The sequence below is a fragment of the Amorphus suaedae genome, assembly GCF_053629675.1.
Genome location: NZ_JBRJIT010000001.1, coordinates 3015593 through 3071502, shown reverse-complemented (window position 1 = coordinate 3071502; position 55910 = coordinate 3015593). Strand labels below are relative to the sequence as shown.

The window sequence follows — 55910 nt, the reverse complement described above, 5'->3', positions numbered from 1 at the left end:
GTCACCGTGCTCCTGCCGCGCGGCATCATGGGGCCGTTCTTCGACCTGATCGACCGCCGCCGGGACCGCCGGCGCGCGGCGGAGCGCGGCCGTTCGGAGGCGCTGGCCTCGGCGGAGCGGGAGGCCGGCATCGACCCCGACGAGACGGCCGTGGCGCCGGGAGGGACCGCCCGATGAGCATGACCTCCTCGCTCCTCTATCTCGACGGCGTCACCGTCTCCTTCGACGGCTTCCGGGCGCTCAACAACCTGTCGCTCGTCCTCCAGGAGGGCGAGATGCGCGCCATCATCGGCCCGAACGGCGCCGGCAAGACCACGATGATGGACTGCATCACCGGCAAGACGCGGCCCGACGAGGGCACCATCCTGTTCGACGGCACCCTCGACCTGACCCAGCTCGACGAGGCGGCGATCGCCAACCAGGGCATCGGCCGCAAGTTCCAGAAGCCGACGGTGTTCGAGAACCACACCGTGCGCACCAACATCGCGCTGGCGCTGAAGGAAAGCCGCTCGCCCTTCCACCTGCTGACGGCCCGGCTGTCGGCGGAGCAGAACATCCGCATCGACGAGGTGCTGGACACCATCCGGCTCGGCCACCTGGAGAAGGAGACGGCGGCGAACCTCTCCCACGGCCAGAAGCAGTGGCTGGAGATCGGCATGCTGCTCGCCCAGGACCCGCGGCTCCTGCTGGTCGACGAGCCGGTCGCCGGCATGACGGATTCGGAGACCGCCGAGACGGCGAAGCTGCTCGTCGACATCGCGCGGAGCCACACCGTCATCGTGGTCGAGCACGACATGGCGTTCGTGCGCGACCTCGACGTGAAGGTCACCGTGCTGCACGAGGGGTCGGTGCTCGCCGAAGGCGCGCTCGACCACGTCAGCGCCGACCAGCGCGTCATCGACGTTTATCTGGGGCGCTGATCATGCTCGACGTTCGCGACATCCACCTCCACTACGGCGCCGCCCAGGCGCTGCGGGGCGTCAGCCTCGCCGTCCGGCCTGGCCAGGTCACCTGCCTGATGGGCCGCAACGGCGTCGGCAAGACGTCGCTGCTGCGCGCCGTCATGGGCCTGCATCCGATCTCCAAGGGCGAGATCCTCTGGCGCGACAACCCGCTCGGCTCCAGCCCGCCGTTCGAGCGCGCCCGCAAGGGCATCGCCATGGTGCCGCAGGGCCGCGAGATCTTCCCGCTGCTGACGGTGGGCGAGAACCTGCAGACGGGCTTCGCCGGGCTGCCGGCCGCCGACCGCCACGTGCCGGACGACGTGTTCGAGCTGTTTCCGATCCTGTCGCAGATGATGCACCGGCGCGGCGGCGACCTCTCCGGCGGCCAGCAGCAGCAGCTCGCCATCGGCCGCGCCATGGTGCGGCGGCCGAAGCTGCTGCTCCTCGACGAGCCGACCGAGGGCATCCAGCCGTCGATCATCATCCAGATCGGCAACGCCATCGACTACCTGCGCAAGCGCGGCGACATGGCGATCCTGCTGGTGGAGCAGTATTTCGAGTTCGCCCGCGACCTCGCCGACACCTTCGCGGTGATGGAGCGCGGCGAGATCGTCATGGCCGGCGAGCGCTCGGAAATGGACGAGGACCGCATCCGCGCCAACATGAGCGTGTGAGACGGGCACGGCCGCGCCGTGCCGCCACCACCCCTTCTTTGACCGCCGCCGCGCCCGGGACGCCGTTTCGGGCGCGGCTTGCGTTCGCCTGCGCATTTCTGTCGCATCTGAACCCCGCATAGTGATGTTTCAAACATCATGATCGAGTGGTAGAAGCGTCATTCAGCATCCTGAAGCAGGCACTCCGTGATCACAGCCGCCCAGCTCCGCGCCGCCCGCGCCCTCCTCGGCATCGACCAGAAGACCCTGGCCGAGCGGGCCGGCGTGTCGGTGCCCACCATCCAGCGGATGGAAGCGAGCCAGGGCAACGTGCGCGGGGTGGTGGAGAGCCTCACCCGGGTGATCGAAGCCCTGGAGGCCTCCGGCATCGAGCTGATCGGCGATAACGCCCAGAGCCTCTCCGGGGGACGCGGCATCCGGCTCCGGGAGCCCGCGCCGCCGCGCACCTGACGACCGGCGCGCGGGGCCGAGCCGCCCGGCGCGCGCCGCACGCCTTCTCCGCGCGCCGCCGCTGCGGCGCCTCGAACCAGGGACTCCTCGGTTCCATGACCCAACTGACGGCCCATTCCGACGCCCCGAGCTTTGCCGAGCTGTTCACGCCGAAGCTGATCACCGTGCTGCGCGAAGGCTACGGCCTGGCACAGCTCAGGGCGGATGCGGTGGCGGGGCTCACCGTGGCCATCGTGGCGCTGCCGCTCTCCATGGCGATCGCCATCGCCTCCGGCGCGACGCCGGCCCAGGGTCTCTACACCGCGATCGTCGGCGGCTTCTTCGTGTCGCTCCTGGGCGGCAGCCGCTTCCAGATCGGCGGGCCGGCGGGCGCCTTCATCGTGCTGGTCGCGGCGACGGTGCAGGCGCACGGCATCGAGGGCCTGTTCCTGGCGACGATCCTATCGGGCTTCATCCTCGCCGCCATCGGCCTGTTGCGGCTGGGCACCTACATCAAGTTCATCCCCTATCCGGTCACCGTCGGCTTCACCGCCGGCATCGCCATCATCATCTTCGCCAGCCAGCTCAAGGAGCTGTTCGGGCTGACGCTCGCCGGCGCGGAACCGGGACCGCTTCTGGACAAGCTGCCCGTGCTGTGGGCGGCGGTGCCGACGGCCGATCCGGCGACGGTCGCCCTGGCGCTCGCCACCATCGTCATCATCGTCGGCCTGAAGCGGCTGCGCCCCCACTGGCCCGGCCTGCTGATCGCGGTCGGCGCAGCCACGCTCGCCAGCGCGTTGATCGGCCTGCCGGTCGCCACCATCGGCTCCAAGTTCGGCGGCATCCCGGGCTACCTGCCGGCGCCGGCGCTGCCGGACATGTCGATGGACAAGGTGCTCGCCGTGCTGCCGAGCGCGATTTCCTTCGCGCTGCTGGGCTCCATCGAATCGCTGCTGTCGGCGGTCGTCGCCGACGGCATGACGGGCCGCCGCCATCGCTCCAACTGCGAGCTGGTCGCCCAGGGCGTCGCCAACGTCGCCTCCGGCATCTTCGGCGGCATCTGCGTGACCGGCACCATCGCCCGCACCGCCACCAACGTGCGTTCGGGCGCGCACGGCCCGGTCGCCGGCATCCTGCACTCCGGCTTCCTGCTGCTGTTCATCCTGGTGGCGGCGCCGGTGGCGAGCTACATTCCGCTGGCGAGCCTCGCCGGCGTGCTCGCCGTCGTCGCCTGGAACATGATCGAGAAGCACGCCTTCGCCACGCTGCTGCGCACGTCGCGCGGCGACGCGGTGGTGCTGCTCGCCACCTTCCTGCTGACCATCTTCCGCGACCTGACCGAGGGCATCGTCGTGGGCTTCGCCATCGGGTCGGTGCTGTTCATCCACCGCATGTCGAAGACCACGGCCATCGAGACCGAGCGCCCGCTGGTGGCCGAGGACCGCGCCGACGACGCCAACGGCGACCGCGGCCCCTACGACGACAACGGCGGCGACCGGGACGTCATGGTCTACCGGATCTCCGGCGCCTTCTTCTTCGGCGCCGCCGCCTCCATCGGCTCGGTGCTCGACCGGATCGCCGATACCCACCGCGCGCTGATCATCGACTTCCACGCCGTTCCGTTCCTGGATTCCACCGCCGCCAACACCATCGGCGGCATGGTCGCCAAGGCGCAGCGGCGCGGCGTGACCGTCGTTCTCACGGGGACGACCCACGAAGAGCGGCACGTGCTGTTCACCCACGGCATCAAGCCGCCGCTCGTCTCCTACGAGAAGTCGGTGGCCGAGGCGCGCGCCAAGGCGCACGCGCTCCTGGCGGCCGAATAGGAGCTCCGGTCGGGCAGGGCGGCTTCCAACGGTCGGGCGGCAAGGCGGCGGACCCGAATGCCCCATCTGGGGGCGGCGGGCGCCGGCGCACCGGTGCAGGATCGACACCGATCCAACGTCAGCCGCAGGCCGCCCGATGCTCGCTTCCCGTCCCGCCCCGCCTTTCCCGCTCGCGCGCCTCGCGGCGCTGGCCGCTTTTGCGGTGCTCGCCACGTGGCCGCTCGCGCCCGCCGCCGCCCAGCAGGAGATCGACGCGGACCTGGCCGCCTGCGAGAACGATCCCCGCTTCCGGGTGGGCGGCGCGGCCATCGGCGAATGCCTGGAGATGCGGCGTGCCGTGCTCGACCGGCAGATCGGCGACCTGGCTGAGAGCCAGGCCCGGCGCTTCTGCGCATCTTCCGACCAGGCCGACGTGCGCGCCGCGCAGCAGGACTGGCTGTCCTACCGGGCCGCCCATTGCGGCCTGATCACCCGCTCGCCCGGAAACACCGTCTCCTATGTGAGCGGCACGGTCTGCAATCTCATCCTGGCGCGCCAGCGGATGGCGGGGCTGAAGCTGATGCAGCTCTACGCCCGGCCGCTCTGCCCGGCCTTCGAGCTGGTGAACGAGGCGAGCCGGCCGGGCGAGCAGACGGACGAGCCTGTCGAGATCCCCCGGGCCGACCTGGAATGGGTCGTTGCCGGCGGTCTCGGCGAGGAGGTCCTGGTCGTCCGGGAAACCACGGGCCGGCAGCGCGTTCTCTCCGAAACGGACCTCTCCGGCTGCTATTTCTGCTCGGGCGAGGAGGACAACTGCGCCGCCGACGGCGTCTACGTGATGGCCGATCCGGAGATCCCGACCCGGCCGCGCGTCTTCGCGGTCTGCCATTCCGGCGCCCATTCCCAGAGCCTGCGGCTCGTCGACCCGGTCGCCTCCGGCTCCGACGTCGCCTTCGCCGCCGTGGGCAGCTATTTCCTGGAATGGAAGGTCGAGAAGGGCACGCTGCGCGTCTTCCTCGACGGCGAGACCCGCCCCTCGCAGATCTACCCGCCCGAGCCGAACTGAGGCACCGGAGGAAGGGACGCGGCCCCGCCGCCTATTCCCCGGCGCCGGTCCAGGCGAGCGCCCGCGCCAGCTCCGCGCCGGCATCCTCGGTGTAGCAGCGGCCGTGGGCGAGGATCACCCGCTCCGGCCGCCAGCCGACCATGGTCTCGGCCGCCGCGCGGACCTCCGTCTTGCGAGCCAGGAACGTCAGACGCAGGTCGCGCGGGGTGCTGCCGTCCGGATCGAGCACCCCGCCCAGCCCCATGACGGTCTCCGACAGGAGACCGTGCACGTGATCGGCCTCGAAGTTCTCGATCAGGTCGGTGAGGATCACCGTGCGGCTTCGGCGGTGGAAGAAGTCGGCCTCGGTCATGAAGCTGCCGGGCACCAGCACCTGATCGATCTCGCCCGCCCAGCCCGCATCGGGGGCCGGCTGCAGCTCGGCATCGACGCGGAAGCCGCCCTCCTCCGCCTTGTCCGCCACCTTCGGCGCGGCATGGGTCGCCGCGTCCGGGAACGCGGCCTGCCAGGCGCCCAGGTGGATCCAGTGCAGCCGGTTGGGCGCCACCAGGAAGGCGACCGTCCCGAGGGCGGTGACCGCCACGCGCAGGTCGTCGGTGAGCTCGGTCGGCGAGTGCACCCACAGCCGGCCATCGGCGAGCCGGACGACGGTCATCCGGGTGGAAAACGGCAGCGACGTCACGCCGTAGCGCATGCGCACGACCGGCCCGTCGACGATCCAGATGTCGTCGCCGAACGGCTTCGGCACGTTGAGCGGCGGATAGGGATCGACCCGGAACACGGGCGCCTCCATCGGTTGTGGCGGTCGCCTTCCGGGCTCAAGCCCACGGCGGGACGGGCTGGACGCCCGGGCGGGGGATCGGCGACAGTGCCTCATCCGCCACGTACGCCCCCACCCGCCCGGAGACAAGCCACCGATGCCAGCCGACGACGCTTCGCCGCAGACGCGGCCCGGACCCGGCGGCCGCGACGCCTACCGGGCTTTCCGCACGATCCAGACGCGCTGGATGGACAACGACATCTACGGCCACATGAACAACGTCGTGCACTATTCGCTGTTCGACACCGCGGTGAACGGCTGGCTGGTCGAGGCGGGCGTCCTCGACCTGAAGGCGGGCGCGCAGGTCGGCCTCGTGGTGGAGACGGGATGCCGCTACTTCGCCGAGATGGCGTTCCCCGACGTGGTCACCGCCGGGCTGCGGGTGGCGCGGATGGGCAGCTCGTCGGTGCGCTACGAGGTGGGCCTCTTCCGCAACGACGCCGCGCAGGCGGCCGCCGAGGGCTTCTTCGTCCACGTCTACGTCGACCGCGAGACGCGCCGCCCGGCGCCGCTGTCGCCAGCGCTGCGCGAAGCGCTCGCGGCGCTCGCCGTCTAGAGGAAACCGGCGCGCATGGCCGCGCGGCCCCCGTCGCCCGGCTGGACCACGACGGGCCGGCGGTCTCAGCCGCCGACGGGTGCCGCCTTGGTGTCGAGCTTCGGCACGGGGTTCGCCGATGCCGCCTCGCCTTCGATGCCCGACCAGTTCTTCTCCGCCGTCGTGATGTTGCCCGGGATGTCCTCCTCCCAGAAGGTCACGACGTTCGGCGTGATGTTGAGGTAGAGCCGGCCGTCGACGATCCGCCAGAGGTTCGGATTGCCCGGCACCTTGCCGCCCTGGGCGACGCCGTAGGCGCAGTGGCCGTCGTAGGCGGGGGCGTACCGGGCCGGGTCCGCCAGGAAGGCGTCGCGATGGGCCTCGCTCGCGAAGGCGAACGTGGCGCCATTGTAGCTGGCGGTGATGTCCTTGCGGCCGGGCACCGCCGGCGGCTGCGGCGCGCCGGGCGGCGCCTGCGGCAGCTCGAAATAGGCGACGACGTCGTAGCCCGACGCCGCGAAGCCGGTCTTATCGACATATTGCTCGCCGGCGAGCGCGGCGCCGCCGAACGCCACCGCCAGCAGCGGTCCGAGGATCCAGGATCTGGTGCGCATGCGTGTTCCCCCCTTGTGGACCCGGCCCGTCGCGGCGCGCCGCCGGCGGGCGATGGCGCAACCCTGCCGCGCCCGGCGCGCGGCGGGAAATGACGATCGCTCAAGAGCGCGTGTCGGCCCCGCGACCGGCCGGTGAAGCCGGCGCGCGGGGCCTCCCGACGGCCATCCCCGGCTTGCGGCAAACGCCGAACGACGCTACCTGCAGATTGGAACCTGATCGAATTTCGTGGATCGAACGGCGCGCCGTTCGCGTTTCACCTCCGCTGGCGCAATTCTTGCGCTGACCTTTCCGCGGGGTGACACCTCATCCTCCGGCCAGCGTAGACGCAAGGAACGAACCTCATGCTCAAAGCCATCCGCGAGTGGCTGCAGCTCGAAGACGCAGACGACGATCGGGTCTTCGGTCCCGACGACCACCGGATCGCGGTTGCCGCGCTGCTCGTGCACCTGGTGGCCATCGACGGCGAGATCACCTCCGACGAACGACGCGTGTTGCGCGAAGTTCTGGCCGAGCACTATGATTTGAGCACGGAGGACACCGAGGCCCTGGTCAAGCTGGCCAAGGAGCGCGACGAGGAAGCCGTCGACCTCTACGGCTTCACCTCCGTCCTGAAGCGCGTTCTCGACGACGACGGCCGCAAGATGGTCGTCGAGATGATGTGGGAAATGGGATTTGCCGACGGCAGGATCTCCGAGTTCGAGGACAACACGGTCTGGCGGGTGGCCGAGCTGCTCGGCGTCTCGTCCCGCGAGCGCATCGAGATCAAGAAGCGCGTCGAGGCACGCCTGGAGCAGGGCGCCGGAGGAGAGGCCGCGTCCTGATCCGCGCGTGACGTCGCCTGCCGACCGCGAACCGGACGCGCGCCACGGACCCTCGGTTTTCTGGAGATCGATGAGCCGATGACGATACCGTTGCCGACCCTGACCGAACCGGCTGGAAAGATCCTGATCGTGCTGCATCAGGCGCAATCCACCCCCGGCCGCGTCGGCCAGATGCTGTGCCAGCGGGGCTACCGGCTCGACATGCGCCGGCCGGCGCTGGGCGACCCGCTGCCGGACACCCTCGCCGACCATGCCGGCTGCGTCATCTTCGGCGGGCCGATGAGCTCCAACGACACCGACGCCTTCGTGAAGCGCGAGATCGACTTCATCGACGTCGTCCTGCGCGAATCGGTGCCGTTCCTCGGCATCTGCCTCGGCGCGCAGATGCTGTGCCGCGCCATCGGCGGCCGGGTGGGCTTCCACCAGGAGAGCCTCGTCGAGATCGGCTACTACGACCTCAACCCGACGCCGGCGGGCGAAGCGATGATGGAGTGGCCCCGCAAGGTCTATCAGTGGCACCGGGAGGGCATGACCGTTCCGACCTCCGGCGCGACCCTGCTGGCCACCGGCGAGCACTTCGAGCACCAGGCCTTCCGCGTCGGCGACAACGCCTACGGCATCCAGTTCCATCCGGAACTGACGCTCGCCATGATGCACCGCTGGACCACCCGCGCCTCGGCCCGCATGCAGCTGCCGGGCGCCCGCGACCGCCGGGACCATTTCGCCGGCCGGCCGGTGTTCGATCCCGCCGTGCGGACGTGGCTGACGCACTTCCTCGACCAGTGGCTCGAGGGCGACCGGGCCCCCGCGCCGAAGGCCGTCACCGCCGCCACGGCCTGAGCCGACTGTCCGCTCCGGAAACGATCAGCCCCCCGGGCGCGGCGGCCGGCGGAAGTCCTCCAGCGCCCCGCGTTCCTTGTCGCGCAGGTCGCCGATCAGCGTGCGCGCCGCATCCTGCGGCAGGCCGAGGCCGCGCAGCATGACCTCGCCCAGCTGCAGCGACGCCTCCACCGTCTCCGGAATCACCTCGTCGGCCCCCAGCGCGAACAGCCGCTCGGCATGGGCGCGGTCGCGGGCGCGCGCGATGATCGACACCTTGTGCCCGTCGCGGCGCACCGCCCGCACGATGTTCTCCGCCGCCACCGGGTCGTCCATCGTCACGACGACCGCCGACGCGGTCTCGATGCCCGCCCGCTTGAGGACGTCGACCCGGCTGGTGTCGCCGAAATAGACCGGCACGCCCGCCCGGCGCAGCGACGCCACCGCCGGGCCGTTCACGTCGAGGGCGATGTAGGCCGCCTTCTGGTGGTCCAGGATTTCGCCCAGAAGCCGCCCGACGCGGCCGAACCCGGCGATGATGACGTGATCGGCCACCTCCGGGCGCGACTCCAGCCGGCCGACCTGCGCCTTGAGATCGCGCACCTCAAGGCGCTTGCCGAGCATTTCGGCGTACGGCGCCAGCACCGGTGTGAGGGCCATGGTGGCGCCGGCGACCACCACCAGCAGCGCCGACACATCGGGCGGAATGACGCCGAGCGCCGTCGCCGCGCCGAGCCCGACCAGCGCGAATTCGCCGACCTGGCCGAGCAGCAGGCCGGTTTCCACCGCGATGGCCAGCGGCTGGCGGACGGCCAGCGCGATCGCCATCAGCACCAGCGCCTTGAGGACGAACACGCCGACGATCAGCGCCGCGATGAGCAACGGCTGGCCGGCGACGAACGCGGGGTCGATCGACATCCCGACGGAGACGAAGAACAGCCCGAGGAACAGCCCCTTGAACGGCTCGATGTCGGCTTCGATCTGGTGGCGGAACTCGGTGTCGGAGAAGACGAGGCCGGCGAGGAACGCGCCCAGCGCCATCGACAGGCCGGCAAACGATGTCGCCGCCGCGGTGCCGAGGATGATCAGCAGCGCGGCCGCGGTGAACACCTCGCGGTTGCGGCGCGCGCCGACGAAGCGGAGGAACGGCCGCACCACGATCCGTCCGGCGATCAGGATGATGCCGATGGCGACCGCCGCCTCGACCAGCGCGATCAGCAGATCGACCACCAGGCCGTCCGCCTCGCCGGTGCCGAACGCCCCGATCACGAAGAGGATGGGCACAACCGCGAGGTCCTGGAACAAGAGCACCGAGAACGCCGCGCGGCCGGGTGGCGAGGCAAGGCGGCGGCGCTCCACCAGCAGCTCGGTGACGATCGCGGTGGAGGAGAGCGCCAGACAGCCGCCGATGACGATCGCCGCGGGTCCGTCGAGCCCGACATAGCGGCCGATCGCCCAGATCACCGCACCGGTGATGATCACCTGCAGCGCGCCGAATCCGAAGACCATGCGCCGCATCGCCCACAGCCGCTGCAGCGACAGCTCCAGGCCGATCATGAACAGCAGGAAGACCACGCCCAGCTCGGCCAGGTGCGACACGCCCTCGATGTCGGGGATGGTGGCGTACCGCAGCCACGGCCAGTCGCCGGCGAACCGGGCGATGCCGTAGGGGCCGATCAGGATGCCGGCGATGAGGAAGCCGAGGATGGGACTGACCCGAAGCCGCTGGAACAGGGGAACCACGACGCCGGCTGTCACCAGAAATATGACGACCTCCCGCAGGAACGGGATCTCGCTGCCGTGTTCCATTCGGTCATTCACCTCCCTGCCGGTCGAACGCGAAGCAATCGCCACGCCAAGCCTGCCGCGCGTTCTGGACCCAGACTCGCACGTCTTTGCGACAAAGGCCTAGCCGAAGGGAGCCGCTCCGCACAGGCGGTTGTCGGGCGGGTCGCGATCCGCTAATGCTGGCGCCAACGAATGCCGCACTGCCACACAGGTTGGCGCGCCGGCATCCGCCGGCCGGAAGCGGCCGCTTACCGCCCGTGTCGGACCGGATGTCCGAGTAGCAAGGTGACGGCCGAGGGCCGATGCAGGCGCTCCAGTACTTTCGTCCCAGTCTCTACATCGCGAGCTTCTTCGCCCTTCACGTCGCCGTCGCGATGCTGATTCCGGCGTTCATCGACATCGCGGACGGCAACAAGGACTGGGTCGTCTTCATGGGCTCGAGCATCGGCGTGTTCGCCGTGTCGCTCCTCGGCATCGTCTCGATGCGTCAGCCCCTGCCGAAGTTCTCGCCGCGGTTCGGCTTTCTCCTGACGACGCTGCTCTGGCTGGTCACCGCGGTGGTGGGCGCCATTCCGTTCTGGCTGTCGCCCTACGGCATCTCGCCCGCCGAAGGCTTCTTCGAATCCATGTCGGGCCTGACCACGACGGGATCCACGATCCTCACCGGCCTCGACAACCTGCCGCGCGGGATCCTGATCTGGCGGTCGATGCTGCAATGGCTCGGCGGCATCGGCATCGTCGCCATCGGCCTGTTCCTGTTCCCGTTCCTCCGGATCGGCGGCATGCAGTTCTTCCGCACCGAATCCTCGGACCGGTCGGAGAAGGCGGTGCCGCGGATGGTCAACCTGACCGCCGCGCTGATGGCGTTCTACGCCGTGCTGACGGCCGCCTGCGCCCTCGTCTACGCGGCGCTCGGCATGAACCTGTTCGATGCCATCAACCACGCGATGACCACCGTCTCGACGGGCGGCTATTCGACCCACGACGCCTCGTTCGGCTACTTCGGCGACAACATGGGGCTGATCTGGGCGGCGGTGCTGTTCATGCTCGCCGGTGCGCTGCCGTTCGTCCTCTACGTCGAGTTCGTGCTGCGGGGGCGGCTGTCGCTGTTCCGCGACGTGCAGGTCCGCGTCTACCTTGCCGCGATCGCGATCGTCTGCGTGCTGCTCGGCATCTGGGTGTATCTCAACTCCAACCTCGATTTCTTCCAGGCGCTGTCGCGGTCGACCTTCAACATCGTCTCGATCGTCACGACGACCGGCTTCGCGTCGGAGGACTACAGCCTGTGGGGCACCTTCGCCGTCGGCCTGTTCTTCCTGCTGACCTTCATCGGCGGCTGTTCGGGGTCCACGGCGGGCGGCATCAAGATCTACCGCCTGCTGATCATCTGGCTGGCCTTCCGGCGCGCGCTCGCCCGGCTCGTCTATCCGAACGCGGTCATTCCGCTGCGCTACGGCGAGCGGCACATCGACCAGGACGTCTTCGAGTCCGTCGTGACGTTCCTGGTGGCGTTCTTCGGCATCTACGGCGTGATGACGCTGGTGCTGTGCGGCCTTGGGGTCGACTTCCTCACCGCGCTCACCGGCGTGGTGACGGCCATGTCGAACGTCGGGCCGGGCCTCGGCAACGTCATCGGCCCGGCCGGCAACTTCCGGCCGCTCGGCGAGGCTGAGACATGGATCCTCGCCTTCATGATGCTCATCGGCCGGCTGGAGATCATGACGGCCGTGGTGCTGCTGTCGCCGGCCTTTTGGCGGGACTGACGCGGCCCCCGGCAAGCGGACCCGCGCCTTGCCTCAGCTAGCGTGCACGATCTTCTCGATCTCGGAGACCGGATGGTGCGTCAGGTCCTTGGCGAGTTCGCCGATCACGCAGGCGTCCACCTCCTTGTGCAGGGCCCCCCGCATCTCGCCGAGGATCTTCGGCGCGGCCACCAGGATCAGCTTGGTGTGCGGCTTGTTGTGAACGAGCTTCTGCAGCCGGTCCGCCAGGTGGTGCGCGAAGCGCTCCTTCTCCAGCTCGTGCCAGTCGGTGTCGGCGACCGCGCTGCGGCCGGGACCGGCGTCGTTGAAGCGGCCCGGCCGGTCGGTTCCCTGTTCCCGGGTCGGCGGATTGTCGATCTCCTCCTGGTCGAAGACCTTCAGGTCGATCAACCCGTCGTCTCCCGCATTGCGCAGGAAGAGCGCGCGCGAGCCATCCGCCACAACGATGTGGGTGTCGTACGGGACCTTCATGGGAACCTCCTTGGTTGATCGCGGCCGGGCCTGTCGGGAACGGCCAGCGTTGTGAATTTCACGTGATGCGCCGCCGGGCCGGACGCAAGGGTCCAACCGGTCCTGAGCGATGCAACCCCGCCCGCAACAGGCGTAGGGATCCCGGCAGACGGCGGGCGACCGCCGGGATCCCCAGACCATCGCAGGTCAATTCGCCGCATATCCCATCCTGCCGACTGGTCGATCCGCAGGGAATACTTTCGAATTATTCCAGTAAAAGACTGGGTTCAATTGTCTTTTCTTGCCGCTGTCGCATCGCTATGAAGCGGGTTGCGCCCGCGTCATGGCCCGACGTCATGGCCGGCCGCCCGCCGCGGGCCTCCCGGCAGCGGACCGCGGGTCTCGGTCGATGAGGACGGCCCGGCGTGCGCGGCAGGCTCCCCAGTATCGGAATGTTCCACGTGCCTCGTTCGACTGTCCAGATCATCACGGCCGGCCCGCACGCCGCGCGGCGCGGGGTCGCGCGATGACGGACCTCGCCCGCTCCGATGCCGCCGAGATCGCGTGGCCGCGCGAGGTCGCCGCCCCGCGCCGGCGCCTCGGCTGGCTGGCGTGGCTGGCCATGGCGGTGGCGCTCGTGCTCCTGTCGCCGCTGGTCGCCGTCGTCGCCGCCGCGTTCGGAACCGACACGGGCACCTGGGCGCATCTCGCCTCGACCGTGCTTCCCACCTACGTCGAGAACACCATCCTCCTGGTGATCGCGGTGACCGCCGGGGTCTTCGTCACCGGCACCGGAACGGCATGGCTGGTCACCATGTGCCGGTTTCCCGGCAAGCGCATCCTCGAGTGGGCGCTGATCCTGCCCTTCGCCGCACCGGCCTACGTGGTCGCCTACGCCTACACCGACTTCCTGCAGCACCCGGGACCGGTACAGACGTGGCTGCGCGCGGTGACCGGCTGGGGACCCCGCGACTACTGGTTCCCGGAGATCCGCTCCCTCGAAGGCGCCGCGCTGATGTTCACGCTGGTGCTCTACCCCTACGTCTACCTGCTCGCCCGCGCGGCGTTCCTGCAGCAATCGGCGTGCACGCTCGAGGTCGCGCGGACGCTCGGCCGGAGCCCGTGGACCGCCTTCCTCAAGGTGGCCCTGCCGATGGCCCGCCCGGCGATCGCGGTGGGCGTGTCGCTGGCGCTGATGGAGACGCTCGCCGACTTCGGCACCGTCGCCCATTTCGGCGTCCAGACCTTCACCACCGGCATCTACCGGGCGTGGTTCTCGCTGGGCGACCGGGTGGCCGCGGCGCAGCTCGCCCTCAACCTGGTGGGCGTCGTCTTCCTGCTGCTTCTGGCCGAGCGCCTGCAGCGCGGCCGGCGCGGCTTCGATTCCGGCCGCCGCTTCGACACCCTGCCGGAATATCCCCTCAGGGGCGCGCGCGCCTGGCTCGCCACCACCGCCTGCGCGCTGCCGATCGTGCTGGGCTTCCTGCTGCCGCTGGTCATTCTCGGCCGGCTCACCTTTCTGAATGCCCACGCCCTGTTCGGCGGGCGCTACGTGGGGCTGATCCTGAACTCGTTCATGCTGGCGGGTTGCGGCGCGCTGGCGACCGTCGCCGTCGGGCTGATCCTCGCCTATGCGGCGCGCAGCCGCCCCGGCGCCCTGACGACGTCGGCCAACCGTCTCGTCTCCCTCGGCTACGCGATGCCGGGCTCCATCATCGCGGTCGGGCTGCTGATCCCGCTCACCACCTTCGACAACGGCCTGGACGCGTGGATGCGCGCCACCTTCGGCATCTCCACCGGGCTGATCCTCACCGGCACCATCGCGGCGCTGGTGTTCGCCTACATGGTCCGCTTCATGGCGGTCGCGCTGAACACGCTGGAAGCCAGCCTCGGCAAGATCACGCCGTCCATCGACGAGGCGGCGCGCACGCTCGGCGCCGGGCCCGGCCGCCTCCTGTTCCGGGTGCACCTGCCGCTGATCTCCGGCGGGCTCCTGACCGCGGCGCTGATCGTCTTCGTCGACATCATGAAGGAGCTGCCGGCGACGCTGATCATGCGGCCGTTCAACTTCGACACGCTGGCGATCCAGGCCTACCGGCTGGCCTCCGACGAGCGGCTCGCCGAGGCCTCGACGCCCTCGCTGGTGATCATGGCCGTCGGGCTCGTGCCGGTGATCCTGCTGTCGCGCCAGATCGCCAGGGCCCGACCGGGCCAGCGCTGACGCGCTCTCCGGCCGGACGGCAGCGGCTTGCCGATCGGGAACGGCTCCCAATCCGATCGCTCGAGCGGTCTTCGCGCCGGCAAGGAAGAGCCCGCTTCCCCCCGAGACGAACGTCATGGACTGCGGCTAGGATGACGGCGGTCGTCGAGACCGCGCACGGATGAACGCCGTCAGGATGGACAGAACCGATCCCCCCGAATGGACCATCGTCCTGCGGCAGCTGGGACCCGCCCTGCTGCTGGTCGCGCTTGCCGGGTTCGTGGACGCGATCGGCTATCTGGCGCTCAGCGGTCTTTTCGTCTCGTTCATGAGCGGCAACACCACGCAGATGGCCGCCTTGCTGGCGAGCGGCGGGGCTGCCGGCGCGGTCAGTGCCGCGCTGCTGATCGCGCTGTTCCTGGCCGGGGTGACGGGGGGCGCGTTCCTCGTCGAGATCGCGCCGCGCGTCGCGGGCGCCGCCATCCTGGCCGGCGAGGCGATCCTGATGCTCGGCGTCGCCATCGCGTCTGCCGGGGACGACGTCTCCGTGGCCCACCTCTTGCCGCTGGCCTTCGCGATGGGCGCCCAGAACAATCTCCGGCAGGCGGTCGCCGGGACGACCCTCGGCAGCACGTTCGTGACCGGTTCGCTGGTGTCGACCGGCCTGGGCCTCGCCCGTCATCTCAGCGGGAAGGCCGGCGCCACCGCGTGGTCGCCCCACCTCGCATCGTGGACGGCGCTCGTGCTGGGCGCCGTCCTTGGTGGCTTCTGCTTTCTGAAGGTCGGGTTGAGCCTGGCTCTGGTCGGACCCGCGGCCACGGCCGCGCTTCTGTCCGTCCTCCATCTCCGGGCGGCCTTGCGGCGCCCGGAGACAGACGGTGGCTGATCGCCGGCGCGCCTACTTGTAGCCGACGCGGTCGTAGATTTCCTGGGCTTCCGCCTGGTTCTCGCCGAGCTTCGACAGGTTCATGGTGTCTTCCTTGAACGTGCCGAGGTCGGCCACCGGACCGGCTTCCGCGACGTCCTCGACGACGGGGAACTCGAAGTTGCCGGCGGCGAAGTATTCCTGGGCCTCCGGCGTCGCCAGATATTCCAGGAACTTCAGCGCGGCGTCGGGATGGGGCGCGTTCACCGCCATGCCGGCGCCGGAAATGTTCACATGGGTGCCGGTGGTCTCCTGGTTCGGGAAGACCCACGCGATCTTGTCGGTCTCGCCGGTCAGGCCGGGCACGTTGCCGGCAACGCCGCGCACGAAGTAGTAGTGGTTCGCGAGCACGATCTCGCACTCGCCGGACACGATCGCCTTCAGCTGGTCCGTGTCACCGCCCTGGGGATCGCGGGCCCGGTTGTCCCACACGCCCTGCGCCCAGGCCTCCGCCTTCTCCGAGCCCTCGTTCTCGATGATCGAGGCGAGCAGCGACAGCATGTAGACGTTGGAGCTCGAGCGCGTGCAGATCATGCCCTTGTACTTCGGGTCGGCGAGTTCGTCGTAGGTCTGCGGCGGCTCGGTCACACCCTCCTTGTCGTAGAAGATGATCCGTGCGCGCTTGGAATAGCCCGCCCACAGACCGTCCGGATGGCGGTAGTGATCGGGAATGCGCGACACGAGGTACTCGGAGTCCGTCGGCTGCAGCAGGCCGGCCTCCTCGGCGCGCCACAGGCGGCCGGCATCGGCGGCGATGAACACGTCGGCGGGGCTGTTGCGGCCCTCGCTCTTCATCCGCTCGATCAGAACGTCGGCGTTGTCCTCGATCCGGTTGACCTGGATGCCGGTCGCCTTCTCGAAGCCGGCGTACAGCTTCTCGTCGTTGTCGTAGTGGCGCGACGAATAAATGTTGACGACGTCGGCCGCGGACGCCGCGGTGGCGGCGCCGAACGCGAGGGCGAGGATGGCAGCGGCAGCACCGCTGCGCCGGTAGGACAGGGACATCGTCAACTCCGTCATCAAGCCAGAACAATCGGGGCGCGAACGCCCCCTCGAAACAGTCCGGGGGCACTCCTCGAAGACATCCCGGGCGGTGTCAAGCACACCGCGAAAGAAGCGAATTAGAAGAATTCAAGTATTCACGCTCAAACCGTTCGAATCGCGGACTATTCCCGACCGAATCTGGAATCGTTCAACCGATCACCAGTGCTTGAACTGGGAAAGAGCAGTCGGAAAGGCGATCGCGGGCGCGGTGCGTCATCCGCCTCAGGCGGCGACGACGTCCGACTGCGCCGCATCCTCGGACACGGCATGATCGCAGGACCAGCACTTGGATCCGGGGCACTTGCAGCACATGCCGCCGCCCGCGGTGTCGTAGCGCTTGGCATGTTCGGTCGCATGGGAAAGGCAGGTGCCGCACTTCGGGCGCGTGCCGAGGGCGCGGTAGAGCTCGCCCACGGTGATCGGCCCGTACGGGCGCACCTTGCGGACGAGAAGCACCGCTTCCCGGATGTCGTCGTGCGACAGAGCATTGCAAGAGCAAACGATCATGGACGCCTCGGAGACACTGACGGGCGGTCGCAACCGACCCGCTCGACCCGGCGGACAAGGAACACGGTGAGTGAGCCGTGCGTCAAGAGAAAAACGTCAGACTTGATTTAGAACAACTCGGAACTACGCTCGGCGACCTCTCGACGACTTGACTTATACTCATTCTAAAGAAGCTGCTCATATATGCCGGCAGCGACGCGGCAGACTCCCTCCCAACGAGATGGTGGCGAACGCAACGATCGCAAGATCCCAGGCTTTCCGGCGCCGGCACGGCAAGGATGCCACCGGCGGCGATGCCGGCACCTTGATTCTTCGCAAGACCCGGTAGCAGGATCGCTCGGCGGCCGGAGACCTCCGGCCTCGCGAGGGAATCGGGGGCGACGATGAACGCATGGCGACGAAACGCGCGGATGGGCGCGCACCGTGCGACACTTTGCGCCGCGGTCGCGCTCGTGGGCGCGCTCCTCACCGCCGCCGCCATCGGCCCCGGCTTCGCCCAGGAAAGCCCGCTGCAGGCGCTGGCCGACCGCGAGAACCTCGTCGTCTCCCGCGACAACGACGACATGCAGTTCCTGGCGGGGCGGACGGTCACCATCACCGCGCGCGTCCCGGACGACGTGTTCGCCGCAGGCCGGGACATCGTGTTCCAGGAAGCCACCGTCGGGACCGCGATCGTCGCCGGCGCCAGCGTCACGCTGAACGGCGGCACCACCGCCGACCTGATCTCCATCGCCGAGAGCCTGGTGATCGGCGGCCGCGTCGAGGACGACGTGATGGCGGTCGGGCGCCGGTTCGCGATCACGCCCGACGGGTTCGTGGTCGGCGACGCGCGGCTGGCCGGCGAGACGATCGCGCTGCGGGGCCGCATCGGCGGGACGCTGCGCGCCGCCGCCCGAACCATCACCATCGACGGGATCATCGACGGCAAGGTCGACGTCGTGGCGGAGCGCATCGTCGTCGGGCCCGACGCGCGGATCGGCGGCGACCTGGTCTACCGCAGCGGCAGCCCGCCCGAGATCGCCGACGGCGCCGTCATCGGCGGCGAAGTCCGGCGGCTCGAGCTGCACCTGCCGAACGTGCGGCGCATCGTCTTCGCCCTCATCGGCATCGGCATCTTCCTGGCCGTCTCCTGGCTGACGGCGGTGATCGTGCTGCTGCTGGGCGTCCAGATCGCGTTCTCCGCCTTCGGCACCGCCGCCGCGACGCGCATCGTCGCCCGGCCGCTTCCCCACCTTGGCCGCGGCTTGGCGCTTCTGCTGACGGCCATCGTTCTGGCGGGGGTGTCGACCGTTTCCGTGGTCGGCCTTCCGATCGGCCTCGCCGTGCTGACCGGGATCGCGCTCACCAACCTGTTCGCGCTCGCCGCCGGGTCATTGGCGGTGGGGCTGGTCGTGCGCCGGCTGATGCGGTCGGGCGATCCGGGCGGGGCGAGCCAGATCGGCTGGATGATCGCCGGCCTGTTCGTGCTCATCGTCGCGGTGCTGATACCCTACGTGGGCGGCCTGGCGGTGGCGCTGGTCCTGATCGCCGGCTTCGGCGCCGTCATCTCCGAGCTCTGGCAGCGCCTGCGGTGGGAGCGCGGCGAGCCGCGTGCTGCGTCGCAGCCGGCGGCGACGGGCGATCGGGACCGCGACCCCGACCCGGCCGCCTGAGCGATCGCGCCGCGCCCGGGAGCGGACGACCGCGCCCCGGAAGGCCGGCCCGGATCTGCCGGCCGCGCCACGATGCGGACGCACCCTGGACCATTTCCAGGAATCTGCCCGCCCTCCGGAACATTCCCCCGGACCCACTGTTGGAGCCCTGTTGCGACGCCGGCCGCGTGCCCGCGCGCACATCGCCGATTCCGCATTCGATTCCAACGAGGGTTCCATGGCCGAAAAGCGCAAGACTCAGCCGAAAAGCGCAACGTTCGCCGACGAGAAGGTCCTGTTCGGCACCGGCGGCGAAACCCATCAGGTGGCCTCGGGCGACGTTCCGGCGCTGACCACCCAGCAGGGCATGCCCGTCTCCGACGACCAGAACTCGCTGCGCGCCGGTCCGCGCGGGCCGACGCTGATGGAAGACCAGCACTTCCGCGAGAAGATCTTCCACTTCGACCACGAGCGCATCCCCGAGCGCGTCGTGCACGCGCGGGGCTTCGGCGCCCACGGCTTCTTCGAGACCTACGAGTCGCTCGCCGACATCACCAGCGCCGACATCTTCCAGCGCCCCGGCGAGAAGACCGAAGCCTTCGTGCGGTTCTCCACCGTCGCCGGCAACAAGGGCTCGGCCGACCTTGCCCGCGACGTGCGCGGCTTCGCGGTGAAGCTCTACACGCAGGAGGGCAACTGGGACCTCGTCGGCAACAACATCCCGGTGTTCTTCATCCAGGACGCCATCAAGTTCCCCGATCTGATCCATGCCGCCAAGCAGGAGCCGGACCGCGGCTTCCCGCAGGCGCAGACGGCGCACGACAATTTCTGGGACTTCATGTCGCTGATGCCGGAAGCGATGAACATGGTCATGTGGATCATGTCGGACCGCACGATCCCGCGCTCCTTCCGCTTCATGGAGGGCTTCGGCGTCCACACCTTCCGGCTGATCAACGCCGAGGGCAAATCCACCTTCGTGAAGTTCCACTGGAAGCCGAAGCAGGGGCTGCAGTCGGTGGTCTGGAACGAGGCGCTGAAGCTCAACGGCGCCGACCCGGACTTCCACCGCCGCGACCTGTGGGACGCCATCCAGATGGGCGACTATCCGGAATGGGAGCTCGGCCTGCAGCTGTTCGACGACGACTTCGCCGACAGCTTCGAGTTCGACGTGCTCGACCCCACCAAGATCATCCCGGAGGAGCTGGTGCCGATCCGGATCGTCGGGCGGCTGGTGCTCGACCGGTGCGTCGACAACTTCTTCGCCGAGACCGAGCAGGTCGCCTTCATGACCGGCAACATCGTTCCCGGCATCGACTTCACCAACGACCCGCTGCTGCAGGGCCGCAACTTCTCCTACCTCGACACCCAGCTGAAGCGCCTCGGCGGCCCGAACTTCACCCACCTGCCCATCAACGCGCCGCGCTGCCCGTTCCACCACTTCCAGCAGGACGGCCACATGGCGTTCACCAACCCGACCGGGCGGGCGAACTATGAGCCGAACTCCTGGGGCCCGGAAATCGGCGGGCCGCGCGAGAGCGAAAAGGGCTTCCGCTCGCATCCCGAGACCATCGACGCGGACAAGGGACGCGTGCGGTCGGAACGCTTCTCCGACCACTACAGCCAGGCGCGGCAGTTCTACATCTCCCAGACGGAGATCGAGCAGACCCATATCGCCGCGGCGCTCACCTTCGAGCTGTCGAAGGTGGAGACCCCCGCGATCCGGTCGCGGGTGGTGGCCCACCTTCTGAACATCGACAAGGAGCTCGCCGAGAAGGTCGCCAAGGGCCTGCGCCTCAGGGAGATGCCGAAGCCCGCGGATGCCGCGAAGCCGACGAACATGGACCTCGAGGCCTCGCCGAAGCTGTCGATCATCCTGAACGGCCCGGAGAGCTTCAAGGGCCGCAAGGTGGGCTGCCTGGTCACCGACGGCACCGACATCGCGCTCGTAAAGGCGCTGAAGACGGCGCTGGAGAAGGAAGGCGCGCTGATCGAGTTCGTGGCGCCGATGGTCGGCGGCGTGAAGGCGAGCGACGGCACCTGGATCGAGGCGAAGCAGAAGATCAACGGCGGCCCGTCGGTGCTGTACGACGCCGTGGCGATCCTGCCGGGCCCGGACGGGGCGGAGATGCTCGCCAACGAGTCCACCGCCAAGGACTTCGTCAACGACGCCTTCGCCCACGCCAAGTTCGTCGCCTACTCCAAGCCGGCGATGACGCTGTTCGAGAAGGCCGGCCTCAAGGCCGACATGGACGGCGGCTTCACCGAGCTGAAGGCCGCGAAGGATGCCCAGGCCTTCGTGACCGCCTGCCGCAAGCTGCGCTTCTGGGAGCGCGAGCCGAAGGTTCACGCCACCTGGGCGTGAACCCCGCGGCCTGACTGAGACTCAAGGGCCCGGTCGCTTCCCAGCGGCCGGGCCTTTCCCATGCGGGCGCCTACATGGCTTCCTTGATGCCGACGCGGATGAGCCACCAGTTGATGGGGTAGGCGGTGATGAAGCCGCAGATCATGGCGATCTGCATCATGAACCAGAAGGTCACCATGGTGGCCTCGAGGGTGACGCCCAGCAGTGCCCCGAAGATCCAGAAATGGGCGATGGCCATGAAGCCGTACATGCCGATCTGCCAGAACGTCAGCGACAGCACGTCCGCCTTGGCCGCCTCCCACAGGCCCTCCCAGACCCCGAGCCCGCGCATCGGGGCGATTGCGTAGAACTGGAAGGCGATGCCGAACGCCAGCGCGAAGATGTAGTCGACGATCCAGACGGCGAAGATCTTCTCTCCGAACAGCGACTGCCAGCCGAACCACACCGCGATGACGGGAACGGCGACGAGCAGCCATTCGGCCACGATGTCGCCCAGCGTGCAGCCCGCGCCGCAGTGGGACGTTCCCTTGGCGACGGAGACCGCGAACGACGCGCCCTCGGCTTCGTCGTCGTGGCCGCCGTGGTGACCGTGACCCATGTTGCGGCCGACCTTGAAGTAGGCCCACAGGGCGAGGCCACTCCCCGACAGCGCGATGAGCGGCCAGACGAGGTTCATGATCCACATGTGCTGGGGGTGACGGGCTTCGTCCGCCGCGATGATTGCCGCCGACACGAAACCGAGGGCCAGGGAGATCGCGGAAAGCCAGTTGAGCCAGGTGGGGATCATCGTTCGGTCCTTCTTGCCGGAGGACGGAGGCCGCAGGTCCCGCGGGCGCGGGTCAAAGCGGCGGCGAGACGGAACTGGAGAGGGCGCCCTTCGGCGTCAGCGACACAGATCGGTGCGGATCAGGGCAGCCAGCAGCCGGGGCAGATCCTTCCTCGGCACCAGCCCGGCCACCGCCTCCCTCGAGGAGGCGAGCCCGAGCTTTCGGGCGCTGTCGAGGGCCTTCTGGTCGACGAAGGGATAGAATTCCGGCCACGCCGCCTGAATTTCCCTGCAGAAGATGTCGGCGCCGACGTCGCCGATCCCCTTGAACGCCTTCAAGAGGTCTCTCAACCGCTCCGGGTTGCCTTCCGCCTTCTTGCGCAGCCGGCGGAGATCGCCGCCGTACGTGTCGAGGATCGTCTCGGCTACCTCCGCGAGCCGCCGCGACGTGCTCTCGTCGTAGCGCGCGTAGCCGGCCTCGTTCAGGACCTTCGTGCGCTGTTCCCACGTGGCGGCCGCCATCCTTTCCGGGGTCCTCCAGCCGGCTCGGGCAAGCTCCCTCGCGGCGTTCATCGCCAGATCCGCCGAGATCCGCGTGCTCAGCAACAGCGACGCGCACAGCCAGCGGAAGAGCGGCGACGGCGTGTTCTTCGCAAGATCGATGCCGAGTTCCTCGGCGTAGGTGGTGCCCGCGCTGCGTAGAAGCCCCTTTACGGTAGGCTCTTCCGTTTTCCCCGAAGCCATTAGCGAGCCTCTGTCCGGTTGCCGCGCCCCGCCCTGACGGCGAACCCGCATCGCCCCGGAAAGTTTCGTCACCCTTCGCACGTCACCCGGAGAGACACGGCCGCCCCCGCAGAGCCCCGTTACTTGCCTTCGCCTTACCTTTGAGGTGCAACCGCCCCGAGCCCGTGTCGTCGGCCCCGGCGTCATCCGGTCGAGCCAGTCGTTCTTGATCTATCCGCATTCCGACCATGAACTCGACACAGTGGAACCCGGGCTCGGCTTCAGATGTTGTCTTCGTCGAGATAAGAGAGCTGAAGAAGAGAGACGGTGATCTGTCACCGGCACCGAGATGACCATTCAAGAATGCCCCATGGAGTCGGACCGTCCGACCGAGATGCCGGGTTCCGGCTTCGAACGCGTGGCGCGCGCGGGCGCGACGCTCTTTCGCGAAGGTGCTGCCGCCGTCGGTCTTTTCATCCTGCGCGAGGGCTGGGCCTTTCGCTACAAGACGCTGCCCGACGGGCGCAGGCAGATCCTGACCTACCTGCTTCCGGGCGATCTGGCGGGATTCCAGGCGGCGACGCTGTCGTGGGTCGATCACGGGGTGGAGACCCTGACGCCGGTGCGCTACGCCAACTATTCCCTCGCGAGCCTGTTTGCCGACAGCTTCGCGCAGGCCGGCCGCGACCCCGTCGAGGCGGTGGCGCACCTCGCCAGCCTGCAGGAGCGTGCCCTCGACGAGCACCTGCTGACGCTCGGCCGCCGGTCGGCGCTGGAACGGGTGGCCTACATCATCTGGACGCTCGTCCAGCGGCTGAAGTCGCTCGGGCTGGAACGGGACGGCCGGGTCGAGTTTCCGCTGACCCAGCAGCATCTCGCCGACACGCTCGGCCTGTCGCTGGTCCACACCAACAAGACGCTCAGGCGGCTTTCGGGCATGGACTGCCTCAGCTGGAAGGGACGCACGCTGGTGGTGCGCGACGGCGACCGGCTCGCCGCGATCGCCGGGCTCGCCCCCGCCTGAGACCCCTCACGTGCCACCCGGCGCCAGACGCGCGGGCAGCAGGGGCGCCAGGTGGGCGAGCTTCTGAGGGTTGCGGACGATGTAGATCTCCGCGATCCGCCCCCCGTCGATCCCCAGCGCCACGGTCTGCACCGTGCCGTCGTGCTCGACGCTCAGCTGCCCCGGCAGACCGTTGAGTTCGAGCCGGCGCACGTGGAGCGGCGGCTCCTGCCCCCATTTCCGGTTCACGCCCACCAGGAAGCGCGCGATCCGGACGGCGCCGGACAGCACGTTGAGCGCGGCGGCCTTCTGCCCGCCGCCGTCCGAATGCAGCGTTGCGGTTTCCGCCAGAAGACGGCCGAGCGCGCCGCTGTCTCCCGACCGGACGGCGTCGAAGAAGGCATCGGCGATGCTCTGCCGCTCGGCCGGATCGGGTGCGTAGCGCGGCCGCTCCTGCCGGACGTGGCGGCGGGCGCGGCTCGCAAGCTGCCGGCACGATGCGGGCGACTGGTCCAGGATCGACGCCACCTCGTCGAAGCCGACATCGAAGACGTCGTGCAGGAGAAAGGCCGCCCGCTCCAGCGGCGACAGCCGGTCCAGCGCGAGGAGGAGGGCGAACGAGACGTCGTCCGCCACGCCGTCCGCCGGCGCGACCGTCAGTCCCGCCTCGGTGACCAGCGGCTCCGGCAGCCAGGTGCCGACATAGGTTTCCCGCCGGTGCCGGGCCTCCTTGAGCCGGTCCAGGCATAGGCGGGTGACGATGCGGGCAAGGTAGGCGCCCGGATCGGCGACCTGGCCGCGGTCGGTCCCGTGCCAGCGCAGGAACGCGTCCTGCACGACATCGGCCGCCTCGGCGGCCGAGCCGAGCATGCGATAGGCGATGGCCGACAGCCGTTTGCGGTTGGCCTCGAAGACGCTCGCCAGCTCGTCGTCCATCGCCATCTCAGGTCCTCAGCCCGCCCGCGCCAGCCGCGGCTGGTCGACCGGATGCACCGACCGGAAGCCGACGGCCAGCCGGTTCCACACGTTGATCGCCCCGATCAGGAGGGAGAGGTTCACCCGTTCCTTCTCGGAAAACTCCGCCGCGATCCGCTCGTAGTCCGCGTCGGAGGCGCCGCTCTCGGCGACCAGCGTCAGCGCCTCGGTCCAGGCGAGCGCCGCGCGCTCCCGCGCCGTGTAGAGCGGCGATTCCCGCCAGGCGGAGAGCAGGTAGAGCCGCTCCTCCGTTTCGCCCGCCTCCCGGGCGTCGCGGGTGTGCATGTGCAGGCAGAAGGCGCATCCGTTGATCTGCGAGGCGCGTGTCTTCACCAGCTCGATCAGGCTCTTTTCCAGTCCGCACCCCTGCACGAACATTTCCATGCGCCGCATGGCGTCGACAGCTTCGGGCGCTGCGGCGACGAAGTCGAGACGGCTTTTCATGATGTCTCTCCGATGGTCAAAGGGGATGGTCGATGCCAACAGGACGAGGCGGCACCGGCGCGTGTGACATCGGTCGCGGAATTTTTTTTAAGGGCGGGACGACAAATGGGATCAGGAAACGCGGCCGGCCGGCCGGTGGCGATCGCGGTGGCGCCGAACGGCGGGCGCAAGACGAAATCCGACCACCCGGCGATCCCGATCTCGCCGGCGGAGCTCGGAGCGACCGCGCGGGCGGCGGTCGAGGCGGGCGCGGCAATGATCCACGTCCACGTGCGCGACCGCGACGGCGGCCATCTCCTGGACGCCGGCGCCTACCGCGACGCGACCGTGGCGATCCGCGAAGCCGTCGGCGAGGCGATCGTCGTGCAGATCACCACCGAGGCCCTCGGACGCTATGCGCCGGAGGCCCAGATCGCCGTGGTGCGCGACGTGCGGCCCGAGGCGGCGTCGCTGGCGCTGCGCGAACTCGCGCCCGACGCGGCGCACGAGGCCGCGTTCGGCGGGCTCCTCGATTTCATGAGGCGGGAGGCGATCGCCCCGCAGATCATCCTCTACGCACCGGAGGAGGCGGTCCGCCTCGCCGAGCTGATCCGACGCGGCGTCGTGCCCTTCGACGACATCCCGGTGCTCTACGTGCTCGGCCGCTACACCGAGGGGCAGCGCTCGGAGCCTGCGGACCTGCTGCCGTTCCTGGCACCCGGGCAGCCCCGCTTCGGCCACTGGAGCGTCTGCGCGTTCGGGCCGCGCGAGGCGGCGTGCGTCGCCACCGGCGCGTATCTCGGCGGGCACGTCCGCGTCGGCTTCGAGAACAACGAGGCGCTGCCCGACGGCGCGATCGCCCCGGACAACGCCGCCCTGGTGGCCGTCACGGCAGGGCTGGTGCGGGGCGCGGGCTATGCGCTCGCGAGCGGCGAGGACCTGCGGAAAAGCTGGGAAATACGGTGATCGCGGGCGGTCATTAGACGGCTTACTTTGCCGGCTTTCGACCGCTTTCCGGGCCCTCAAGCTAAAGGTCGCAGGCCCCCGCCGCCCGTCAGGCGTCGTCGTTTTCCAGCCGCCGCACGACCTCGTCGAGTTGCTCCAGCGTGCGGTACCGGACCTTCAGCTCGCCGGCGCCGGACTGGCGGTGCGCCAGCGTGACGGTGAGGCCGAGGGCGACGGACAGCCGACGTTCCAGCGCGCGGGTGTCGGCGTCCTTGCGGACGGGGCGCGCCTCCACGGTGCTGGCGGCCTGGATCTTCTCCGCCGCCAGCCGCTCGGCGTCGCGCACCGACAGCCCCTGCCGCACGATCCGCTCGGCGAGCCCCTCGGGGTCTTCCGCCGTCAGCAGCGCGCGGGCGTGGCCGGCCGACAGCGTGCCTTCGACCACGAAGCCGCGGATCTTCGGCGACAGCTTCAGCAGACGCAGCGTGTTGGCGACGTGGCTGCGGCTCTTGCCGATGACCGAGCCGAGCTGTGCCTGGTTGTAGGAGAAGTCGCCCATCAGGCGCTCGTAGCCCTCGGCCTCCTCGATGGCGTTGAGGTCCGAGCGCTGGACGTTCTCGATGATCGCCAGCTCGAGCGCCTCGCGATCGTCGGCATCGCGCACCACCACCGGGATCTCGTGCAGCCCGGCCTTCTGGGCCGCGCGCCAGCGCCGCTCGCCGGCGATGATCTCGTAGCCCTTGGAAGAGCCGGGCTGGCGCCGCACCAGGATCGGCTGCACCACGCCGCGGTCCTTGATGGAGGCGGCGAGATCGGCAAGGTCGGTCTCGTCGAAGCTTTTCCGCGGATTGCGCGGATTGCGGGCGATCAGGTCGATCGGCACCCGGCGCAGCCCGCGCGTGTCCTCCTCGCTGACCCGCTCGGGCTCGACGTCGCCGAGCAGCGCGGCAAGCCCCCGCCCGAGGCGCTTCTTCTGGGGATCCTCAGCCATGGCCAACGCCCCCCTTTGCCTTGTGCGACAGGACCTTACGCATGGGCCGCTGCCCGCGCCCGCATCTGCTTCTCGCGCTGGACCACCTCCGAGGCGAGCCGCAGATAGGCCTGGCTTCCCGCGCACTTGAGATCGTAGAGCAGCGCCGGCTTGCCGTGGGACGGCGCCTCGGACAGGCGCACGTTGCGCGGGATCACCGTCTCGTAGACGACGTCGCCCATGGTGTCGCGCACGTCCTGGACGACCTGGTTGGCGAGGTTGTTGCGGGCGTCGTACATGGTCAGCACGATCCCGTGGATGGAGAGCTCGCGGTTGAGCCCGGCCTTCACCTGATCGACGGTGCGGATCAGCTGGCTCAGGCCCTCCAGCGCGAAGAACTCGCACTGCAGCGGCACGACGACGGCGTGCGAGGCGGCGAGCGCGTTGATGGTCAGCACCGTCAGCGACGGCGGGCAGTCGGCAAGCACGTAGGTGAACGGCCCGGCGCGCTCGTCGCCGGCGTCGACCGCCTCGGCCAGCGAAAAGATCGCGTTGCGCAGCCGCTGGGCGCGGTCGGCTTCGGTTCCGATCTCCAGGTCGAGGCCCAGAAGATCCTGGGTCGACGGCGCGATCGACAGCCGCGGCACCGCCGTTTTCGTAATGACGTCAGGCAGTTGCGCCTCCCCGACCAGCACGTCGTAGATCGATCGCGCGCGCGCCTTGCGGTCGATGCCGAGCCCGGTGGAGGCGTTTCCCTGGGGGTCGAGATCGATGATCAGGACCTCCTCGCCGATCGCCGCCAGCGCGGTTCCGAGGTTGATGGCCGTCGTCGTCTTGCCCACGCCGCCCTTCTGGTTGGCGACGGAGAGAACGCGCGGCGATTTCGGCAATGAACTCATGAGCCATTCCGTTCAGCGGACAGGGGCGCGATCCCCCGGACCTCCAGGATCCGCCCCGCGGGATCTGACACGCTCGGATGTTCTACCAGATCGAAGTCGAATTCGGTACGCGCTTCGCCTACTTCCGCAGCGAAATCGCCGCCTTTGTGGAGAAGCGCCACCGCGCCGCGCGCGACGAACGGCGAAATCAGCGGCAGCAGGCGCGGCAACGGGGCGAGCGCGCGGGCGGTGACGACGTCGAACGCGTCGGCGATGCTTCGGCCGGCATCCTCGATCCGCGCCGCGTGCACGGTGGCCGGCAGCTTCAGCTCCAGCGCGGCCGTCCTCAGGAACGCCGCCTTGCGCCCGTTGGCCTCGACAAGATGGACCGCGGCCCCCGGACTGCCGGCGAGCGCCGCCGCGACCACCAGCCCCGGGAACCCGGCGCCGCTGCCGAGATCGATCCAGCGCCGCGCATTGGGGGCAAGCGCGGTGAGCTGCAGGCTGTCGAGGATGTGGCGCTGCCAGACGTGCTCGAGCGTCGAGGGCGCCACCAGGTTCTTGATCCGCTGCCAGCGGCGCAGCAGCGCCACCAGGCCATCCAGCCGCTCCAGTGTTTCACGTGAAACATCGGGCAGGGCCGCCCGGACGAGCTCCGGTCCGTCGCCGATCGCGGTCATGCGGCGCTGCGCCGGCCGTCGTGGCGCCGGCTGTAGGCGGCGAGCAGCGTCAGCCCAGCCGGCGTCATCCCGTCGATCCGCCCGGCCTGGCCCAGCGTCTCCGGCTTCACCCGCCGCAGCTTCTCGCGCAGTTCGCCGGAGAGGCCCGGAATGGCGGTGAAGTCTAGATCTTCCGGCAGGCGCCGCGTCTGGCTGTCCCGCAGCGCCGAAATGTCGGCGCTCTGCCTGTCCAGATAGGCCGCGTAGGTGGCGTCGATCACCAGCGAGGCCAGCACGGGCGCCGGGATTTCGGCGATGGTCGGCCAGATCGCCGCCAGCGCCTCGATGGTCACGTCCGGGAAGCGCAGGAGCTCGAACGCCGAGCGCCGCCGTCCGTCCTGGTTGACCCGGAAGCCCGCGGCGGCGGCGGCCGACGAGGTGAGGGTGAGCCCGTCGAGCAGCGCCCGGCCCGCCGCCAGCGCATCGCGCCGGCCGCCGAACACCTCGGCCCGCGCGCCGCCGACGATCCCGAGCGCGATGCCGCGGTCGGTGAGGCGCAGGTCGGCGTTGTCGGCGCGCAGGCTCAGCCGGTATTCCGCCCGCGAGGTGAACATCCGATAGGGCTCGCTGACGCCGCGCGTCACCAGGTCGTCGATCATAACGCCCAGATAGGCGTCCTCACGGCCAAACACGACGCCCTCGGCGCCGCCGGCGCGCCGCGCCGCGTTGAGGCCGGCCACCAGCCCCTGGGCGCCCGCCTCCTCGTAGCCCGTCGTGCCGTTGATCTGGCCCGCCAGGAACAGGCCGGCCAACCGCTTGGTCTCCAGCGTCGGCCGCAGCTCGGTCGGGTCGACGTGATCGTATTCGATGGCGTAGCCCGGCCGCAGCACGGTGACCCGCTCCAGCCCCGGGATCGTCGCGAGGAAGGCGTGCTGCACGTCTTCGGGCAGCGAGGTCGAAATGCCGTTCGGGTAGACGGTGGGATCGTCAAGTCCTTCCGGCTCCAGGAAGATCTGGTGCCCGTCGCGCTCGCCGAAGCGCACGATCTTGTCCTCGATCGACGGGCAGTAGCGCGGCCCGACGCTCTCGATGTTGCCGGAATACATGGCCGAGCGGCCGAGATTGTCGCGGATGACCGCGTGGGTCGCCGGCGTCGTGCGGGTGATGTGGCAGGGCACCTGCGGCGTGGTGATCCGGGAGGTCAGCGCCGAGAAGGGCACCGGCGGATCGTCGCCCGGCTGCTCCGCCAGCATGCCCCAGTCGATGGTGCGGCCGTCGAGGCGCGGCGGCGTGCCAGTCTTCAGGCGCCCCAGCCGGAAGCCCTGGGCGCCGAGCGTCTTCGAAAGGCCGGTCGACGGCGCCTCGCCCATTCGCCCCGCCGGAAACCGCCGGTCGCCGATGTGGATCAGCCCGTTCAGGAAGGTGCCGGTGGTGAGCACCACGGCGCCGGCGCGGAGCGTCCGCCCGTCGGCCAGCGTCACGCCGCTCACCGCGCCGCCGTCGATAACGAGGTCGTGGGCTTCGCCCTCGACGATCTCCAGCCCCGCCTGGCCGGCGAGCAGATCGGCGATTGCCGCCTTGTAGAGCGCGCGGTCCGCCTGCGCCCGCGGCCCCTGGACCGCCGGGCCCTTGCGCTTGTTCAGCACCCGGAACTGGATCCCGGCCGCATCGGCGGCCCGCCCCATCAGACCGTCCAGCGCGTCGATCTCGCGGACCAGATGGCCCTTGCCGAGCCCGCCGATGGCCGGGTTGCACGACATCACGCCGATGGTCCCGGCCGACAGGGTGAGGAGCGCGGTGCGCGCGCCGGCGCGCGCGGCGGCGGCCGCCGCTTCGCAGCCGGCGTGTCCGCCCCCGATCACAATGACGTCGAAGCTGTCCGCCACGGCGGTGGATCCCTGTACGTGTTGAGTGGGGTGATTTAGCCCACCCGCCGGCCCGGGTCAAAGGCGCGGCCGGCGTGCCGTCCCGCCGTGCCCGCCTACTTGCCGATGCAGAAGGTCGAGAAGATCGCCCCGAGCACCTCGTCCGCGTCGATCCGGCCGGTCAGCCGTCCGAACGCGACGGCGGCCCGGCGCAGATGCTCGGCGCGCGCCTCGGTGGGCATGTCGGGCGCCAGCGACCAGCGGAGTTCGGATTCCGCGTCGGTGAGGGCGGTCCGGTGCCGCTCCCGGGTGACCAGCATGTCCTCGCCGCCGGCGAGCGTGTCGCGCGCCAGCGTCTCCAGCCGGGCGATCAGCTCGGCGAGCCCGCCCGGGGTCACCACCGATGCGGCGACGTCGGCGTCGGTCCGCGCGGCGCCGTCGGCGAGGTCGGCCTTCGTCGCCACCCGCAGCACGCTCCGATGGCTGGCGAATGTTTCACGTGAAACACGCGTCTCCCCCGGCGGCACCAGCAGCAGGAGCACGTCGGCCGACGCGGCCCGGTCGTGGGCGCGGCGGATGCCCTCCGCCTCCACAGGGTCCTCGGTCTCGCGCAGTCCGGCGGTGTCGAGCAGCCGCACGGGATACCCGCCCAGATCCAGGTCGACCTCCAGCACGTCCCGGGTCGTGCCCGGCACCGACGTCACGATGGCGACGTCGCGGCGGGCGAGAGCGTTCAGCAGGCTCGACTTGCCCGCGTTGGGCGGCCCGACGATCGCCACCTCCAGCCCGCGGCGCAGCCGTTCTCCGCGGTCGCCCCGGCCAAGCTCGGCGGCGATTTCGTCGGCCATCGCCCGCACATCGGCGAGTGCCGCCACATCGGCATCGTCCGGCACGTCGTCCTCGTCGGCGAAGTCGAGGCTGCTCTCCAGCATCGCCAGCGCGCGCAGCAGGCGCGACCGCCACGCCTCGACCTCGCCGGAAATAAACCCGATCGAGTGCTTAAGTGCCTGTTTTCTTTGACTTTCCGTCTCCGCCGCAAGCAGGTCGGCAAGCCCCTCGATGGCTGAGAGATCGAGCTTCCCGCTCAGGAAGCCGCGTCGGGTGAACTCGCCCGCCTCGGCGAGCCGCACGCCCTCGGCGTCCACCAGCGCGCGGATCAGCGCCCGCACCACCGCGGGCCCGCCGTGGCAGTGAAACTCGACCAGGTCCTCGCCGGTGACGGTGTCCGGGCCTGCAAACACCAGCAGCAGCCCCCGGTCGATCGCCTCGCCGGTGATGGGATCGCGAAACGTCGCGAGCCGCACCCGCCGGTCCGGGGTGCAGGAGCCGGCGACCGCCGCCGCCAGCGTCAGCGCCGCCGGCCCGCTGGCCCGCACGACGGCGATCCCGGCCGGCAGCGCGCCGGAGGAGAGCGCGACGATGGTGTCGGCCGGGCCGGTCATCTCATCGCGCATCGGGGACCTCGCGTTCCGTTCGCGGGCGGGTCTGGAGGTCGCGCCGCCCGGAAACGGCACTGGCGTCAATAGGTTGTGTGCGTGCCCCCGGGGCCGATCGTTTCGGTCTCGGGCCGAAATGCGTTAGGGAGGGGTCAAACTCGACCGATCCGTTCCCGGATCCGAACCGCACGAGGCGAGGATGAGCGACAACCAGCTTCGACACGAGACGAGCCCCTACCTCCTGCAACACGCCGACAATCCGGTCCACTGGCGCCCGTGGTCCGCCGCCGCCCTCGACGAGGCGCGGGCGAGCGGAAAGCCGATCCTGCTCTCCGTCGGCTATGCCGCGTGCCACTGGTGCCACGTGATGGCCCACGAGAGCTTCGAGGACGCCGACGTCGCCAGCGTGATGAACCGCAACTTCATCAACATCAAGGTCGATCGCGAAGAACGGCCCGACATCGACCAGATCTACATGTCGGCGCTGCACGCCATCGGAGAGCAGGGCGGCTGGCCGCTGACCATGTTCCTGACCTCCGACGGCGAGCCCATCTGGGGCGGCACCTATTTCCCGAAGGAGCCGAAATACGGCCGCCCGGGCTTCGTCCAGGTGCTGGAAGCGGTCGCCGAAACCTTCCGCAGCGACCGCAGCACCATCGACGCCAACCGCGATTCCCTGCGCCAGCGGCTGGAGTCCCGCCCGCGGCCCGGTCCGGAGCTGTCGCTGGAGATGGTGGATGAGGCGGTCAAGCAGCTGTTCACCGTCATCGACCCGGTGAACGGCGGCACCCAGGGCGCCCCGAAGTTTCCGAACGCCATGCTGTTCGACATGTTCTGGCGCGCCTATTGCCGGACCGGCAACCCGCCGGCCCGTGATGCGGTCCTCCTGGCGCTGCGCCGGATCTCCCAGGGCGGCATCTACGACCATCTGGGCGGCGGCTTCGCCCGCTATTCCGTCGACGAGCGCTGGCTGGCGCCGCACTTCGAGAAGATGCTCTACGACAACGCCCTGCTGCTCGATCTGCTCGTGCGCGCGTGGATCGAGACCGGTGACGCGCTGTTCGCCGCCCGGGTGAGCGAGACCATCGGCTTCCTCGACCGCGAGATGACCACCGAGGAGGGCGCCTTCGCCTCCAGCCTGGACGCCGACAGCGAGGGCGAGGAGGGGCGCTTCTACGTCTGGAGCCAGGCGGAGATCGAGGCGGTCCTCGGCGCGGAGGAGGCGGCGGTCTTCGGCGCGGCCTACGACGTCACGCCGTCGGGCAACTGGGAAGGCCACGTCATCCTCAACCGCCTCGCCGACGACCGGCTGAAGGACGCGGAGACCGAGGCGCGGCTGGCGCGCGACCGGGAACGGCTGCTGGAAGCCCGTGCGGCCCGCGTCCGCCCGGGCCGCGACGACAAGGTGCTGGCCGACTGGAACGGCCTGGCGATCACCGCACTCGCCCGCGCCGCGGTTGCGTTCGACCGGCCCGAGTGGCTCGCCCGCGCGCAGACCGCCTACCGCGCGATCCTCGACACGATGACCCGCGGGGACCGGCTCGGCCACTCCTACCGCGCGGGAAAGCTGGTCTTTCCCGGCCTCGCCACCGACCACGCGGCGATGGCCCGCGCCGCCCTGGCGCTACTGGACGCCACCCAAGACCCCGCCTACCTCGCCGATGCCCGGCGCTTCATCGCGGTGCTCGATGCCCACTACTGGGATGGCGAGGACGGCGGCTACTTCTGGACCGCCGACGACGCCGAGGCGCTGATCATCCGGCCGCGAAGCCCGGCCGACGAGGCCGTGCCCAACGGCAACGGGCTGGCGCTGGATGCCCTGGTGGAGCTCTGGCTGCGCACCGGCGACAGCGCCTATCGCGACCGCGCCGATGCGCTGATTTCCGCCCATTCCGGCGCGATGATCGCCAACATCTTCGCCACCGCGAGCCTCTTCAACGGGCTCGATTTCCGGCTGCGGCCCACGGCGGTCGTCATCGTCGCGCCCGAAGGGAGCGATCCGGCGCCGCTCGTTCGCGCGTCCCGCGACAAGGCCGACCCGAGCATCGTGCGCACGGTGCTGGCCTCGACGTCCGGCCTGCCTGCCAGCCATCCCGCCGCCGGCAAGCCGGCGCTGGAGGGCAACCCCACGGCCTATGTCTGCAGCGCCACCGAGTGCTCGCTGCCGGTCACCGACGCGGACGGCCTGCGGCAGCTCCTCGGCACCGCCGGCTGAGCGGACCGCACCTGGTCGAAACGAAAAAGGCCCGCCGGATCGCCGGCGGGCCTTCTGAGATCGTGCGTGACCGGCAGGTCGCGCGGATCAGGTGTTCATGGAATCGAAGAAGTCGCTGTTGCTCTTCGTCTGGCGCAGCTTGTCGAGCAGGAACTCGATCGCGTCGACGGTGCCCATCGGGTTGAGGATGCGGCGCAGCACGAACGTCTTCTTGAGCTTGTCGGCCGGAACCAGCAGCTCTTCCTTGCGGGTGCCGGAGCGGGTGACGTCCAGCGACGGGAAGACGCGCTTGTCGGAGATCTTCCGGTCGAGGATGATTTCGGAGTTACCCGTGCCCTTGAACTCTTCGAAGATGACTTCGTCCATGCGGCTGCCGGTGTCGATCAGCGCGGTCGCGATGATGGTCAGCGAGCCGCCTTCCTCGATGTTGCGCGCCGCGCCGAAGAAGCGCTTCGGGCGCTGCAGGGCGTTGGCGTCGACACCACCGGTCAGCACCTTGCCCGACGACGGCACCACGGTGTTGTAGGCGCGGCCGAGGCGGGTGATGGAATCCAGCAGGATGACCACGTCGCGGCCGTGCTCGACCAGGCGCTTGGCCTTCTCGATCACCATTTCCGCCACCTGGACGTGGCGCACCGCCGGTTCGTCGAAGGTCGAGGAGACGACCTCGCCCTTCACCGAGCGCTGCATGTCCGTCACTTCTTCCGGCCGCTCGTCGATCAAAAGCACGATCAGATAGCACTCGGGGTGGTTGGAGGTGATCGAGTGGGCGATGTTCTGCAGCAGCACGGTCTTGCCGGTGCGCGGCGGCGCCACGATCAGCGCGCGCTGGCCCTTGCCGAGCGGCGCCACCAGATCGATCACCCGGGTCGACATGTCCTTCGAGGTCGGAACCTCGAGCTCCATGTTGAAGCGCTCGTCCGGATAGAGCGGCGTCAGGTTGTCGAAGTGGATCTTGTGCCGCGCCTGCTCCGGCTCGGCGAAGTTGATGGTGTTGACCTTCAGGAGCGCGAAATAGCGCTCGCCCTCTTTCGGGCTGCGGATCTGGCCTTCGACGGTGTCGCCGGTGCGCAGCGAAAAGCGACGGATCTGCGACGGCGACACATAGATGTCGTCCGGTCCCGGCAGGTAGTTGGCATCGGGAGAGCGCAGAAATCCGAAGCCGTCCTGCAGCACTTCGACGACACCTTCGCCGATGATATCGACTTCGGCCGCCGCCAGCTGCTTCAGGATGGCGAACATCAATTCTTGTTTGCGTAAAGTGCTGGCGTTTTCGACTTCCAGCTCTTCGGCGAATGCAATGAGATCGGGCGGAGATTTAGACTTGAGCTCTTGAAGCTTCATCTCCCGCATGGGGCATTCCTTAAACTGCGATCGCTCGGAGCGACCGAGTGAACATAAGATGGAGGATGGGTGCAGATCGGGGAGCGGGTAAATGCTGAGCGCGGCTACCGCTGACGCATCCGAGCCAGTGCCCGGATGCAGGTCTGCTAATTCGGAGACGCTTACTAATAGTCGCTTCGAACGCAACCTTCAAGACCGCAAGGCGCAATCGGCGACTAAAACGGCTTGAGGACCACCAGAAGCACGATGAAGACCAGCGCAACCGCCGGGATCTCGTTCACCAACCTGTAGAAGCGGCTCGAGCGCGTGTTGCGGTCTTCGGCGAACGCGCGCACCCATCCGGCGCAGATTCCGTGCATCGCCGACAGGCCCAGCACCAGCAGCAGCTTCCCGTGCAGCCATCCGGAGGTCCAGAAGCCGCCCATCGTGGCGATCGCGATGCCGAAGATCCACGTGGCGATCATCGACGGCGTCATGATGCCGCGCAGCAACCGCCGCTCCATGACCTTGAACGTCTCCGACTTGTCGGAGCCGATCGCCGCGTCGGCGTGGTAGACCATCAGCCGCGGCAAGTAGAGAAACGCGGCCATCCACGCGATGACCGAAAAGATGTGGGCGGCCTTCAGCCAGAGATACAAGCTGTCCATTGCAATCCGCTCGTCGTTGTCGCCCCCGGGCCCGCCTTCCGATTCCGGTCGCGGGCCAGGGATCGCCGAGGCCGGTCCGACCGGAAAGGCCCTAGCCGGCCGTTCCGCGCACCCGCGCCACCATCCGCTCGACGTGGGCAATCGGCGTTTCCGGCACGATCCCGTGGCCGAGGTTGAACACGAACGGGCCGCCGTTCAGGTTCGACAGGATCGCGTCGACCCCCTCGTCCAGCATCGCCCCGCCGGCGACCAGCCGCATCGGGTCGAGATTGCCCTGGATGCAGACCGCGCGCTGCACCTGGCGGGCGGCCTCGAAGTCCACCGACCAGTCGAGCGACACCGCGTCCGGCCGCACCGTCTCGACGAAACCGGCGAGCCGGGTTCCGGCGGCGCGCGGGAAGGCGATGATCGGCACGCCCGGCCGCGCCTCACGCACCTTGGCGACGATCCGCGCGTTGGGATCGACCGACCAGCGCGGGAACGACAGCGTGTCGAGCGCCCCGGCCCAGCTGTCGAAGATCTGCACCGCGTCGCAGCCGGCGTCGATCTGCGCGACGAGATGGGTGGCGACCGCGTCCACCAGGCAGTCCATCAGCCGGGCGAAGCCCTCCGGGTTGCCGTAGGAGGCGCGCCGTGCCGGCGCCTGGTCGGGGGTGGTCCTGCCGGCCAGCATGTAGGTCGCCAGCGTCCAGGGCGCGCCGGCGAACCCGATCAGCGCCGTTTCGGCGGGAAGGGCGGCGCGGGTCAGCCGGATCGCCTCGTAGACGGGTGCCAGGTGGCTCTCCAGGCGCGACTGGTCGAGATCGCCCACCCGCTCCAGCGGGATCGGGTCGAGCCTCGGGCCGACCCCTTCTTCGAATCGAACGGACTGGCCGAGCGCATCGGGGATGACGAGGATGTCGGAGAAGATGATCGCCGCATCGAAGCCGAACCGCCGGATCGGCTGCAGCGTCGCCTCGCAGGCCAGTTCCGGCGCGTAGCAGAAATCGAGAAAGCTCGGGGCGCTCGCCCGGATCTCGCGATATTCAGGGAGATATCTCCCCGCCTGCCGCATCATCCAGATTGGCGGGATGTCCTGCCGTTCCCCCTTGAGGGTTCGCACGAACCGGGTGGTCGGCCGGTCTGTCTCCTGGTCCACCACGAACTCCCTCTAATTAAATAAGAGATTCTAGAATCTTGATTTTCTATTTCTATTAGTCCGGTGGAGACCGGGAATTAACGCCTCGTTCACCATCCGCCGTTGGCCTACTGGATCGCACCGGCCACGAAAAGCCCGTCGTCCACGATTGGGGATAAAACTTGCTTGACGCGGCAATCGGTCCCGCCCTCCGGCGCCTTCGGCGTGGCGACCGGCGTACGCGGCCGCGCGTTGTCCCCGGGGATAACCCGACGGCCCTCGTGGAAAGCCGCAAACCGTCCCCGTAGTTCCGTCCGCGTGTATGGCGCTGTCCCCTGCGGGACAAAGCGGTGGACGAATCCGGAGCCATCCGCGACCATGCGGCCGCCGGGGGGCAAAAGGCCGACTTTGCGCACATCCCTCCACAGCCCCAGGAAGACACCGTGGATAAGCCGACCTTCTTTCACCTGCATCTCGTGTCGGATTCCACGGGCGAGACGCTGATGACGGTCTCGCGTGCCGCCATCGCGCGCTACGAGAACGTCGAGGCGATCGAGCACGTCTATCCGCTGGTGCGCACCGATCGCCAGGTGAACCGGGTGCTGTCGGAGGTGGAGGCCAACCCCGGCATCGTCATGTTCACCCTCGTCGACCAGACCATCTCCGAGCGGCTGCTGCGCCGCTGCCGCGAGATGAGCATTCCCTGCGTCGACGTGCTGGACCCGCTGGTCCACGTCCTGCAGTCCTACCTGAACGTGCCGACCATCTCGCGCATCGGCGCCCAGCATTCTCTCGACGCCGACTATTTCCGCCGCATCGAGGCGCTGAACTTCGTGATGGTGCACGACGACGGCGCGCTTCCCGACGACATCGAGGAAGCGGACGTCATTATCATCGGCGTCAGCCGCACGTCGAAGACGCCCACCTCGATCTATCTCGCCAACCGGGGCGTCAAGGCGACGAACATCCCGATCGTCCGCGACATGCCGGTCTCGCCAGTGGTGTTCACCGCCGAACGCCCGCTGATCGTCGGCCTGGTCGCGACGCCGGAACGCATCGTCCAGTTGCGCGAGAACCGGTTGCTCTCCCTCAATGCGATCCGCACCGGGCGGGGCGACTATGTCGACAGGCACGCGGTCTCCCAGGAGATCGCCTATACGCGACGATTGTGTGCCGAGAACGAATGGCCGATCATCGACGTCACGCGGCGATCGATCGAGGAGACGGCCGCGGCCATCCTGGCCCTGTTGAGTGACCGGAAATATGCTGCAAGCATCACTGAAGGCGGAGACGTCTGACCTGACCGCCCTGGTCCTGGCGTCGCGAAGCGCCGCGCGCTCGCGGATGATGGCCGCCGCCGGTCTCAGCTTCTCCACCGCCGGTGCCGACATCGACGAGCGGGTCCAGGAGCGCGATCTCACCGGCGCGGACCGGACCCCCGACCGCATCGCCGCCCATCTGGCGTCGGTCAAGGCGATGGCCGTCAGTGGGCAATTTCCCGATGCCGTCGTCGTCGGCGCCGACCAGACGCTGGATCTGGACGGCGAGTGCTTCGTGAAGCCGAACGATCTCGACGAGGCCCGCGCGCAGCTGCTGCGGCTGAAGGGCCGCAGCCACGTGCTGCACTCCGCGGTCGCCTGCGTCCGCAACGGCGCCCTCGACTGGCAGTGCGTGGAAACCGCGCGGCTGACGATGCGCGACTTCTCCGAGCGTTTCCTCGACGACTATCTCTCGGTCGCCGGGCACCGGGCGCTGTCGAGCGTCGGGGCCTATCATCTCGAGGGTGTCGGCGTTCAGCTCTTCGAGAAGGTCGAAGGCGACTTCTTCACCATCCTCGGTCTGCCGCTGTTGCCGCTGCTTTCCTATCTCCGCGCGGCGGGGATCGTCACGTCGTGAGCGATGCCCTGCCCCGCGCCGCGGTGATCGGCTGGCCGGTCGCCCACTCCCGCTCGCCGATGATCCACGGATACTGGCTGAAGAGCCTTGAGCTGCCGGGAAGCTACGACCGCATCGCCGTGCCGCCGGAAACCGCCGACGCGTTTTTTGCCGACTTTCGGGCGAGCGGCCTCATCGGCGCCAACGTCACGCTGCCCCACAAGGTCCGCGCCGTCGCGGCTTGCGACGAACTCGCCGTCGCCGCCCGCGAGATGGGGGCCGTCAACACCCTGTGGTGGGAGGGCGACCGCCTGATCGGCGACAACACCGACGGTTACGGCTTTCTCGCCAACCTGGACCAGCGGGCGCCGGGCTGGAGCGCCGATCCCGGCACGGCGCTCGTGCTTGGCGCCGGCGGGGCGGCCCGCGCCGTGATCTACGGCCTCCTGCAGCGCGGCTTTCGCGTCGTCGTGGCCAACCGCACCCTCGGCCGGGCCGAGGAGCTGGCCGCGATGTTTCCGGGCGCCGAGGTCGGCGACTGGGCGGCGGCGATGGCGCCGGAGCGCGACGTGGCGATCGTCGTCAACACCACCAGCCTCGGCATGGCCGGCAACCCTGACCTGCCCATCGACCTCGCCCGCCTTGGGCCCGACGCGATCGTGACCGACATCGTCTACACGCCGATCGAGACCGGAATCCTGAAGCGCGCGCATGCCGCGGGGCTCCGCACCGTCGACGGTCTCGGCATGCTGCTGCACCAGGCGGTGCCCGGCTTCGAGCGCTGGTTCGGCGTGCGGCCCGAGGTCACCGACGATCTCCGCGCCCGCGTTCTCGACAACATCGGAGCGCCGGCATGATCGTGCTCGGCCTCACCGGCTCCATCGGCATGGGCAAGTCGACCACGGCGCGGATGTTCGCCGCCGAGGGCGTGCCGGTCTACGACGCCGACCGCGCGGTCCACATGCTCTATCGCGGCCGTGCGGTGGCGCCGGTCGAGGCGGCGTTTCCGGGCGTCACCGTCGATGGCGTCATCGATCGCGGACGGCTGGGCGACCGCGTGCTGAAGGATGCGGACGCGATGAAGACGCTTGAGGCGATCGTCCATCCGATGGTCCGCGAGGAGGAGAACGCCTTCCTGGAGCGCGCCCGCGCGTCGCTGGCGAGATGCGCGGTCCTCGACGTGCCGCTGCTGTTCGAGACCGGCCGCCAGGGCCGCACCGATGCAGTCGTCGTCGTCACCGCCGACCCCGACGTGCAGCGGGCGCGGGTGATGGAGCGCCACGGGATGACGGAGGCCCGTTTCGAGGGCATTCTCGCCAAGCAGATGCCCGATTCGGAGAAGCGCCGCCGCGCGCACTTCCTGATCGACACGGGTCACGGGCTGGAGCCGGCGGAGCGCGCCGTGCGGGCGATCCTCGACGCCGTCGCCTTCATGTCGGGGACAACCGGCCGCGCGCCGTTGTGAGCGCGGTGCGCATCGTGCGACACCGGACGGGCGACACGGGACACGGACCAGCATGCGCGAGATCGTTCTTGATACGGAAACGACGGGCCTGAGCCCGAAGAGCGGCGACCGGCTGGTCGAAATCGGCGCGGTCGAGCTGATCAACCACATCCCGTCGGGCAGCCACTACCACGTCTACATCAACCCCATGCGCGACGTGCCGGACGAGGCCTACCGGGTCCACGGGCTGTCGACGGAGTTTCTGAAGGACAAGCCGCTGTTCGCCGACGTGGTCGACGAGTTCCTCGCCTTCATCGGCGAGGACACGCTGGTCATCCACAACGCCGACTTCGACATGGGCTTCATCAACTGGGAGCTCGCGCTGCTCCAGCGGCCGCCGATCGGCAACCACCGGGTCGTCGACAGCCTGGCGCTGGCGCGGCGCAAGCATCCGGGCGGTTCCAACACCCTCGACGCACTGTGCTCGCGCTACGCCATCGACAACTCGCGGCGCGAGAAGCACGGGGCGCTGCTCGATTCCGAGCTACTGGCCGAGGTCTATCTGGAGCTGATCGGGGGTCGGCAGTCGATGCTGTCGCTGGTCACCGGCGGCGGCCAGGACGGCGGCGGCGCGCGGATGAGGGGCGGGCAGCGGGCGCCGGCGCGCCAGCGTCCCGTGCCGCTGGTGCCGCGCCTCACCGAGGACGAGATCGCCGCCCATGCGGCGTTCCTGGCCACCTTCGGGAGCGATCCCCTCTGGCAGGCCTACATACCGTCCGCATCGGCAGACGCGGACGGTCGAAACTAGCGCCCGACCCGGCACGGAGGCCGGGCGGCGCGCAGCGGCCTCAGTTCGGCGTGGGCGAGCTGTTCTGGGCTTCGGCCAGATTGCGGCGGTAGAGCGCCGCGAAGTCCACCGGATCGATCATCAGCGGCGGGAAGCCGCCGTTGCGCGTCGCGTCGGCCACGATCTGGCGCGCGAACGGGAACAGCATGCGCGGTCCCTCGATCAGCAGGAACGGATGCAGGTGCTCCTTCGGAACGTTCTGCAGCCGGAAGATGCCCGCGTAGTCGAGTTCCACGTGAAACAGCCGGTTGTCGTCGGCGCCGGCGGTCGCCTCGAGCTTGAGGGTGACCTCGAAATCGGCCTCCGAGAGCGCCCGGGCCATCACGTTGACGTCGATGTTGATCTTCGGTCCGTCGGCCTGCTGCTGCAGCGACTGGGGCGCGCGCGGGTTCTCGAAGGACAGGTCCTTGGCGTACTGGGCAAGGATGCGGATCGACGGCTGCACGGCGTCGGTCCCTTCCGGTGCTCCGGCCGGCGCATCGTCGGTGGACGAGGAGAAGTCGCTCATAAGGCTGATCCGTTGATGGGCCGCATGCGCGGCGATGGGGGTCGGTTCCGGGTGAGGCCGTACGCCAATTCCGCCAGCGCCTCAAGGGCGGCGGGGATCGGCCGCGCGCCGGATCACCGGGGCGGGGTGCGCCGGTCCGTCAGTTCGCCGGGGTCCTTCCCGCTCCAGGGCGAGCTCGGATCCGCCGGCCCGTAGTCGTCGGCGTCGAGGTCGACCACGGGTCCGCGCGGACGCGGTCCGCGCCCGGCGGCGGTGGGCTTGGCGACGGTCACCGCGATGCGGCTGCGGATGAGGTTCCACAGCGTCTCGCGGACCGGCGGCACGAACAGCAGGAAGCCGATGGTGTCGGTGACGAAACCGGGGGTGAGCAGCAGGATGCCGGCGACGAGGATCATCGCGCCGTGGCCCAGCTCGGCGCCGGGCACGCGCCCGGCATCCATCTCGGCGCGGACGCGGCTGAGGATGGAGAGGCCCTGGTGGCGCAGCAGCATGCTGCCGATGACGGCGGTCAGGAAGACGAGCCCGATGGTCGGCAGCACGCCGATCTGGCTGCCGACGAGGATGAAGACCGATATCTCCATCACGGGGATGGCAAGAAGGCCCAGAAACAGGATCAGTCCAATAGGCATCGGCGGGCGCTCGTTTGCTCGTCGGGTTTCGGGCCGCTGGGATCGAAGCGGGGTGGCCGGGCGTCGGTCCGCCTCCCCATATGGTTGCCATGTTGGCGAGTGCGAGGGGCGATCGGCGATAGACCCGCCCCGATTGCTTCGATAGGGTGCCGACAACGACTGTTTTGTCGCGGTGCCTTTATCGGCGCCGATCGGGCATTACATATTCATGGGGCCGCGTGACGGCCAAATAGTGAGGGGCGCGCGCCCCAGCGGCAGCGCCGCGAGTGCGAGCCGAACGGTAGTCGGTTATGAGCGAGTTCTTCGACATCTACAATGTCATCTTCCTGGCACTCGCGGTGGCGATCTTTCTTCGCTTGCGCTCGGTGCTGGGTCGGCGCACGGGCGGCGAACGGCGGCCCTTCGACCCCTATTCGGCCCGCGAACGCAGCGAGCCCGCGACCGAGACCGGCCACGACAACGTGGTAACCCTGCCGCGCCCGTCGTCCGAGCCGGCCGGCTCGTCGGCGGCCACGATCGAGGAGCGGATCGCCAAGACCGCCGCGCCCGGCACCCCGCTCTACGACAAGCTTTCCGCCATCGCCGAGGTCGACCCGAGGTTCGAGCCGAAGTCGTTCGTCGACGGCGCCCGCATGGCCTACGAGATGATCGTCACGGCGTTCGCCGAGGGCGACCGCGCCGCGCTGGATCCGCTGCTGTCGAAGGACGTCCACGACGGCTTCGTTGGCGCCATCAACGAGCGCGAGCAGCGCAAGGAGCGCATCACCTCGACGCTCATCGGCATCGAGAAGGCGGACATCGTCGATGCGGCGCTGAAGGACACCACCGAGCAGGTGACGGTGCGCTTCCAGAGCCAGATGATCTCGGCCACCTTCGACGAGGCCGGAGAGGTGATCGACGGTGATCCGAACAAGGTGTCGGAGGTGACGGACATCTGGACGTTCGCGCGCGATGTCACGGCCTCCGATCCGAACTGGAAGCTGGTCGCCACCGAATCGGCCTGATGTCGGCGCGCCACGCCGGACGTCGCGCGGTCCGGGCGGCCCTTGTCGCCGTCGCCGCGCTCGGGGCTGCCATCATGCCGGCATCGTCGGCGACCCTCGCGACCCTGCCCGGCTGGGCCGATGCGCCGATGGCGGCGAGCCTGTCGGCGTTCCGCCGCAACTGCCCGGCTCTTGCCGTCCGGGCCCCCGCCTACGGGCCGGCGTGCGCGGCCCAGGCGGCCCTCCCCGACACCGTCGACGATCCCGCCGCCCGCGCCTTCTTCGAGACCTGGTTCCGGCCGGTGCGCGTCGGCGCCGAGGGCAGCGGCTTCCTCACCGGCTACTTCGAACCCGAGATCGCCGCCGCGCGGGTGCGGAGCGAGGCGTTCCCGGTCCCGGTCTACCGCCGGCCCGCCGATCTGGTCGAGATCGACCCGGCCGACGCCCCGGCCGGCTTCCCTGACGGTCTCACCTTCGCGCGCCGCACCCCGGCGGGCCTCGTCCCCTATTTCGACCGCGCCGCCATCACGGCCGGCGCCCTCGACGGACGCGACCTCGAGCTCGCCTTTCTCGCCGATCCGGTCGACGCCTTCTTCATGCAGGTGCAGGGCTCGGCGCGCCTGCGCTTCCGCGACGGCGGCATCCTCAGGGTCAACTACGCCGGCAAGACCGGCCATCCCTACACCGCCATCGGCCGCATCGTGGTCGAGGAAGGCCACATCCCGCGCGAGGAGCTCGACTACGCCCGGCTCCGCGACTGGCTGAAGGCGAACCCTGCCGACGCCGCCCGGATCATGGATCGCAACCGCTCCTACATCTTCTTCGCCCCGGTGGAGGGGCTGGGCGCGGACGACGGCCCGCTGGGCGCCGCCGGGTTTCCCCTCATCCCCGAGGTCAGCCTCGCCGTCGACCCCGACCACAACGCCTTCGGCACGCCGATCTGGATCGACGCGCGGCTGCCGGCGTCGGACGTGGCCGATGCGCCGTTCCGCCGGCTGATGATCGGCGAGGACCGCGGCTCGGCGATCATCGGGGCGGCGCGCGGCGACGTCTTCTTCGGATCGGGGGACGCGGCAGGCGAACGCGCCGGCCGGATCCGCCACGGCGCCACCTTCTACCGGCTGGAGCCGGTGTCGGCTCGGGCGGCCGCTCCGGCGGGCGGGTCCGATGAGCGTTAGGCGGCGCGGCCCGCGCCGGCTCAGCGACGAGGAACGCCAGCTCTGGCTGAAGGTCGCGGAGAGCGTCTCGCCCATCAAGGCGGCCCGGCGCATCGCCGCGAAGCCGAAGGCCACGCCGAAGCCGCCGCCCGAACCGGCCGCGCCGGCCGCCGAGGAGCCGGCGCCGCCGAAGACGCCCGGCAAGCCGGTGAGGGTGCGCCCGTCCAGGCCGGCCCCGGCGGTTCCGGTGACGGTGTCGCTGGCGAAGCCGCATCTTGCGGCGGTGGAGCGGAAGACCGAGCGCAAGCTCGCCCGCGGCGCCGTCGACATCGACGCGCGGCTCGATCTGCACGGGCTGCGCCAGGACGCCGCCCATCGGGCGCTGCGCGCCTTCATCGTCGGCGCCCAGAGCCGCGGCGCCCGGATCGTGCTGGTGATCACCGGCAAGGGGCGCACCGGCGACGGCGACGAGGCGGGCGTGCTGCGCCGCGCCGTGCCGCGCTGGCTGGAGGCGCCCGACCTGCGGCCGCTGGTGGTCGGCGTGTCGGTGGCGCACCGCAGCCATGGCGGCGACGGCGCGCTCTACGTGCAGGTCCGGCGGAAGTAGCCCCGCCCTGAGGTCAGCCCCGGCGGCTGCCGATGAAGCCGACGATGTCCTTCACCGCGTCGATCACCGGTGCCGCGATGGCGGCCGCCTGGTCGGCGCCCCGTCCGAGCACGCCGTCCAGGTAGCCCGGATCGTCGAGCAGCCGGCGCATCTCCGCGTTCATCGGCGCCAGCTTCTCCACCGCCAGTTCCGCCAGCGCCGGCTTGAAGGTGGCGAACGGCGCGCCGCCGAACTCCGTCAGCACCGCCTCGCGGCTCATGTCGGCGAGCGCGGCGTAGATGCCGACCAGGTTGTCGGCCTCCGGCCGGCCCTCCAGCCCCTTGGTGTCGCCCGGCAGCGGCTCCGGATCGGTCTTCGCCTTGCGGATCTTCTGGGCGATGGTGTCGCGGTCGTCGGTCAGGTTGATGCGCGAATTGTCCGAGGCGTCGGACTTCGACATCTTCTTGGAGCCGTCGCGCAGGCTCATCACCCGCGTCGCCGGGCCCTGGATCAGCGGCTCGGTCAGCGGGAAGAAACCCTCGTCGCCGTGTCCCAGCTCGGCGATCCGCGCCGCGTAGTCGTGGTTGAACTTCTGCGCGATGTTGCGGGTCAGCTCCAGGTGCTGCTTCTGGTCCTCGCCCACCGGCACGTGCGTCGCGCGGTAGGCGAGAATGTCGGCCGCCATCAGGTTCGGATAGGCGAACAGCCCGACCGAGGCGTTCTCCTTGTCCTTGCCGGCCTTCTCCTTGAACTGGGTCATCCGGTTCAGCCAGCCCATCCGGGCGACGCAGTTGAACACCCAGGCGAGCTCCGCGTGCTGATGCACCTGGCTCTGGTTGAAGATGATGTGCTTCTCCGGGTCGATGCCGGCGGCGATGAACGCGGCGGTGACCGAGCGGATCGCGGTCGTCAGCTCGGTCGGCTCCTGCCACACGGTGATCGCGTGCATGTCCACCACGCAGTAGACGCAGGGATACTCGTCCTGCAGCGACACGAACCGCGTGATCGCGCCGAGATAGTTGCCGAGGTGGAGATTTCCGGTCGGCTGAACGCCGGAAAAGACGCGAGGTTCGAACGTTGTCATCCGGATGGACCGATCCTGCCGCGGGAGAAAGCGAGGGGTTTATGGCGAAGCGGCGCGGGGTTCGCAACCCGCGCCGCGCGGAAAGCCGCTCAGGCGGGCGGGGCTGTGCGCCGGCGCCCGGCGATCTGGCCGATCGACCGCTTCAGGTCGATGGCGCCGGTCAGCTGGCAGAAGGCGAAGAAGGCGGCCATGCCGACGCCCACCAGCAGCACCAGGGCGCCGCCGCGCACCAGCAGCGAGGCGGACACGAACGCCGGCGCCAGCAGCAGCGCGAGGCCGTAGACGATCGCCCCCATCAGCACGCTGGACAGCAGGATCCGCGGCATCCGGCGCCGCAGCAGCGGGTCCGGCTGGAAGTCGCCGCGCCGCGCCAGCGTCGCCCACAGGAGGACGACGTTCACCCAGCCGGCGAGCGAGGTGCCGAACGCGATGCCGACGTGGGCGAGGATCGGGAACAGCGCCAGCGCGGTCACCACGTTCACCGCCATGGCGACGCCGGCGAACCACATGGGGGTGGCGGTGTCCTCGCGGGCGAAATAGGCGGGTGACAGCACCTTGATCAGCACGAACGCCGGCAGTCCGAGCCCGTAGGCGGCGAGCGCCCCGGAGGTCGCGATGGTGTCGGCCGCGTCGAAGGCGCCGCGCTGGAACAGCACCGCGATGATCTCGCCGGGCACCAGCACCAGCGCCACGGCCGCCGGCAGCGTCAGCACCAGCGAGAACTCCAGGGCGCGGTTCTGGGTGTGCAGCGCGCCGTCGCCGTCGCCGCCGCGCAGGCGCCGCGCCAGGTCCGGCAGCAGCGCCACGCCGATGGCGATGCCGACGACGCCCAGCGGCAGCTGGTAGATGCGGTCGGCGTAATAGAGGTAGGAGACCGCGCCCGGCAGGAACGAGGCGATGATCGTGCCCACCATGATGTTGATCTGGGTGATGCCGCCGGCGATCACGCCGGGAACGCCCAGGTTCAGCAGCCGCTTGACGCGCGGCGTCCAGCGGGGCCTGCGCAGGGAGAAGTGGAAGCCGTGGCGGCGCACCGCGATGAACAGCATCCCCGCCTGCACGATGCCGGCGGCGAACACGCCCCAAGACAGCACCCAGCCGGCCGCTTCCGTCTGCGCCAGCCCGGCCAGCCCGATGCCGGTCAGCACGGCGATCAGCACGATGTTCAGCATCACCGGGGCGAACGCGGCGGCGGCGAAGCGGTCGAAGGTGTTGAGGATGCCGGAGAGGAAGGCGACCAGCGACATCGCCACGAGATAGGGGAAGCAGATCCGCGTCAGCGCGACGGTGATGGCGAACTTGTCGGCGTCCTCGCCGGAAAAGCCCGGCGCGATCACCCAGACCAGCAGCGGCGTGAAGAGCTCCGCCAGCACCGCGGTGGCGAGCAGCACGACGAGCAGCGCCGACAGGATCTCCTCGGCGAACCGGCGGGCATCCGCCGCGCCGCCCTCCTCGACCGATCGGGCGAAGAGCGGCACGAAGGCCGAGTTGAACGCCCCTTCGGCGAACAGCCGGCGGAACAGGTTGGGCAGCTTGAACGCCACGAAGAACGCGTCGGCGACGATGCCGGTGCCGAGGAACGCCGCGATCAGGATGTCGCGGACGAAGCCCAGGACGCGGCTCATCATGGTGAACGAGCCGACGGTGGCGAAGTTGCGAAGCAGGTTCACGTCGGGAGCCCCTGGCGTTTCGAAGGCGAACTGGCGGCGGATCGCCGTCCGGAAACGCGGCGAACAATGGCTCCGGAGCTGTTTCCGACCGGTTACGACCGGACGCAGACATCTGATTGATCGGAAACGTCGCCGGACGCAATCGCTTCGGCGGTGCCGCCGCGCATGGCGCGCGGCGCCCGTCTCACGCGGCGGACGCGTCGCGGGGCTTCGCCGCCCGGATGGTGCCGTCGTCGAAGGCGGCGGTCAGCCGGCGCTTGATGCGGCCCTCGCGGGGCGCGTTCACCACCTTGTGGCCGATCAGGTCGGTCACGTAGAACACGTCGACCACCCGCTCGCCGAAGGTGGCGACGTGCGCCGAGGCGATGTTCAGGTTGAGGTCCGAGATCGCCCGGGTGAGGTCGTAGAGCAGGCCCGGCCGGTCCAGCCCGGAAATCTCCAGCACCGTGTGCCGCTCCGACCAGCTGTTGTGCAGCAGCACCTCGGTGGCGAGCCGGAACGGCTTCGGTCCGGACTTCTTGCGGATGCGCTGCTCCACCCGGTCGGGCAGCTTTTCGCGGCCGCTCAGCGAGCGCTCGATCAGGTCGAGGATCCGCTGCGCGCGCCGTGTCTCGTCGTCGACGCTGTCGAATTCGCGGCTGACGGCGATGGTGTCGAGCGCGAAGCCGTCGGTGGTGGTGAAGATCTGCGCGTCGACGATGTTGGCGCCGGCGACCGAGCACGAGCCGAAGATGACCGACAGCAGGCGCGGGTGGTCGGGCGCCATCACCGTCAGCCGCGTCACGCCGCTCATCCCCTCCACCTGCACGTCGGTGGCGAACTGCTTGCCCGACAGGCTGGCCTCGCGGATGAACCGCGCGTGGGCGATCTTCTCCGGCAGGTCGACGCGCAGCCAGTACGGATCGTAGTGCCGGTCGGTGTAGGCCTTCAGTTCCGCCTCCGGCCAGTCGGACAGGGCGTCGCGCAGCTGCTTCTGGGCGGCCGCCACCCGCTGGGCGCGGGAAAGCCGCGAATGGCCGCCGGCAAGCCGCGGCTCGGTCTCGTCGTAGAGCACGCGCATCAGCTGCGCCTTCCAGCCGTTCCACACGCCCGGTCCGACGGCGGCGATGTCCGCCTCGGTCAGGATCTCCAGCAGCTTCAGCCGTTCCGGGCTCTGCACGATCTCGGCGAAGTCGCCGATGGTCTTGGGGTCGCCGAGGTCGCGCGACTGGGCGGTCACGCTCATCACCAGGTGGAATTCCACCAGCCAGGCGAGGGTCTCGGTCTCCGAGGCGGAAAAGCCGAAGCGCGGCCCGAGCTTGCGGGCGATCTTGGCGCCCAGGATCGAGTGGTCCTCCGGCCGGCCCTTGGCGATGTCGTGCAGGAACATCGCGGCGTACAGCAGGCGCCGGCTCTGGATGGAGTTGAACAGCGCGGTTGCCAGCGGATGGCGCGATTCCAGCGAGCCGCGCTCGATGTCGGCCAGGATGCCGATGCTGCGGATCAGGTGCTCGTCGACGGTGTAGTGATGATACATGTTGAACTGCATCATCGCGACGACGCGGCCGAACTCGGTCACGAACCGGCCGAGCACGCCGGCCTCGTTCATGGCGCGCAGCACCGTCTCCGGGTCGTTCTTCGACGTCAGGATCTCGACGAACAGCCGGTTCGCCTCGGCGTTGTCGCGCAGCGTGGCGTCGATCAGCTTCAGCGACCGGCGGATCAGCGTCATCGCGTCGGGGTGAAAGGCCAGCCCGTGCTTGTCGGCGGCAAGGAAGATCCGGATCAGGTTGACCGGATCGGTCTTGAACACGTCCTCGTTCGCCACGCTGATGCGGTCGTGGTCGATGACGAAGTCCTCGAAGCCGCGGATCGTCCGCTTCTTGCTCCGCCGCATGGTGCGCAGGAAACGGTTGAGGCCGGGGGTCTGCTTGACCTGCTCCTCCTCCAGCGCGGAACAGAAGATGCGCGTCAGGTCGCCGACGTCCTTGGCCACCAGGAAGTAGTGCTTCATGAAGCGCTCGACGTCGCGCAGGCCCGGGTGCGACGTGTAGGCGAGCCGCAGCGCGATCTCGCGCTGCACGTCGAACGACAGCCGCTCCTCCGGCCGCCCGGCCAGGAAGTGCAGGTGGCAGCGCACCGCCCAGAGAAAATCCTCGCACTTGCGGAACAGCCGGTAGTCGCCGCGCGAGAACACGCCGAGGCGCACCAGCTCCTCGCCGGTGCGCACCCGGAAGAAGTATTTGGCGATCCAGAACAGGGTGTTGAGGTCGCGCAGGCCCCCCTTCCCTTCCTTCACGTTCGGCTCGACCAGGTAGCGCGACCGGCCCTGCCGGCGGTGGCGCTCGTCGCGCTCGGCAAGCTTGGCGGCGATGAACTCGGCCGCGGTGCCGCGCACCACGGATTCGTCGAAGCGCTTGATCAGCTCGGCCGACAGCTCCTCGTCGCCCCACAGCGGCCGTGCCTCCAGCACGGCGGTGCGCACGGTCATGTCCGAGCGGCTCATGCGGATGCAGTCCTCGATGGAGCGCGTCGCGTGGCCGACGGTCAGCCCGAGGTCCCACATCAGGTAGAGGATCGCCTCGATGACGCTCTCCACCCAGGGGGTCTGCTTGTAGGGAAACAGGAACAGGAGATCGATGTCGGAGCCGGGGGCCAGCGTGCCCCGGCCGTATCCGCCCACCGCGACGATCGAGATCTTCTCGGCCGAGGAGGGGTTGTCGGCCGGATAGGCGTAGGAGGTCACCACCTGGGCGATGGCGATGATGAGATCGTCGTGCAGCTTGGCGATGCGGCGGGCGCAGAGAATGCCGCCGCCGTCCTCGCCCAGAAGCCGCTGGATTTCCGCCAGCGCCGCTTCGCGTTCTTCCTTCAGGATGGCCAGGACGTCGCCGCGGGCGAGGTCCCAGTTTCCGCGGTCCTCGCGCAGGCGCTCGACGAGACGGTCCGTCAGCGCCGCGCCGTCGAGAACCGCTTGCGGTCCGTTGGGCACCCGCTTGATGCCCGGGGTATCGGCAAGCGTCACCAGGTTCGCTCCAGTGCGGGCCCTTGTGGCGACCGCTGTTGCTCCGTTGCGCGACCATAGCCGACCGGGGCGTCCGCCGCGAGATGGGTGTGGGCGGCGACCTCGCCGATCAGCGCATTGAGCACCAGCGTGCCGCGCTCGCTGGCGATCAGCCGGTCGTCGGCCCAGCGCAACAGCCCCTCGTCCTCCAGCGGCGCCAGCGCCGCGCGGTCGATGACGCGTCCGGTGCGGTTGCGGAGGCGGGTGAGGTCGATCCCCTCGGTCAGTCGCAGCCCCATGACCAGGAACTCCTCGGCGCTCTCCTCGTGGGTCAGCGGCGCGTCCTCCACGTAGCCGTGGCCGTCGGCTTCCACCGCACCGCGCCACGTCTCCGGCAGCTTGGCGGCCACCGTCGCATGGCGCACGCCCGCCACCGTCAGCCGGCCGTGGGCGCCGGGGCCGATGCCCACGTAGTCGCCGCCGCGCCAGTAGGTGAGATTGTGCCGGCATTCCGCGCCGGGCGCGGCATGGTTCGAGACCTCGTAGGCGGGCAGGCCGGCGCCGGCGGTGATCGCCCGGGTCGCCTCGAACAGGTCGGCGCCCAGGTCGTCGTCGGGGATGACGAACTTGCCGGCCTGGTGCAGCCGGTAAAAGGGCGTCTCCTCCTCGATGGTCAGCTGGTAGAGCGACAGGTGATCGGGGCCGAAGTCCAGCATCTCGCCCAGCTCGCGCTCCCAGGCGGCCAGCGTCTGGCCGGGGCGGGCGTAGATCAGGTCGCAGGAAATCCGCGAGAAGGTCGCGCGCGCGATGCCGATCGCCCGTCGCGCCGCGGCGACGTCGTGAAGCCGGCCGAGGAAGCGCAGCTGGTCGTCCTCCAGCGACTGGATGCCCAGCGAGACGCGGTCGACGCCGGCAAGCCGGTAGCCGGCGAAGCGGTCGGCCTCGACGCTCGACGGGTTGGCCTCCAGCGTGATCTCGCAGTCGTTGGCGATGCGCCAGGTCCGGCTCACCGCGTCGATGACGCGCCCGATCGTCTCCGGCGCCATCAGCGACGGCGTGCCGCCGCCGAAGAACACGCTGGTGACCGTGCGGCCCGGCACTCGCTCGGCGGCGAAGGCGAGCTCGCGCACCAGCGCGTCGGCGTAGGACGCCTGGTCGACGCCGCCGTGGCGGACGTGGCTGTTGAAGTCGCAGTACGGGCATTTGGCCGCGCAGAACGGCCAGTGGACGTAGACCGCGAGGCTGCCCTCGCTGCCCGCCGCCGGATCCGCGAGGGTCAGCGCGCCAGGCACGTTTCCGCCAGCGCCTTGAAAGCGCGCGCGCGGTGAGAGAGCGCTGTCGCCGCCCCGGGTCGCCATCCGTGCTTCTCCTCCGCCGTCATCTCTCCGAACGTCCGCTCGAAGCCGTCGGGAAGGAATATGGGGTCGTAGCCGAAGCCTTTCTCCCCCCTGGGCGGCCAGACCAGCGTTCCAGCCACCTCGCCGGGGAACACCTCCACGTGGCCGTCGGGCCAGGCGAGCGCCAGCACGGCGACGAACTGGCCGCGTCGCTGGTGGGGCGCGACCGCGCCGAGCCCCTGGAGCTTTTCCTCCACGTTGCGCATCGCCTGGGCGAAATCCTTGTCCGGGCCTGCCCAGCGCGCCGAATAGATGCCGGGCTCGCCGCCGAGCGCGTCCACCGCCAGGCCCGAATCGTCGGCGAGCGCCGGCTTGCCCGAGGCCGCCACGGCCGCGCGCGCCTTCAGGACGGCGTTCTCCACGAAGGTGGTGCCGGTCTCCTCCGGCTCCGGCAGGCCGAGGTCGGAGGCCGCCGTCACGGTGATCGGGAAGCTCGCCAGCAGGTCGCGGATCTCGCGCACCTTGCCGGCGTTGTGGCTGGCGACGACGAGTTCGCCTTCGGTGAAGGTGCGGACGGTCATCGCGGTCAGCTGATCGCCAGCTTCTGCAGCTCGACGAGCTGGCCGATGCCGAGCTCGGCGAGGTCGACGAGGCTCGCGAACTCCTCGCGGGAGAACGGGGTGCGCTCCGCCGTGCCCTGGATCTCGATGATCCCCTTGGAGCCGGTCATCACGAAGTTCGCGTCGGTCTCCGCCTCGGAATCCTCCGGATAGTCGAGGTCGAGCACCGGCGTGCCGCGGTAGATGCCGCAGGAGACGGCCGCCACGTGGTCGCGCAGCACCTGTCCGCCGCGCAGCATGTTGCGCGAGGCCATCCAGTTCAGGCAGTCCGACAGCGCCACCCAGGCGCCGGTGATCGCCGCCGTGCGGGTGCCGCCGTCGGCCTGCAGCACGTCGCAGTCGATGGAGATCTGGCGCTCGCCCAGCGCCTTGCGGTCGACGACGGCGCGCAGCGAGCGGCCGATCAGCCGCTGGATCTCCTCGGTGCGCCCGGACGGCTTGCCGGCCTTCACCTCGCGCTGCATGCGGGTGTTGGTGGCGCGCGGCAGCATGCCGTACTCCGCCGTCACCCAGCCCTCGCCGCTGCCTCTCAGCCACGGCGGGATGCGCTCTTCCAGGCTCGCGGTGCACAGCACGTGGGTGTGGCCGAACTTGACGAGGCACGACCCCTCGGCATGACGCGAGATGCCGCGCTCGAGCGATACGGCTCGCAGTTCGTCGGGCGCGCGGTTGGATGGGCGCATGCGGATGGTCTCCCCTGGGGGTGTCTCGGGTTTGCGGGGCCTAGTAACCAGCTTTGCCGGGAAGCGTAAAGGCGCGGCGCCGGTTCGGCCTTGACGGATGGTGCGCTGGCGCCAGCATAGGCTTACATAGGCAGTCGAGGGATCGGCCGGTCGCGGACGCGTCCTGCGCGTCGCGCGGCAGCGATCCCGTCCCATCACCTGGAGGCTTGCGCCGTGGCATCGGATCGCTGGATCGAACCGCCACACTCGAACCTGGTCGACCTCGACGCGAGGTCCCGGGACATCTTCAAGCAGATCGTCGAGTCCTACCTGGACACCGGCGAGCCCATCGGCTCGCGCAACATCTCCCGGCGGCTGACCACCGTGCTGTCGCCGGCCTCGGTGCGCAACGTCATGGCCGACCTGGAATCGCTCGGGCTCATCTACGCCCCGCACACCAGCGCCGGTCGCCTGCCCACCGAGCAGGGCCTGCGCTTCTTCGTCGACGCGCTGCTGGAGATCGGCGACCTGTCGGACCAGGACCGCGCCGGCATCGAGGCCCAGGTGCGCGCCGGCGGCTCCGACCGGGGGCCGGACGCGCTGCTGCACGAGGCGAGCCAGATGCTGTCGGGCCTGTCGCGCGGCGCCGGCGTCGTGGTGGTCTCCAAGGCCGACCTCCGGGTGAAGCACGTCGAGTTCGTGCGCCTCGACGCCGCCTCGGCGCTGGTGGTGCTGGTCGGCGAGAACGGCTCGGTGGAGAACCGCATCGTCGATCTTCCGCCCGGCCTGCCGTCTTCGGCGCTCACCGAGGCGACCAACTATCTCAACACCCACATCCGCGGGAAGACGCTCGCCGAGGCAATCACCGCGCTGAAGACCCTCAAGGTGCAGCAGCAGGCCGAGCTCGACGACCTCACCCAGCGGCTGGTCGACGCCGGCATCGCCACCTGGGCCGGCAGCGGCAGCAACGGCGACGGCACGCTGATCGTCCACGGCCGCGCCAACCTGCTGGAGGACCTCACCGCCCAGGAGGACCTGGAACGCATCCGCCGGCTGTTCGACGACCTGGAGAGCAACAAGGAGCTGCTGCAGCTCCTCGATCTCGCCGACGACGCCGACGGCGTGCGCATCTTCATCGGGTCGGAAAACAAGCTGTTCTCCATGTCCGGCTCGTCGCTGGTCGTGTCGCCCTACCGCGACGAGGACAACCGGGTGGTCGGCGTCCTCGGCGTCATCGGGCCGACGCGGCTCAACTACGGACGGATCATCCCGATGGTCGACTACACCGCCCGTCTCGTCGGCCGGCTGGTGCGCTGAGCCGGCGGGGGGCGCCCCGGCGGCCCGGAAATGCGGCTTGAATGAGACACCCGGCGCAAAAAGTCGCCATTTTCCCGAATCGCGTGGGTGCCTCGAACCGATTCGCGGTTTATATGTTTCCCTCAAGTGTTTGTGCGTCGTTCGGGGCCCGGGGGGTCTTCGGGAACCGGCTGCAGGGAGATCGAGGGTATGATGAGGAGCTTCGCCGCAACCGCACTGGTGCTGCTGGTGACCGTGCCGGCCGTTCCGGCTCTGGCGCAGCCCACTCCGGAGATCACCGTGACGCCGGGTGGCTACGCTTATCCCGGCCCCTACGGTCCGAACCTCCCCGGCGTCTACATGCTGACCAATTCCGGCCTGCCCACCGGCCCGGACATCAACAGCGGCCAGCTCAAATCGCCGAACCTCGACATGCCGGTCAACGGCCTCACCTACGACCAGCCCATGGGCCCGGTCGACGGGTGGAACGGTGCCGTTGGCCCGGGCTTCGCGTTCTAGCGCCTCTCCGGGCGGGCGGCTCCGGCCGCCCGGCAGGATCGGTTTCCGGTTACATCAAGGATCACCACGGTCCGGCCCGCGTGGGCGCGCGAAGCAGCAGGAAGGCGAGGCGGGAGACCGCGTCGCCAGATCACCATTGCGTTGCAGGCACGTGCGTGCGGGTTCGCGTGCGCTCCCCGGGGCGGGGCGCCGGACCAGCCCCCTCTCCAATCCCCTGAACTGAGGTACAGACAAGATGGCTCTTCTCGCCGACTCCCTGAGCCGCGTTAAGCCGTCCGCGACCATCGCGGTGACCAACAAGGCGGCCGAACTCAAGCGCGCCGGCCGCGACGTGATCGGTCTCGGCGCCGGCGAGCCGGACTTCGACACCCCGGAGAACATCAAGGAAGCCGCCATCGCGGCGATCCGCTCCGGCAAGACGAAGTACACCGCGGTCGACGGCATTCCGGAACTCAAGGAAGCCATCGTCGAGAAGTTCAAGCGCGAGAACGAGCTGACCTACAAGACCTCCCAGGTGTCGGTCGGCACCGGCGGCAAGCAGATCCT

At 69.6% G+C, this 55910-nt stretch carries 54 protein-coding genes (2 of these 54 running past the window's edge); 28 read left to right on the top strand and 26 right to left on the bottom strand.

Annotated elements, in window-relative coordinates; translation table 11 throughout:
- The 6 genes from urtC to AB7M35_RS13665 form a co-directional block, all read left to right on the top strand.
- On the top strand, nt 1-177 hold the 3' portion of the coding sequence (gene urtC, locus AB7M35_RS13690) for an urea ABC transporter permease subunit UrtC (RefSeq protein WP_453960524.1). The gene continues 1026 nt to the left of window position 1, outside the view; 177 of the gene's 1203 nt are visible here — the last part of the coding sequence; its start codon lies off the left edge, out of view; it ends in the stop codon at nt 175-177.
- Complete coding sequence (gene urtD, locus AB7M35_RS13685; protein ID WP_453960522.1) at nt 174-920, top strand: urea ABC transporter ATP-binding protein UrtD; 747 nt, start codon at nt 174-176, stop codon at nt 918-920. Before urtC ends, urtD begins: the two co-directional genes overlap by 4 nt.
- 2 nt (nt 921-922) lie before the next feature.
- Complete coding sequence (urtE, locus tag AB7M35_RS13680) at nt 923-1618, top strand: urea ABC transporter ATP-binding subunit UrtE (RefSeq protein WP_453960520.1); 696 nt, start codon at nt 923-925, stop codon at nt 1616-1618.
- Between the two features lie 186 nt (nt 1619-1804).
- Nucleotides 1805-2068 carry a helix-turn-helix domain-containing protein gene (locus tag AB7M35_RS13675; RefSeq protein ID WP_453960518.1) on the top strand — a complete coding sequence of 88 codons (264 nt, stop codon included), beginning with the start codon at nt 1805-1807 and terminating at the stop codon, nt 2066-2068.
- 95 nt (nt 2069-2163) lie between these two features.
- Entirely contained in the window at nt 2164-3873 is a 1710-nt protein-coding gene (locus tag AB7M35_RS13670) for a SulP family inorganic anion transporter (RefSeq protein WP_453960516.1), read from the top strand.
- Nucleotides 3874-4009: 136 nt separating this feature from the next.
- Nucleotides 4010-4918 (top strand): lysozyme inhibitor LprI family protein, encoded by a 909-nt coding sequence (locus AB7M35_RS13665; protein ID WP_453960515.1) that lies wholly within the window; start codon nt 4010-4012, stop codon nt 4916-4918.
- Between the two features lie 31 nt (nt 4919-4949).
- Here the strand turns inward: AB7M35_RS13665 and AB7M35_RS13660 are convergent, their stop codons facing one another.
- Nucleotides 4950-5699: a DUF4336 domain-containing protein gene (locus AB7M35_RS13660; protein WP_453960513.1), complete on the bottom strand. Its 750-nt coding sequence runs from the start codon at nt 5697-5699 to the stop codon at nt 4950-4952.
- 136 nt (nt 5700-5835) lie between these two features.
- Between AB7M35_RS13660 and AB7M35_RS13655 the strand changes: the two genes are divergently transcribed.
- A complete protein-coding gene (locus AB7M35_RS13655) occupies nt 5836-6294 on the top strand; it encodes an acyl-CoA thioesterase (protein WP_453960511.1) in 459 nt (152 codons plus the stop codon).
- Nucleotides 6295-6359: 65 nt separating this feature from the next.
- Here the strand turns inward: AB7M35_RS13655 and AB7M35_RS13650 are convergent, their stop codons facing one another.
- Entirely contained in the window at nt 6360-6887 is a 528-nt protein-coding gene (locus AB7M35_RS13650; RefSeq protein WP_453960509.1) for a YHS domain-containing (seleno)protein, read from the bottom strand.
- A 342-nt stretch (nt 6888-7229) separates the two neighbouring features.
- Here AB7M35_RS13650 and AB7M35_RS13645 point away from each other — a divergent pair, with 342 nt between their 5' ends.
- Both AB7M35_RS13645 and AB7M35_RS13640 read left to right on the top strand, forming a co-directional pair.
- Nucleotides 7230-7709 carry a tellurite resistance TerB family protein gene (locus AB7M35_RS13645; RefSeq protein WP_453960507.1) on the top strand — a complete coding sequence of 160 codons (480 nt, stop codon included), beginning with the start codon at nt 7230-7232 and terminating at the stop codon, nt 7707-7709.
- Between the two features lie 78 nt (nt 7710-7787).
- Nucleotides 7788-8549 (top strand): glutamine amidotransferase, encoded by a 762-nt coding sequence (locus AB7M35_RS13640; protein ID WP_453960506.1) that lies wholly within the window; start codon nt 7788-7790, stop codon nt 8547-8549.
- A gap of 24 nt (nt 8550-8573) precedes the next feature.
- On the opposite strand, the gene AB7M35_RS13635 is transcribed toward AB7M35_RS13640, so the two are convergent.
- Nucleotides 8574-10337, bottom strand: a complete 1764-nt coding sequence (locus tag AB7M35_RS13635) for a monovalent cation:proton antiporter-2 (CPA2) family protein (protein WP_453960505.1) — start codon at nt 10335-10337, stop codon at nt 8574-8576.
- 281 nt (nt 10338-10618) lie between these two features.
- On the opposite strand from AB7M35_RS13635, the gene AB7M35_RS13630 reads away from it, so the two are divergent.
- Entirely contained in the window at nt 10619-12079 is a 1461-nt protein-coding gene (locus tag AB7M35_RS13630) for a TrkH family potassium uptake protein (RefSeq protein WP_453960504.1), read from the top strand.
- A 33-nt stretch (nt 12080-12112) separates the two neighbouring features.
- On the opposite strand, the gene AB7M35_RS13625 is transcribed toward AB7M35_RS13630, so the two are convergent.
- Nucleotides 12113-12550 carry a baeRF12 domain-containing protein gene (locus AB7M35_RS13625; protein WP_453960502.1) on the bottom strand — a complete coding sequence of 146 codons (438 nt, stop codon included), beginning with the start codon at nt 12548-12550 and terminating at the stop codon, nt 12113-12115.
- Nucleotides 12551-13055: 505 nt separating this feature from the next.
- Here AB7M35_RS13625 and AB7M35_RS13620 point away from each other — a divergent pair.
- Nucleotides 13056-14750, top strand: coding sequence for an ABC transporter permease (locus AB7M35_RS13620; protein WP_453960500.1), 1695 nt, complete (start codon nt 13056-13058; stop codon nt 14748-14750).
- Nucleotides 14751-14925: 175 nt separating this feature from the next.
- Complete coding sequence (locus tag AB7M35_RS13615) at nt 14926-15615, top strand: YoaK family protein (RefSeq protein WP_453960498.1); 690 nt, start codon at nt 14926-14928, stop codon at nt 15613-15615.
- A 12-nt stretch (nt 15616-15627) separates the two neighbouring features.
- Here the strand turns inward: AB7M35_RS13615 and AB7M35_RS13610 are convergent, their stop codons facing one another.
- Together AB7M35_RS13610 and AB7M35_RS13605 are read right to left on the bottom strand one after the other, a co-directional pair.
- Complete coding sequence (locus AB7M35_RS13610) at nt 15628-16659, bottom strand: extracellular solute-binding protein (protein ID WP_453960496.1); 1032 nt, start codon at nt 16657-16659, stop codon at nt 15628-15630.
- 261 nt (nt 16660-16920) lie between these two features.
- Complete coding sequence (locus AB7M35_RS13605; RefSeq protein WP_453960495.1) at nt 16921-17205, bottom strand: (2Fe-2S)-binding protein; 285 nt, start codon at nt 17203-17205, stop codon at nt 16921-16923.
- Between the two features lie 410 nt (nt 17206-17615).
- On the opposite strand from AB7M35_RS13605, the gene AB7M35_RS13600 reads away from it, so the two are divergent.
- Both AB7M35_RS13600 and katE read left to right on the top strand, forming a co-directional pair.
- Entirely contained in the window at nt 17616-18857 is a 1242-nt protein-coding gene (locus AB7M35_RS13600) for a bactofilin family protein (protein WP_453960493.1), read from the top strand.
- Nucleotides 18858-19074: 217 nt separating this feature from the next.
- A complete protein-coding gene (gene katE, locus AB7M35_RS13595) occupies nt 19075-21198 on the top strand; it encodes a catalase (protein ID WP_453960491.1) in 2124 nt (707 codons plus the stop codon).
- A gap of 70 nt (nt 21199-21268) precedes the next feature.
- Here the strand turns inward: katE and AB7M35_RS13590 are convergent, their stop codons facing one another.
- Together AB7M35_RS13590 and AB7M35_RS13585 are read right to left on the bottom strand one after the other, a co-directional pair.
- The gene (locus AB7M35_RS13590) at nt 21269-21985 is read right to left on the bottom strand and encodes a DUF4396 domain-containing protein (RefSeq protein WP_453960490.1); all 717 of its coding nucleotides are present in this window, start codon (nt 21983-21985) and stop codon (nt 21269-21271) included.
- A 96-nt stretch (nt 21986-22081) separates the two neighbouring features.
- Complete coding sequence (locus tag AB7M35_RS13585) at nt 22082-22780, bottom strand: hypothetical protein (protein WP_453960488.1); 699 nt, start codon at nt 22778-22780, stop codon at nt 22082-22084.
- Nucleotides 22781-23057: 277 nt separating this feature from the next.
- Between AB7M35_RS13585 and AB7M35_RS13580 the strand changes: the two genes are divergently transcribed.
- The gene (locus AB7M35_RS13580) at nt 23058-23711 is read left to right on the top strand and encodes a Crp/Fnr family transcriptional regulator (RefSeq protein WP_453960486.1); all 654 of its coding nucleotides are present in this window, start codon (nt 23058-23060) and stop codon (nt 23709-23711) included.
- A 6-nt stretch (nt 23712-23717) separates the two neighbouring features.
- Here the strand turns inward: AB7M35_RS13580 and AB7M35_RS13575 are convergent, their stop codons facing one another.
- Both AB7M35_RS13575 and AB7M35_RS13570 read right to left on the bottom strand, forming a co-directional pair.
- Nucleotides 23718-24632 (bottom strand): sigma-70 family RNA polymerase sigma factor, encoded by a 915-nt coding sequence (locus AB7M35_RS13575; RefSeq protein WP_453960484.1) that lies wholly within the window; start codon nt 24630-24632, stop codon nt 23718-23720.
- Between the two features lie 9 nt (nt 24633-24641).
- Complete coding sequence (locus AB7M35_RS13570; protein ID WP_453960482.1) at nt 24642-25109, bottom strand: carboxymuconolactone decarboxylase family protein; 468 nt, start codon at nt 25107-25109, stop codon at nt 24642-24644.
- A gap of 105 nt (nt 25110-25214) precedes the next feature.
- On the opposite strand from AB7M35_RS13570, the gene AB7M35_RS13565 reads away from it, so the two are divergent.
- The gene (locus tag AB7M35_RS13565) at nt 25215-26054 is read left to right on the top strand and encodes a 3-keto-5-aminohexanoate cleavage protein (protein WP_453960481.1); all 840 of its coding nucleotides are present in this window, start codon (nt 25215-25217) and stop codon (nt 26052-26054) included.
- A gap of 88 nt (nt 26055-26142) precedes the next feature.
- On the opposite strand, the gene AB7M35_RS13560 is transcribed toward AB7M35_RS13565, so the two are convergent.
- From AB7M35_RS13560 to mnmE, 5 genes are all read right to left on the bottom strand, one after another.
- A complete protein-coding gene (locus AB7M35_RS13560; RefSeq protein ID WP_453960480.1) occupies nt 26143-27024 on the bottom strand; it encodes a ParB/RepB/Spo0J family partition protein in 882 nt (293 codons plus the stop codon).
- 35 nt (nt 27025-27059) lie between these two features.
- A complete protein-coding gene (locus tag AB7M35_RS13555; RefSeq protein WP_453960479.1) occupies nt 27060-27902 on the bottom strand; it encodes a ParA family protein in 843 nt (280 codons plus the stop codon).
- A complete protein-coding gene (gene rsmG, locus AB7M35_RS13550; protein WP_453960477.1) occupies nt 27899-28561 on the bottom strand; it encodes a 16S rRNA (guanine(527)-N(7))-methyltransferase RsmG in 663 nt (220 codons plus the stop codon). Before rsmG ends, AB7M35_RS13555 begins: the two co-directional genes overlap by 4 nt.
- Nucleotides 28558-30426 carry a tRNA uridine-5-carboxymethylaminomethyl(34) synthesis enzyme MnmG gene (mnmG, locus tag AB7M35_RS13545; RefSeq protein WP_453960476.1) on the bottom strand — a complete coding sequence of 623 codons (1869 nt, stop codon included), beginning with the start codon at nt 30424-30426 and terminating at the stop codon, nt 28558-28560. Before mnmG ends, rsmG begins: the two co-directional genes overlap by 4 nt.
- Before the next feature lie 95 nt (nt 30427-30521).
- On the bottom strand, nt 30522-31859 hold the full coding sequence (gene mnmE, locus AB7M35_RS13540) for a tRNA uridine-5-carboxymethylaminomethyl(34) synthesis GTPase MnmE (RefSeq protein WP_453960475.1): 1338 nt from the start codon (nt 31857-31859) through the stop codon (nt 30522-30524).
- A gap of 181 nt (nt 31860-32040) precedes the next feature.
- Between mnmE and AB7M35_RS13535 the strand changes: the two genes are divergently transcribed.
- A complete protein-coding gene (locus AB7M35_RS13535) occupies nt 32041-34056 on the top strand; it encodes a thioredoxin domain-containing protein (protein WP_453960474.1) in 2016 nt (671 codons plus the stop codon).
- An 87-nt stretch (nt 34057-34143) separates the two neighbouring features.
- Here AB7M35_RS13535 and rho read toward each other — a convergent pair whose 3' ends face one another.
- From rho to hemE, 3 genes are all read right to left on the bottom strand, one after another.
- A complete protein-coding gene (gene rho, locus AB7M35_RS13530) occupies nt 34144-35409 on the bottom strand; it encodes a transcription termination factor Rho (protein ID WP_453960472.1) in 1266 nt (421 codons plus the stop codon).
- A 206-nt stretch (nt 35410-35615) separates the two neighbouring features.
- Nucleotides 35616-36047, bottom strand: coding sequence for a protoporphyrinogen oxidase HemJ (gene hemJ / locus AB7M35_RS13525; RefSeq protein WP_453960471.1), 432 nt, complete (start codon nt 36045-36047; stop codon nt 35616-35618).
- A gap of 91 nt (nt 36048-36138) precedes the next feature.
- Nucleotides 36139-37185 carry a uroporphyrinogen decarboxylase gene (gene hemE / locus AB7M35_RS13520; protein ID WP_453960468.1) on the bottom strand — a complete coding sequence of 349 codons (1047 nt, stop codon included), beginning with the start codon at nt 37183-37185 and terminating at the stop codon, nt 36139-36141.
- A gap of 422 nt (nt 37186-37607) precedes the next feature.
- Here hemE and AB7M35_RS13515 point away from each other — a divergent pair, with 422 nt between their 5' ends.
- Genes AB7M35_RS13515 through dnaQ form a run of 5 tightly spaced genes read left to right on the top strand, consistent with a single transcriptional unit; the run spans nt 37608 to nt 41291 of the window.
- Entirely contained in the window at nt 37608-38462 is an 855-nt protein-coding gene (locus AB7M35_RS13515) for a pyruvate, water dikinase regulatory protein (RefSeq protein ID WP_453960466.1), read from the top strand.
- Nucleotides 38428-39060: a Maf family protein gene (locus AB7M35_RS13510; RefSeq protein WP_453960464.1), complete on the top strand. Its 633-nt coding sequence runs from the start codon at nt 38428-38430 to the stop codon at nt 39058-39060. The genes AB7M35_RS13515 and AB7M35_RS13510 overlap by 35 nt, the downstream gene beginning before the upstream one ends.
- The gene (locus AB7M35_RS13505; protein ID WP_453960462.1) at nt 39057-39896 is read left to right on the top strand and encodes a shikimate dehydrogenase; all 840 of its coding nucleotides are present in this window, start codon (nt 39057-39059) and stop codon (nt 39894-39896) included. The genes AB7M35_RS13510 and AB7M35_RS13505 overlap by 4 nt, the downstream gene beginning before the upstream one ends.
- A complete protein-coding gene (gene coaE / locus AB7M35_RS13500) occupies nt 39893-40504 on the top strand; it encodes a dephospho-CoA kinase (RefSeq protein WP_453960461.1) in 612 nt (203 codons plus the stop codon). The genes AB7M35_RS13505 and coaE overlap by 4 nt, the downstream gene beginning before the upstream one ends.
- A gap of 52 nt (nt 40505-40556) precedes the next feature.
- On the top strand, nt 40557-41291 hold the full coding sequence (dnaQ, locus tag AB7M35_RS13495) for a DNA polymerase III subunit epsilon (protein ID WP_453960459.1): 735 nt from the start codon (nt 40557-40559) through the stop codon (nt 41289-41291).
- Between the two features lie 40 nt (nt 41292-41331).
- Here dnaQ and secB read toward each other — a convergent pair whose 3' ends face one another.
- Both secB and AB7M35_RS13485 read right to left on the bottom strand, forming a co-directional pair.
- The gene (gene secB / locus AB7M35_RS13490) at nt 41332-41838 is read right to left on the bottom strand and encodes a protein-export chaperone SecB (RefSeq protein WP_453960457.1); all 507 of its coding nucleotides are present in this window, start codon (nt 41836-41838) and stop codon (nt 41332-41334) included.
- Between the two features lie 113 nt (nt 41839-41951).
- On the bottom strand, nt 41952-42467 hold the full coding sequence (locus AB7M35_RS13485) for an FxsA family protein (RefSeq protein ID WP_453960455.1): 516 nt from the start codon (nt 42465-42467) through the stop codon (nt 41952-41954).
- Between the two features lie 290 nt (nt 42468-42757).
- On the opposite strand from AB7M35_RS13485, the gene AB7M35_RS13480 reads away from it, so the two are divergent.
- The 3 genes from AB7M35_RS13480 to AB7M35_RS13470 are packed head-to-tail and all read left to right on the top strand — an operon-like array spanning nt 42758 to nt 45214.
- Nucleotides 42758-43471 carry a Tim44/TimA family putative adaptor protein gene (locus AB7M35_RS13480; RefSeq protein ID WP_453960454.1) on the top strand — a complete coding sequence of 238 codons (714 nt, stop codon included), beginning with the start codon at nt 42758-42760 and terminating at the stop codon, nt 43469-43471.
- On the top strand, nt 43471-44628 hold the full coding sequence (gene mltA, locus AB7M35_RS13475; RefSeq protein WP_453960452.1) for a murein transglycosylase A: 1158 nt from the start codon (nt 43471-43473) through the stop codon (nt 44626-44628). The genes AB7M35_RS13480 and mltA overlap by 1 nt, the downstream gene beginning before the upstream one ends.
- Complete coding sequence (locus AB7M35_RS13470) at nt 44618-45214, top strand: Smr/MutS family protein (protein WP_453960451.1); 597 nt, start codon at nt 44618-44620, stop codon at nt 45212-45214. The genes mltA and AB7M35_RS13470 overlap by 11 nt, the downstream gene beginning before the upstream one ends.
- 13 nt (nt 45215-45227) lie before the next feature.
- Here the strand turns inward: AB7M35_RS13470 and trpS are convergent, their stop codons facing one another.
- From trpS to rph, 6 genes are all read right to left on the bottom strand, one after another.
- The gene (gene trpS / locus AB7M35_RS13465; RefSeq protein WP_453960449.1) at nt 45228-46277 is read right to left on the bottom strand and encodes a tryptophan--tRNA ligase; all 1050 of its coding nucleotides are present in this window, start codon (nt 46275-46277) and stop codon (nt 45228-45230) included.
- Between the two features lie 89 nt (nt 46278-46366).
- Nucleotides 46367-47947 (bottom strand): murein biosynthesis integral membrane protein MurJ, encoded by a 1581-nt coding sequence (gene murJ, locus AB7M35_RS13460; protein WP_453960447.1) that lies wholly within the window; start codon nt 47945-47947, stop codon nt 46367-46369.
- Nucleotides 47948-48131: 184 nt separating this feature from the next.
- The gene (locus tag AB7M35_RS13455) at nt 48132-50951 is read right to left on the bottom strand and encodes a [protein-PII] uridylyltransferase (protein ID WP_453960446.1); all 2820 of its coding nucleotides are present in this window, start codon (nt 50949-50951) and stop codon (nt 48132-48134) included.
- Nucleotides 50948-52222, bottom strand: coding sequence for a radical SAM family heme chaperone HemW (gene hemW / locus AB7M35_RS13450; protein WP_453960444.1), 1275 nt, complete (start codon nt 52220-52222; stop codon nt 50948-50950). The genes AB7M35_RS13455 and hemW overlap by 4 nt, the downstream gene beginning before the upstream one ends.
- On the bottom strand, nt 52207-52848 hold the full coding sequence (gene rdgB, locus AB7M35_RS13445) for an RdgB/HAM1 family non-canonical purine NTP pyrophosphatase (RefSeq protein ID WP_453960442.1): 642 nt from the start codon (nt 52846-52848) through the stop codon (nt 52207-52209). The genes hemW and rdgB overlap by 16 nt, the downstream gene beginning before the upstream one ends.
- A 5-nt stretch (nt 52849-52853) precedes the next feature.
- Nucleotides 52854-53570, bottom strand: coding sequence for a ribonuclease PH (rph, locus tag AB7M35_RS13440; RefSeq protein ID WP_453960441.1), 717 nt, complete (start codon nt 53568-53570; stop codon nt 52854-52856).
- A 213-nt stretch (nt 53571-53783) separates the two neighbouring features.
- On the opposite strand from rph, the gene hrcA reads away from it, so the two are divergent.
- The 3 genes from hrcA to AB7M35_RS13425 all read left to right on the top strand — a co-directional run.
- A complete protein-coding gene (gene hrcA, locus AB7M35_RS13435) occupies nt 53784-54866 on the top strand; it encodes a heat-inducible transcriptional repressor HrcA (protein WP_453960440.1) in 1083 nt (360 codons plus the stop codon).
- Between the two features lie 192 nt (nt 54867-55058).
- Nucleotides 55059-55364, top strand: a complete 306-nt coding sequence (locus tag AB7M35_RS13430) for a hypothetical protein (RefSeq protein ID WP_453960439.1) — start codon at nt 55059-55061, stop codon at nt 55362-55364.
- A 235-nt stretch (nt 55365-55599) separates the two neighbouring features.
- On the top strand, nt 55600-55910 hold the 5' end (the start) of the coding sequence (locus AB7M35_RS13425) for a pyridoxal phosphate-dependent aminotransferase (protein ID WP_453960438.1). The gene runs 892 nt beyond the window's last position; the window shows 311 of its 1203 coding nt (coding positions 1-311); it begins with the start codon at nt 55600-55602; its stop codon lies beyond the right edge, outside the window.

Coding starts and splice junctions, on each gene's coding strand:
- urtD (WP_453960522.1), top strand. CDS start 174: ATGAGCATGACCTCCTCGCTCCTCTATCTCGACGGCGTCACCGTCTCC.
- urtE (WP_453960520.1), top strand. CDS start 923: ATGCTCGACGTTCGCGACATCCACCTCCACTACGGCGCCGCCCAGGCG.
- AB7M35_RS13670 (WP_453960516.1), top strand. CDS start 2,164: ATGACCCAACTGACGGCCCATTCCGACGCCCCGAGCTTTGCCGAGCTG.
- AB7M35_RS13665 (WP_453960515.1), top strand. CDS start 4,010: ATGCTCGCTTCCCGTCCCGCCCCGCCTTTCCCGCTCGCGCGCCTCGCG.
- AB7M35_RS13655 (WP_453960511.1), top strand. CDS start 5,836: ATGCCAGCCGACGACGCTTCGCCGCAGACGCGGCCCGGACCCGGCGGC.
- AB7M35_RS13650 (WP_453960509.1), bottom strand. CDS start 6,887: ATGCGCACCAGATCCTGGATCCTCGGACCGCTGCTGGCGGTGGCGTTC.
- AB7M35_RS13645 (WP_453960507.1), top strand. CDS start 7,230: ATGCTCAAAGCCATCCGCGAGTGGCTGCAGCTCGAAGACGCAGACGAC.
- AB7M35_RS13640 (WP_453960506.1), top strand. CDS start 7,788: ATGACGATACCGTTGCCGACCCTGACCGAACCGGCTGGAAAGATCCTG.
- AB7M35_RS13635 (WP_453960505.1), bottom strand. CDS start 10,337: ATGGAACACGGCAGCGAGATCCCGTTCCTGCGGGAGGTCGTCATATTT.
- AB7M35_RS13630 (WP_453960504.1), top strand. CDS start 10,619: ATGCAGGCGCTCCAGTACTTTCGTCCCAGTCTCTACATCGCGAGCTTC.
- AB7M35_RS13625 (WP_453960502.1), bottom strand. CDS start 12,550: ATGAAGGTCCCGTACGACACCCACATCGTTGTGGCGGATGGCTCGCGC.
- AB7M35_RS13620 (WP_453960500.1), top strand. CDS start 13,056: ATGACGGACCTCGCCCGCTCCGATGCCGCCGAGATCGCGTGGCCGCGC.
- AB7M35_RS13615 (WP_453960498.1), top strand. CDS start 14,926: ATGGACAGAACCGATCCCCCCGAATGGACCATCGTCCTGCGGCAGCTG.
- AB7M35_RS13610 (WP_453960496.1), bottom strand. CDS start 16,659: ATGTCCCTGTCCTACCGGCGCAGCGGTGCTGCCGCTGCCATCCTCGCC.
- AB7M35_RS13605 (WP_453960495.1), bottom strand. CDS start 17,205: ATGATCGTTTGCTCTTGCAATGCTCTGTCGCACGACGACATCCGGGAA.
- AB7M35_RS13600 (WP_453960493.1), top strand. CDS start 17,616: ATGGGCGCGCACCGTGCGACACTTTGCGCCGCGGTCGCGCTCGTGGGC.
- katE (WP_453960491.1), top strand. CDS start 19,075: ATGGCCGAAAAGCGCAAGACTCAGCCGAAAAGCGCAACGTTCGCCGAC.
- AB7M35_RS13590 (WP_453960490.1), bottom strand. CDS start 21,985: ATGATCCCCACCTGGCTCAACTGGCTTTCCGCGATCTCCCTGGCCCTC.
- AB7M35_RS13580 (WP_453960486.1), top strand. CDS start 23,058: ATGGAGTCGGACCGTCCGACCGAGATGCCGGGTTCCGGCTTCGAACGC.
- AB7M35_RS13575 (WP_453960484.1), bottom strand. CDS start 24,632: ATGGCGATGGACGACGAGCTGGCGAGCGTCTTCGAGGCCAACCGCAAA.
- AB7M35_RS13570 (WP_453960482.1), bottom strand. CDS start 25,109: ATGAAAAGCCGTCTCGACTTCGTCGCCGCAGCGCCCGAAGCTGTCGAC.
- AB7M35_RS13565 (WP_453960481.1), top strand. CDS start 25,215: ATGGGATCAGGAAACGCGGCCGGCCGGCCGGTGGCGATCGCGGTGGCG.
- AB7M35_RS13560 (WP_453960480.1), bottom strand. CDS start 27,024: ATGGCTGAGGATCCCCAGAAGAAGCGCCTCGGGCGGGGGCTTGCCGCG.
- AB7M35_RS13555 (WP_453960479.1), bottom strand. CDS start 27,902: ATGAGTTCATTGCCGAAATCGCCGCGCGTTCTCTCCGTCGCCAACCAG.
- rsmG (WP_453960477.1), bottom strand. CDS start 28,561: ATGACCGCGATCGGCGACGGACCGGAGCTCGTCCGGGCGGCCCTGCCC.
- mnmE (WP_453960475.1), bottom strand. CDS start 31,859: ATGCGCGATGAGATGACCGGCCCGGCCGACACCATCGTCGCGCTCTCC.
- AB7M35_RS13535 (WP_453960474.1), top strand. CDS start 32,041: ATGAGCGACAACCAGCTTCGACACGAGACGAGCCCCTACCTCCTGCAA.
- rho (WP_453960472.1), bottom strand. CDS start 35,409: ATGCGGGAGATGAAGCTTCAAGAGCTCAAGTCTAAATCTCCGCCCGAT.
- hemJ (WP_453960471.1), bottom strand. CDS start 36,047: ATGGACAGCTTGTATCTCTGGCTGAAGGCCGCCCACATCTTTTCGGTC.
- AB7M35_RS13510 (WP_453960464.1), top strand. CDS start 38,428: ATGCTGCAAGCATCACTGAAGGCGGAGACGTCTGACCTGACCGCCCTG.
- coaE (WP_453960461.1), top strand. CDS start 39,893: ATGATCGTGCTCGGCCTCACCGGCTCCATCGGCATGGGCAAGTCGACC.
- dnaQ (WP_453960459.1), top strand. CDS start 40,557: ATGCGCGAGATCGTTCTTGATACGGAAACGACGGGCCTGAGCCCGAAG.
- secB (WP_453960457.1), bottom strand. CDS start 41,838: ATGAGCGACTTCTCCTCGTCCACCGACGATGCGCCGGCCGGAGCACCG.
- AB7M35_RS13485 (WP_453960455.1), bottom strand. CDS start 42,467: ATGCCTATTGGACTGATCCTGTTTCTGGGCCTTCTTGCCATCCCCGTG.
- AB7M35_RS13480 (WP_453960454.1), top strand. CDS start 42,758: ATGAGCGAGTTCTTCGACATCTACAATGTCATCTTCCTGGCACTCGCG.
- mltA (WP_453960452.1), top strand. CDS start 43,471: ATGTCGGCGCGCCACGCCGGACGTCGCGCGGTCCGGGCGGCCCTTGTC.
- AB7M35_RS13470 (WP_453960451.1), top strand. CDS start 44,618: ATGAGCGTTAGGCGGCGCGGCCCGCGCCGGCTCAGCGACGAGGAACGC.
- trpS (WP_453960449.1), bottom strand. CDS start 46,277: ATGACAACGTTCGAACCTCGCGTCTTTTCCGGCGTTCAGCCGACCGGA.
- rdgB (WP_453960442.1), bottom strand. CDS start 52,848: ATGACCGTCCGCACCTTCACCGAAGGCGAACTCGTCGTCGCCAGCCAC.
- rph (WP_453960441.1), bottom strand. CDS start 53,570: ATGCGCCCATCCAACCGCGCGCCCGACGAACTGCGAGCCGTATCGCTC.
- AB7M35_RS13430 (WP_453960439.1), top strand. CDS start 55,059: ATGAGGAGCTTCGCCGCAACCGCACTGGTGCTGCTGGTGACCGTGCCG.